This window comes from Lichenifustis flavocetrariae, from assembly GCF_026130545.1.
Lineage (GTDB): Bacteria > Pseudomonadota > Alphaproteobacteria > Rhizobiales > Beijerinckiaceae > Lichenihabitans > Lichenihabitans flavocetrariae.
Map to the genome: position 1 here is coordinate 1 of NZ_JAMOIM010000025.1, position 56,922 is coordinate 56,922.

A 56,922-nucleotide genomic window follows, 5' to 3' on the forward strand; every position below is an offset into this window, starting at 1 on the left:
GGTCAGGGCTCCCACCTGCGTCGCCTTCAGGCCCGCCGCCTGCGTCGACGTCATCGCCGTCAGGTCCGTGGTGTTCAGCGCGAGAGCCTGAGACGTGGTCAAAGCACCCACCTCAGTAGAGGTGAGAACCGCAAACTGCGTCGTCGTCAGAATATTGATCGCGCTCGTCTGGAGCGCCGCGAATTGTGTGGCCGCGAAGGCTGCGATGTCGGTGGTATTGATGAAGCTGACTTGTGTGGAACTCAGCACCGCAGCCTGCGCGACACTCAGCGCGGCAATATCAGTGGTGGTCAGCTGCGAAATATTCGTCGTCGACAGGTTGGCAACCTGCGTCGTGGTCATGCTCGAGATGATTGAGGTCACTGTTTGCTCCAACACACAATCAAGCCGCGTGAAATCAGCTGGCTTTAGGCAATAGCCACGACGACGAGGGATCGGCGCCATGAAGGGAAGCCGCCGTCCAGGCCGCACCACGTCCCGGTTGACCGAAGGCACAGCAACGTCGAGCTGTGACTTGGGACAAACGAGGCGCTTGAGCCTGGATGACGAATGGAAAGTCCGGATAAACCCGGGCGTGGCGAAGCGGCATCATGCCTTCGGACGGGTCCCAATAGAGGACCACCCGATCCGTCACGCCTCGTTATAGATCGGCAGCTGTTAAACGCCGCTTAAATGCAGAGCCGCGTCTTGAATGTTCCGCCGGATTTGTAAAGCCCTGTGGGCAAGGTAAATCGTTGGTAAATCGCACCGCCGCAGTTGGCCTTCTGTTCGAGAAACAGCCGACCTCGAACGCAGTGCCGGATCCGAATACCTAAAATTGAACTAAGCCCGCGCCTTTACAGAATGAGCGCCAGCAACGCGACCTTTCAAGGTTCTCGAATGCTTTCGTCAAATCCGCGGGTAATCGGGTTGAGAAAATATGAGATGACGCTGCGCGTTCCAGCTTTGATTTCGGCCGTGAGCGTCATCCCGGGGATCAGGTGGGCGTCTTTCGGACCGCCTTTCAGTGTCGTCCGGGTCAACTCGATCTGGCTGCGATGCATCATGCCTCCGAGCGCCTGGTTGTTTCCCGCCACGGAGCCGCCCGGCGGCGTCGAATCCTCGCCGATCGCGCGCAGCCGCCCTTCGAGGACGCCGTCGCGCTGGAACGGAAAGGCATCGATCTTGAGCACGACGCTGTCGCCCGGCTTGACGTAGCCGACATCGGCGGAATTGATCGAGACATCGGCGATCAAAGGCGCACTGGTGGAGACGATCGTGATCAGCGGCTCGGCGGCCTGGAGCACCGAGCCGACCGATCGCTTGGCCACTTCGAGGACGATGCCGTCCTCGGGTGCTCTCAGCACGACCATCCCGTTCAGGTGATCCGCCTTGACGAGGCTTTCCTCGACGCTTTTGGCTTCCTTGCGGGCCTTGACCAGATCATCCATCAATTGGCTGCGCCACTGGTCGACGAAGACTTGACGGTCCGCGTCGCGGGCCAGGAGATTATGCTGTTGCTCGCTCAGCCGACTTTCGTTGTCGCGCTTGTCGCGCTCTGTGCGCATGCGAATGAGCGAGGCGTCGAGGAAGGTGGTCTTGGCCTCGATCTGCCGGCTGTAGAGTTTGGCATGCATGTCTTCGAGCTGTTTGTAGATTGCCAACTGCTGCGCCAGAGAAGCATCGTTCGACTGGACCTTGGTGATCGTCTCCTTCAGCCGCGCGATATCTTCGTCGAACGCCCGCAGCCGCGCGGCATATTGAGACTGCCGCTGTTGATACAATGTGAGCTGCAGGATCGCATCCGGCCCCGCACCCGCGTAGGACAAAGGTGTCCCGGCGAGTTCGGCCTCCAGGCGGTCGATCTCGGCTTTCAATCCGTCGCGCTGCGAATTCAGCGCGGATTGGTCCGCCTGGGTCAAGGTGGCGTCGAGCGTCGCGAGTTCGTCGCCTTTGTGGACCGCGTCGCCCGCCTTCACTTTGAGGGAGCGGATCACGGCCAGTTGCAAGGGCTGCAGCACGATCGTCGGCGCGTCCGCCATCAGCTTCCCGCCAGCCGTCACGATGATGTCGATCTTGACCAGGGATGCGACCGTGATGATCGCCGCCATGGCGCCCATGATCAGATAGGGCGTGTAGCGCACGAACGCCGGGGGCGATTGCGCGAAGATCTCGTCGAGATCTCGCAGGGGCGGTGCGAGATGTTCCTTCGAGATGGCGATCTGCCCCGCAATGCGGGCGTAGACGCTCTTTGGAAAAGCCAGAAGGCCGACCTGACCCTCGCCCAATGACGGACGAAAGCGCACGCTGAGGCGGCGCCGGAAGCCGCGGCCGCCGGGCGCTTCCTGGGAGGTGCTCGGGGATGGACCTTCCCTGCGGCTGGCATCCGTCATCAAAAGAACTTGGTCTGTTTGAGCCAAAGCCGCTGATAGACGTGGCAGCGGGTGAGCAGGACGTTATGCGGCGCGAAATCGAGAACCTGCCCATGTTCCAGAACCAGGATCGCGTCGGAGGCCGCCAGGGATGTCAGGCGATGCGAGACGATGAGAAGTGTACGGCCCTTGGCGATTTCGGTCAGGTGCTCCTGCACGATGGCTTCGCTCTCGGGATCGAGCGCGCTGGTCGCCTCGTCGAAGATGAGGAGTTTCGGCCGTAGCAGCAGCGCCCGGGCGATGGCCAGGCGCTGGCGCTGGCCGCCGGAGAAGTTGGCGCCATTCTCTTCCACGAAGGTTTCATAGGCCTGCGGCAGCCGCTCGATGAATTCATGGGCGCCCGCCATATGGGCAGCTTCGATCACCTCATCCAGCGAGGAACTTGGCCGCGTGGCCGCGATATTGTCCCGGATGGTGCCGCGAAACAGGAAGTTCTCCTGCAGCACGACGCCGATGCTGCGACGCAGATGGGGAAGATCGATGTTGCGGATGTCGACGCCGTCGATCCGGATCGAGCCCTCCTGCGCGGTCTGGATGGCTTGGATCAAGCGGGTGACCGTGGTCTTGCCCGATCCCGAACGGCCCACGACGCCGATCACCTGTCCGGGCTCGACCGTAAAGCTCACGCGGTCGAGCGCAGGGGTCGAGGCGCCATTGTACCGGAACGTGACATTGTCGAAGGTGAGGCGGCCCGTGATCGTCGGGGTGATGCCCATCCGGCCGGGCTCGCGCTCCAGCGGATGATGCATGACGCTGCCGAGCATCTTCACCGCCATGGCGGTTTCTTGATACTCGTTGATCAGGCCGACGATCTGGACAAGCGGTCCCGTCACGCGTCCCGCCACCATGTTGAAGGCGATCAGCGCGCCGATGCTGAGCTCGTTGTTGAAGACTTCGATCGACCCGAAGCCCAGAATGGCCATCTGCAGGGCCTTTTCGAGGCCGGTCGTCGTGACATTGGCGAGCGCCGCGATCCGCCCGACGCGGGCACGTCGCTCGACCCCAAGCGCGACGGTATCGTTCCAGGTGTCGAGCCGCCGGGGCTCCAGGGCAAGCGATTTGACCGTGCGCATTCCGTGGATGGTTTCGACGAGATGGCCCTGGCGCGCGCCTTCGGCCTGATAGAGCCGCTCAAGATGGCGGCGGAAGATCGGCACGATCACGCCGATGACGCTCGCCATGGCGATTGCGAACATCAGCACCACAAGGGTCAGCTTGCCGCTGTAGACCACCAGCAGCGCCAGGGTGAGCGGCAGGGAAATCGCGTCGAGAATGGTTTGAAACAGCCGGCCCGTCAGGAAATGCCGGATCGTTTCTGTCTGCTGCAGGTTGCGGATCACCAGACCGGCCGTGGTCCCTTCGAAGAAATATTGTGGCAGATTCAGCAGATGCTCAAAGGTGCGGGAGGCCAACCGCGCGTCGATCTTGCTGGTGACGAACAGCATCAGATATTGCCGCGTGTAGCTGAACACGCCGTCGAAGATCACCAGCACGCAGAAGATGGCCACGACCGCCCCGAGCGTTTGATAGCTGCGATGGCTGATGGCCTTGTCGACAAGAACCTGGAACAGCATCGGGATCGCGAAGGCGATCAGGCTCGACATCAGAGCCGCCAGCGCGACGTCCCGCAGATAGCGGCGCTGACGCATGATTTCGGGGAGAAACCAGGTGAGCCCGAAGGTTTCGGCCTGCGCCTTGACGGGCTGGGGCGCCCGTTTGCTCATGATGAGCAGCCCAGTCCAATCGGCGCAGAACGCGTCCTTCGCGATCATGACCGGTCCGTCGGTCTCGGTCCGCGGATCGAGAACGACAGCCGCGGGACCGTCCGGCCCCTCGGTCACATTGACCACGATGACCCAGTTGCCGTCCCGGTAAGGAGCCATCATGGGGCAGGCCGCCCGAAGGTCCTGCAGGTGCTTCCAGCGCCGCTCGCGGAAAACCTTGCCCTGCAGACCGACGCCGTTCAGGACGCGCAGGCTCGAGCCGACGATATCGGCTTCGCTGATGGCCGCGATATTGTCCGGCGTGAGTTGGACGCCACGATGCAAACACATCACGAACAGGCAGCGGAGCGCCGTGTGATGTCGTGAGAGCGAGAGGTTGGCGTTGGCGTTCACGGAACCGAGATCACCTTCACCAGGCCGCCGAGTTGATCGCGCCAGCCGTCATCTCAGGCGGCGGCCTTCTGTCCGGCGCCGAGCCCGGCCAGATAACGGTCCGCGAATGTCGATCCGGCTCTCCGGTCATGCTCGGCGAGGAAGAACATGACGAGGTCGAAGGACTGGTAGCAGTCGTGCAGGATGGCGGCGGCCTTCAGGAGTTGGTCGGGCTGCAGCCGATCTGCCTTTGTGAAATCCTTGACGAAGACCGCATCGGCATAAAGGTACTGGCTGAGATTGGCGTAAATGTCGTTGCGCAGGAGCATGGGACGCACGACCCGGCTTTCCGTCTGCACGAAACGGTGCAGCACGAACCCATGCCGCCGCAGCGCCTGATCGACATCCGAATAGAGCGGTTGATTGCGGTACATCGGGAGGAATTCGACCTCCGTCTGAATCACCACGGCGTCGCGAAGGCGGTTCGGGGCGCTTTGGAACACCATGAGTTCGGCGCCTTGGATGTCGATCTTGAGCAGATCCATGCCGGCCGTCTCGGGCACGTCATCGAGCCGTACTGTGTCGACCGGGAATTTGCCGATGACGTCGCCCCATTCGGGGAACCCGTGATAAAGCGCCAGCAGACTGGGATCAGGCTCCAGTAGCGAGGACATGCTGGATGAGTAACACATGTGCAGCGTGTGCCGACGGCCGTCGCCGACCGCGAAAGGCAGGTAGGTCTCGTGCGGCCCCTTGAGGTCGTCGAGTTGGGCCAGTGCCTCCGGATTCGGCTCGAACCCGATCACATCCGCGTCGCCATTGGACAGCATGGCCGCATATGGCGGCGCGCCGTTCGCCGGATTGGCCCCGACATCCACGATTTTGACCCGGATCGCGGCCCCGAGCGTCTCGTTCAAGCGGCCTGAGCCGGGCTGGCTGGTCATGCTGCATCCAAAAGCGATGACGCCGTCGGCGTCGGTGGTTGCGAGGTGATTCAGACTGGACCGGCAAGCTTGTGCCGCGCTGATGGCGGCGGGCCCACGCGCCGTCGCTGTCGGCTCAGGCCGCCTGATCGAGCGCCGACTGCTGCAGGTTCGTCATGAATCGATCCGCGAGCGTCGTGGCCGTACGCCGATCGTATTCGGCCAGCAGATAGATCACGAGATCGGTGGAGCGGTAACAATCGTGCAGAATAGCGGCGGTCTTCAGCAATTGCGGAGCGGAGAACCGGTTCAGCCGCGTGAAATCCTTGATGAAGATCGCATCCGCGTAGAGATGCTGGCTCAGGCTGGCGTAGGGATTGCCGTTGACCGCCACGGGGCGGATGACCCGGCTGTTCATCTCCGAGAAGCGATGCAGCACGAACCCCTGTGTGCGCAGGAACTGATCGACATCGGAAAAGAGCGGCTGGTCCTTGTAGAGCGGCAGGAACTCGACTTCCGTGTGAATCACGCAAGCGTCCCGCAGGCGCTCGGTCCCGCTCTGAAAGATCATCAGCTCGGCACCCTGGACATCGATCTTGAGGAAATCCATCCCAATACTCTGCGGGATGTCATCGAGCCGGACAGTGTCGATCGGGACCTTTGCGATCACGGTGGCCCATTCCGGGAAGCTGTGGAAATGCCGCAGAACCTCTGGATTGGGTTCGAGCAACGAGGTCATCCCCGATGCCTGGCAGACGTGAAGCGTGTGTCGACCCCCGTCACCTACCACGCAGGGGATGTAGGTTTCGTTAGAGCCTTTGCGCCGTTCAAGAGCCGCCAACGCTTCGAGGTTGGGTTCGAATCCCACAACCGACGCGTCACCGTTGCTGAGCATATGGGCGTAGGATGCCGGCCTGTCTATCGGAATGGCACCGATGTCGACTACCTTGATCGGCATCCACATCTCGACCAGATCGCGGAAGGATGGATAAGTGTGATAGGACATCTGCGCGTGCCTTGAGGACAGGGTTGCGGCGGGATATTGAGACGGCATGCGCGGCACACCGTTGTGTCCGAAGGAGATTTTTCGAGTCTAGTGATTTTTGGAAGAAGTTTGACCGGCTGCGTTCGAAGAAACCGCTGAATATTGTCGCGGCGGTTCCGGTTTCTGTCGTGCCGCTTGCGGCGATCCATCTACATTTCGCGGCACAGAGTTCTGAGTTCCCGTCTCCACGCGGGAGAGGGCAGAAGTCGTGCCCGAGCTTCCGACCACGTGTGATCGTGAGTTCGCATCATCACGTTCGCCTTTTGCCGTCTTCGCGAGGCGGCGAAGCCGCCGTGGCAATCCATTCCGCGTCGGGATCTGGATCGCCACGCTTCGCTCGCGATGACGGCCAAGTGAAACCAATCATCCGAACTCGACGTGACTCCGATAGCCCACCGGATCACGCCGACGCGACTTGGCATGGAGGCCGTAAAGTCGCTCAGGCTACGAAAGATTGCCGCGTGTCGTTCGGGCGCCCCGTCTCGGCCGGCGAACCGCTGCCCTTCCGGCTCTCCGACGAGAGAATCCGGTCGAAGTAACGAATGGTCAGATCGAGACCTTCCCGCAACCGGGTGGTCGGCTGCCAGCCAAGCACCTCCATGGCGCGATCGAGATTCGGCTTGCGTTGCTTCGGATCATCTTGGGGCAGCGCCTTGAACACCATGCGGGACGACGATCCCGTCATGTCGATGACGGTCTCGGCAAGCTGACGGATGGTGAATTCGCCGGGATTGCCGAGGTTGATCGGGCCCGTGACGTCGTGGCCGGTCTCCATGAGGCGGACGAGGCCGGAGACGAGGTCGTCCACGTAGCAGAAGGAGCGAGTCTGGTTGCCATCACCATAGAGCGTGATGTCCTGGCCCTGCAGCGCCTGCACGATGAAATTCGACACGACGCGGCCGTCGTTCGGGTGCATGCGGGGACCGTAGGTGTTGAAGATCCGGGCGACCTTGATGCCGAGGTCATGCTGCCGCCGATAGTCGAAGAACAATGTCTCGGCGCACCGCTTGCCCTCGTCGTAGCAGGACCGCGGACCGATCGGGTTGACGTTGCCCCAATAGGTTTCTTCCTGCGGGTGCACGGCCGGATCGCCGTAGACTTCGGAGGTCGAGGTCTGCAGGATCTTGGCCTTCACGCGCTTGGCGAGGCCCAGCATGTTGATGGCCCCGATCACGCTCGTCTTCGTGGTCTGGACGGGATCGAACTGGTAATGGACCGGGGAGGCCGGGCAGGCGAGATTGTAGATCTCATCCACCTCGACATAGAGCGGCAGGCAGACATCGTGCCGCATCAGCTCGAAGTTCGGCGTCGCCAGCAGATGGCCCACATTGCTGCGCGTGCCGGTGTAGAAATTGTCGACGCAGAGAACTTCGTGGCCCTGAGCCAGCAGGGTTTCGCACAAGTGCGACCCGATAAAGCCCGCGCCGCCTGTGACGAGAACACGTTTCGTGATCAAAGGACAAAACTCCGAGCCGGGCTGGCCTGTTCACCATGTTGGAACCAAACAGGCGAGGAGCCGATAAGACGCAATTAGCGTTAAAACGACGTTACACCCTCGCTGGCGCGCTTCAGACTTTCTTCGGCACGATGAAGCGCCATCGCGCGCTTGCAGATCAGGCTGACGCGGTCACACGGTCCTGGTGTCGGATCGTCGAAGGAATTGGGACCGGAACCGCCCGCATCAGGGCCCTGGTGTAGGTATCGACGGGGTTCTCGAACACCGCGCGCCGGCTGCCCGTCTCCACGAAGGCGCCCCCCCGCATGACCGCCACCTGATGGCTCATGCGCTCCACCACCGCCATATCGTGCGAAATGAACAGGTAGCTGAGGCCCATCTCTTCCTGCAGTTCCAGCAGCAGGTCGAGCACATGGGCCCGGACCGAGACATCGAGGGCCGAGACGCTCTCGTCGGCCACGATGATCTTCGGCTCCAGGGCGAGCGCACGGGCGATGCAGATGCGTTGCCGCTGGCCGCCCGAGAATTCGTGCGGGTAGCGGGTCGCCTGGTCGGGCGTGAGATGGACGCGCCGGAGCAGCAGGGCGACGCGCTCGCGCCGTTCATTCCGGGTGCCGATGCCGTGGATCGCGAGAGGCTCGGCGATCGACTCGCCGACCGACATACGCGGATCGAGCGAAGCGTAAGGATCCTGGAAGATCATCTGGGCCTTGCGGCGCACCGGCTTCATGGCGCCGGGGGAGAGGCCCGCGATGGCGACACCGTCGATCACCACCTCGCCCGTGAAGGGGATGAGTCCGAGGACGGCCTTGCCGATGGTCGATTTGCCGGAGCCGCTCTCGCCAACGAGGCCGAGTGTTTCCCCAGCCTTCAGTTCGAAATTGACACGCTTGACGACCGGTGGCGGCGGCGACCCGCGGCCGAACCAGCCGGTCGCCCCGCCATAGGTGACCTCAAGATCGCGCACGAACAAGATGGGTCCGGCCGGCAGCACGGGCGGTGGCGCCGCGGTGACGCGCGGCGGCCCGTCGGTGCCCCGGAAGGCACCGAGGCGCGGCACGGCATCGAGCAGCTGCTTCGTATAGGCTTCGCGGGGCTGCTCGAAGATCTGCGTGAGAGAACCCTGCTCCACCATCCGGCCCGCTCGCAGCAGCGCGACCCGGTCCGCCATCTCGGCCACGACCCCCATGTCATGGGTAATGAGGATGATCGAGGTGCCGAACTCCCCCTTGAGCTCGCGCATGAGCGTCAGGATCTGGGCCTGCACGGTCACGTCGAGCGCGGTGGTGGGCTCGTCCGCGATCAATACCTTTGGCCGGCACGAGAGTGCCATGGCGATCATCACGCGCTGCCGCATGCCGCCCGACAATTCGTGCGGATACTGGCCGAGGCGCCGGGCCGGCTCGTTGATGTGCACAGCGTCCAGCATGGCGCGGGCGCGGGTCTCGGCGCTGCCGCCGTCCGTGGCGCCGTGGATCCGGATCGCCTCGGTCAGCTGCGCCCCGATCGTCATGACGGGGTTCAGCGAGGTCATCGGCTCCTGGAAGATCATGGCGATGTCGCCGCCCCGCAACTGCCGCATCGCGCGTTCCGGCAGGGTCGTGAGCTCACGCCCGGCGAGCTTGATCGACCCACCGCGCTGCCTGAGCGACGGCGACAAGAGCCGCATGATCGACAGCGCCGTCAGCGACTTGCCCGAGCCGGATTCGCCCGCGAGGCAGAGCGTCTCGCCTGGAACAAGCGCGAAGCTGACCCCGTCGAGCACCGGGCGCAGGCCTTCGGGCGTGCGCGCGTCGATCGACAGGTCCGTGATGGCGAGGAGCGGCTCGGGCGTGGTCACGAAAACACGATGCGCGGGAAGTAGGTCGAGATGATCCAGTTCGGCTGGTCGACGATCTCGCTGATGCGGAGATCGCCGCAGACCGACAGCAGGATATAGGCGTCGACGGGGGCGAGGCCGTGCTCGGCGGCCAAGAGGTCGATCATCCGCATGACGCTTTCGCGCGCGGCCGTCATCAGATCCGGGCCGAGGCCTGTCGTCGCCTCGTAGCCGGCGCCGTCGAGATGGCGGGTCACGGGACCCGGCGTCGAGAAGCGCGGGCTTTGCAGATTCGCGCCCTTCACGAGGTCGAGCGTCACCTCGACATCCATCTGGCTTTCGATGGCGGTGCCGCAGACTTCGCCGTCGCCCTGGGCCGCATGGGTGTCGCCGATCGAGAACAGTGCTCCCTCGACCTCCACGGGCAGGTAGAGCGTGGTCCCCTCGGCAAGATCGCGGATGTCGAGATTGCCGCCGACGCGGCGCGGCGGCACCACCGAATGAATGCCCGGTTCGGCCGGGGCGAGCCCGATCTCGCCCGCGAAGGGTTTGAGGGGCACCCGGCCTTTCGGACCATAGACCGCGGGGGCGAGGCTCGACGGGTCATAGCTCCACATATGCAGCGCCGGATCGGGGAACTGGTCGGCCAGCAAGCCGAAGCCCGGGATATTGGCGGTCCAGCCGAGGCCGGAGGGGATGAACTTGCGGAAGGTGATCTTCAGCGCATCGCCCGGTACGGCGCCTTCGACGTAGACGGGCCCCGATACCGGATTGACCTTGGAAAAGTCGAGCGTGGTCACGGCTTCCGCAGTCGAGCCGGGGGCGAAATGCCCGGCGCCGGCATCGAGGCATTCGAAATGGATCGTCTCGCCCGGCTTGCAGGTCAACGCCGGCACGAAATCACGGCTCCAGCCGAAATTATGGTTCTTGCGATGGATCGTGTGGTTGCAGGTCAGGCACATGGGGGTCTCCGAAACGTGTCCCTTCTCCCGCTCGGGCGGGAGAAGGTGTCGCGGCGAAGCCGTGACGGATGAGGGGAATCACGGTGCCGAATGAGGTTCGGGGTCCCTCATCCGACCTCGCTTCGCGAGGCCACCTTCTCCCGCAAAGCGGGAGAAGGGAAGCAGCCGTCATTGCTTGGCGTAGATGGCCTCATAGTCGATCACCCGCGTCGGATCGATATAGATCTCGTCGGGCCCGCCCATACGCTTCGACTTCGCGACCACGCGGCGCTCGTTGAAGACCGGCACCCAAGGGGCGGCCTGGGTCTGAATATCGGTGAAGATCTGCGCCCAGACCTTCAGGCGCTCGTCCTTCTGGTCCGGCTTCGACATGGCGTCGGCCTTGGTGCCACGCTCCTCGAAGCCCTTGTCGCAATACCAGGACCAGTTCCAGCCTCCCGTCACGGCGCCGCCGCAGCCCAGGATCGGCCCATAGAAGTCGGACGGGTCCGGAAAATCCGCGATCCAGCCCATGCCGCCCGACCAGGTGAGCTCCGACTGGTCCTTGTTGCCGCCGGCCGCGATGACCTCCGGCTGCGCCAATGCCTTGATCTCGGCCTTGATGCCGACAGCCGCGAGATCCTGCTGGATCGCCTGTGCGATGCGCGGGTTGGGGTCGGTGTTCATCGCATAGAGGGTCGTTGTGAAACCGTCCTTCAGGCCGGCCTCAGTGAGCAACTGCTTGGCCTTGGCGACATCGTAAGCATAGCCCTGATAGGCCTTGTCGTAGCCGGGCATGAGTGGCGGCAGCACCTGGCTGGCCGGGGTCGCGCGACCATTGATGAGGCGGACGATGCGGTCCTTGTTGACCGCCATGTTGAGGGCCTGGCGCACCCGCACGTCGTCGAACGGCTTCTTGGTCGTGTTGATCGTGATGTAGCTCGTCTCGAACTGCGCCCGGTCGACGATCATGTCCTTGGCGTCGGCCGAGTTCTTCATCTCCAGATATTTGGCGGGCGGGATGCCGTCGCCCGCGATGTCCACCTCACCCTTCTGCAGCCGCAGAATGGCGACGAGCGGCTCCTGGCCGATCTCGACCCGGAACCCGTCGAGGTTCGGCCGATCGCGGAAGTAATCCTTGTTGCGCTCGAAGACGAGACGCTGGCCCGGCACCCATTCGGTCAGCTTGAAGGCGCCCGAGCCCACCGGCTTCTTGCCGAAATCGGCGCCTTCGGCCTCCACCACCTCCTTGGGCACGGCCGACGAGAAGTTGAGCGCCAACACGTTGAGGAAGGTGGCGTCGGGCTGGGAGAGGGTGAATTTGACCGTGGTGTCGTCCGGCGTCTCGATGCCCGAGATCGTCGTGGCGGAGCCGTCCGCCAGTTTGTCCTGGCCGACGATCGAATGATAGAAACCGCCGCCCGGCCCTTGCGTCTTCGGGTTGACGGCGCGCTCGATCGAAAATTTGACGTCGGCCGCCACGACCTTTCGGCCATTGGTGAATTTCGCGTTGGGGTCGAGCTTGAACGTGTAGACGAGCCCGTCCGGTGAGATGGTCCAGGACTTGGCCAGCGAGGGCACGATGTCGGTCGTGCCGAACGTGTAGTCGACGAGCCGCGAGAAGAGCCCGTTGATCATCGACCAGTTCTGCCAATCGTAGCCGATGGCGGGGTCGAGCGTTGCCATATCGTCCTTGTAGGTGACCACGATCGTGCCGCCCTGCACGGGCGTGTCGGCATGCGCCGGGAGTCCTGCAAGACTGCTCGCGATCGCGAGCGCCGCCGTGGTGGCCTTCAACCATCTCTTGGTCATCAACACACTCCTTAGGGTGACTTCATCGGCCGCGGATGCGCGGGTCGAGGACGGGGGCGACGGCATCGGCCAAAAGATTGCCGAGCACGATGGCGAGCGAGGACACGAGGGTCACGCCCATGATGATGGGAACATCGACCTGCTGGATGGCCTGCCAGGCGAGCTGGCCGATGCCGGGCCAGCCATAGACGGCCTCGACCACCACGACGCCGCCCATGAATTGACCGATGTCAATGCCGATCATGGCGACGATCGGCAACAGGGCGTTTGGCAACGCGTGACGCAGGATCACGCGGCGCCAGCTCAGGCCCTTGGCGCGCGCCGTGCGGACGTAGTCCTGGTTCAGCACGTCGATCATGGCGGAGCGGACCATGCGGGCATACCATCCGGCCCCGAGCAGGCCGAGCGTCAGGGCCGGCAGCACCACATGGGCGGGCGTGCCGTAGCCGCTCATCGGGAACCAGCCGAGCTCCGCCGCGAAGACGTAGAGCAGCAGGAGAGCGATCACGAATTGCGGCGACGAGACGCCCACGAAGGCAAGCGTCATGACGGCCCGGTCGGCGAAGCCGTTCCGTTTCACGGCGGCCAGGATGCCGAAAACGAGCCCGAGCGCCACTTCGACCAGGATCCCGGTGAGCATCAGCACGAGGGTCGCAGGGATCCGGGCCACGATCAGCGTCGCGACCTCGCTGCGCTGGATGTAGGAGCGGCCGAGATCGCCCCGCAGCAACCCGCTGAGGTAGCGCCAGAACTGCAACGGCAACGGCAGGTCGAGGCCGAGTTGGTGGCGCACATTGGCGATCATCTGCGCATTGGCGCTGCGCCCCGCGATGAGCGCGGCCGGATCCGCGGGCAGGTAATGCAGCAGCAGGAAGGTGACGAGCGCCACGCCGAGCAGGATGAGTGCGGCCTGGACGATCCGCTGCGCGAAGAGCGACGCCATCAGCCGCGCCCCCGTTGGGTCGGGTCGAGCAGGTCGCGCAACGTGTCGCCGACGAGATTGAAGGAGAGCGCGGTGGCCAGGATGACGGCGCCCGGAATGAAGACGAGCCAGGGCGCCGCCTGGAAATAGCTCTGGCTCTCGAAGATGATGTTGCCCCATGAGGGCTGCGGCGGCTGCACGCCGACGCCAAGGAAGCTCAGTGTCGCCTCCAGCAACACGGTCGTGGCGATGCCGAGCGTACCGTACACGATGGCGGTCGGCATCAGATGCGGCGCGATATGACGGAACAGGATGCGCCCGTGACCCGCGCCGAGCGAGCGCTCGGCCAGGATGAAGTCGCGTTCGGCCAGGCCGCGCGTCTCCGTATAGACCACGCGGGCCACCTGCACCCAGTTCACGAGCGCGATGACCATCGCGACGATCCACAGGCTCGGATGCAGCAGGGCCGCGAGCACGATCGCCAGCAACAGCGCCGGAAACGCCATCATCAGATCGGTGAAGCGCATCAGCGCGCCACCGAACATCCCGCCGCTGTAGCCCGCGACGGTGCCCACCAGCATGCCGATCACCACCGCGACTCCATTGGCCACGAGGCCAATGACGAGCGAAGTGCGGGCGCCGAACAGCAGGCGGGACAGGAGATCGCGCCCGAGCGTGTCGGTGCCGAGCCAGTATTTGGCCCCCGGCGCCAGCGGCGCGCCTTCGAGCGAGAGCCCGTCGAAGGGCTGATCGTCGGGCGCGAAAGGGGCGAGCCACGGCGCCCCGAGCGCCGACAGGACCACGACGAGAATCAGCAGCAAGGCCAGCAGTGTCGACGGACGCCGTGTCATCTCGGCGAAAACGCGCCTCATCCGGCCTTCATCCGTTCGCCCGACAGAAGAGCCGCGGCCATCTGTTCGAGGGTCAGCCGGCGCCGCATCGCCTCGCGGCGCAGCGCCCGATGGGCTTCCTCCTCGCTGCAGCGGCGCTCGACCATCACCTGCTGCACCGCTCCGAGCACCAGGGGCCGCAGCCGGATGCGCTCGTGGAGGTCGGCCATCCGCTGCGCATTGGCCAAGCCCTCCGCGTGACGCCGCTCGGCCATCACGAGCGCCGGATAGATGGCGGAGGACGCGATCGGCTTGGCGATGAGCGCATCGGCACCCTGGTCGAGCGCCCAGGCGATCCGGCCGGGCGCCTCAGAACCGAGCAGCGCGATGAGGGGCACGGGTTTCAGGTCGGGCGTCCAGGGCAGCAGCCCGCTCCAGCCATCGTCGGCATCGACCAGGACGAGGTCGGGCAGATCGGCGGCGTCGAGCGGCGCCCAGCGCTCCTCGACCCGCAGTCCCAGAAGACCGAGCTGCCGCGCCAGACGCTCCGTCGTCTCGCCCGGGCGGTGCAGGATAACCGCTCGAAAGCCCTTGAAATGGGGGGTCGGGCTCATGACACGATCCTCAGCTGCGGCTTCAAGGCGTGGGATGAGGACAGGAGCGGCCGCCGCGCCACGAGATAAGGATCGGCCGCGATACAAGGTTGCGACCGGAGCACCTCGAACCCGTCGCCCGCGATGCGCCCCAGGTGAAACGGCAGGCCGGTATGGTTGGTCGCGTCATCGATGCGCAACGGGCCAAGCGCACTCGGCATGGTGTGGTCCGTCAGGGCGGCACGGACGTGGGCGGGATCGTCGCTGCCGCAGCGCACCGCCGCCTCGACGCAGAGCCGCACGGTCGCGTAGCTCGTCGCGAAATAGCTCGACACGCGCCGCTCCGTGCCGAAGCGCGCCGCCACGCGCGCCTTCAAGGCGCGGTTTTCGGGCGTGTCGAGACTGTCGAAATAGGCCGCCGTGGCAAGCTGGCCGTCCGCCACCCCGAGGCCGATGTCCGGCAGTTCGCATTCGGTCAGGTCGCAGCTGACCACGGGGCAGCGCTCGGGGGTGAAGCGCGGGTCACGTCGACCGAGGTCGCGCATCGCCCGCAGGAAGGCATGGTTCGAAGGGCCCAGCATATTGCTGAGGACGAAGTCGGGTCGCCGCGCTTCGACCTCGGCGACGAGCCGACCGATGTCGGTGTCGCCGATCGGCAGGCAGCGCTCGCCCACGATCTCACCGCCCGCTTCGGTCACGATCTCGCGGGCGAGGCGGTTCATCTCCCAGCCCCAGACGTAATTGGCCCCGGCCAGATAGACGCGGCGCCCTTGGGTCGGCAGCAGATGCGCGAAGAGCGGGATCAGGTGCTGGTTCGGGCAGGCGCCCGTGTAGATGACGTTGCCGTTGGCCTCGAATCCCTCGTAGGGGCAGACGTACCAGAGCTGGCCGTCATGCTTTTCCATCACCGGGATGACGTCCTTGCGAGCCTGCGACGTGACCGTGCCTATGATGTGGCGGCAGCCATCCTCCGCCACCATCCGGCGCGCGAGATCGATGTAGCGGGCACCCGACCCGGCGGGATCGCCGAATATCGGCGCAATCGCAAAGTCACGGCCGATCTCGGCCTGAAGCTCGGCGATAGCCAGCGCGGCCCCGTCGCGGCAATCGCTGCCGATGGCGGCATAATCGCCCGAGGTCGAGAAGAGAACACCGAGACGAAACACGTCCATCATGCGCCCAACACAAAAAACCCCACGACGCCGGCCTCGAACGAGACCGCATCATGGGGCGCGATTGCCCGTGACCCGAAGGTCGCAAAAAGAAAAAGCCGCACGACGGCGATGGCCGCAGCATCGCAGCCCTGACGCGCGAGTCAACGGCCATTGAACGGCCGGCGGCGCGACGGTCGCTGAAGAAACGTGCATTCTGCCTTTGTGATCATCACATGGATCGCGTGGCAGGCGCGATGGTGCTGTTTGCCGGCTCTCGGCTCGGTCGTCCCGGTCTCATTCTGCATTTGCCAAGCTCGCCGACGAGAGCAAACTGCGACCACGAAGGTCCATGGAGCATCAGACACATCCGATGAACCGTTTCTGGAGCCGGCTCGTGCACGAGTTGCATCCTTACGTGCCGGGCGAGCAGCCTCATGTCGCGGATCTGGTGAAGCTCAACACCAACGAGAGTCCGTTCGGACCCTCTCGGCGCGTTCTGGAGGCGATCCGAGACGCCACCGCCGAGACGCTGCGCCTCTATCCGGACCCGAATGCCACCGCCTTGCGACAGTCGCTCGCCGCCTATCACGGCGTGCGGCCCGATCAGGTTTTCGTCGGCAACGGCTCGGACGAGGTCTTGGCACACGCGTTCGTGGCTCTGCTGAAGCAGGACGAACCTCTGCTGTTTCCCGATATCACCTACGGGTTCTATCCCGCCTACTGCCGCCTGTTCGGGATCCACGCCGACACGGTGCCACTCGACGCGTCCTTGCGGATCCGGATCGTCGATTATTCGCGCCCCTGCGGCGCCATCATCCTCCCGAACCCGAATGCTCCCACGGGCATCGCGCTGAGCCGGGCAGAGATCGCGGCCCTGCTGGACGCGCATCCCGATCAGCCGGTGGTGGTGGATGAGGCCTATGTCGATTTCGGCGCCGAGACCGCGATCCCCTTGATCCCCGCCTATCCAAACCTGCTTGTCGTCCGGACCATGTCGAAGTCGCGCGCGTTGGCCGGCCTGCGTGTCGGTTACGCGATCGGCAACCCCGGGCTGATCGAGGCGCTGATCCGGGTCAAGGACAGTTTCAACTCATACCCGCTCGACCGACTCGCCCAGGCGGGTGCGATCGCGTCGCTGGAGGATGAGGAGCACTTCCAGCGCCAGCTTTCCATGGTGATCGACGAACGTGATCGGATGACCGAGATGCTCACACGGCTCGGGTTCGAGGTGCTGCCTTCGGCCGCGAACTTCGTCTTCACCCGCCACCCCGCCTGTGGCGGTGCCGCGTTGGCGGCGGGCCTGCGCGAGCGGCGGGTGCTGGTACGGCATTTCGGCAAGCCCCGGATCGCCGACTATCTTCGGATCACGGTCGGCAAGCGCAGCGACACGGACGCGCTGCTCACCGCCCTCAAAGCCGAACTGGAACGTGCCTCATCGAGCTGATTTCGGACGACATCTACGCGGCCGAAGCGGCGACTTCATCGCCTCGATGCGCCGCCACCGTGCGGCGGCGCTTCAAATCACGAAATGATGGGCTCCGAGCACGGGCGCATCGGGGATGCCCATCTGATGCCCGATCTCGCGGACGACATTCGCCCAGAACCCCGGCGAGGCGGTCTGCAGGAGGCCGGCATCCTCGCGCATCGACAGATTCCGCGCGACGTCGTAGGCCGTGTCGCCCCAGATGCCGAGGAGTCGATCGGCTTCGCCGCGAGGGCTGTGCGCCGGGAGCTTTCGTCCGAACCCTCCGGAAATGATCGTCATGATACCCATCGTGGTCGATCTCCTTGCGATCGTGCGATGATGGGCGCGGCTCGTCTCCGCAGTATGTCGCGAAGATTGCGATTTGTTGCTGATTTAAGGAGAGTCTGAGGCCCCTTGTCTTTCAGGGGCGTGAGATTGGCTGCCCCCGCTGCCTCAGGATCTCCGGTGGGCGATCAGCCATATCCAGACGCCGAGGCTTACCAGCAGGCCGGCCCAGGTCACGAGCATGAGCCAGCCAAAGACTGCTCCAGTATAAAGAGCGTCACCGATGTCGATCCCGGCCACGCGACACGGGTGAACGCTGCCTTCGTCCAAGGCGCAGCCGAGGCTTGTGGCGAGCGTAACGGCCAGGGTCAGGCTGACGATCGGCGCCACGCTCACGAGTGTCAGCATCGACAGCGCGGCGAGCCCGACCCGGCGCCGGGCGATCGGCCTCTCATCAGTCCCCGGATGTCAGATGCGCCTTAAGCCGATAGGCGCCCGTGAAGCTGACATTCAGACCGCCGCACTGGCTGTTGTCCTCGACGAGGAGGAAAGGCCCGAGCCGCCGCATCCACAGCTTGCAGTCGGTCTCGTCGCCCTGGGTGACCGGCAGCGTCGTCTTGTCCCCCATATCGAACGCGAGATTGGCGCCCTCGGGCGCGACCTCCGCCTGAAACTCGCCCATGTTCACGGCGCCGCGTTTCACACGGTCGGGATCGAGAGCCCCGAAGGTCGCTTCGCCCTGCAGGCCGAGGCGGCCGAATTGGCTCGGCTTGATGGCGATCTTCGATTCCGTTTGGACCCAGGTCCCCAGCCAATCCTCGCGCGTCACCGGCACCGGCGCCTCGCGGGCGAGGCTGCTGTCCGGTAGCCAACCCGCCCTGTCGGCCCCCGCGGCGCTGATGTAATCCACGCAGGTGAAGCCACCGCGCGACGCGCTGGCGATCACCCTGTCCCCCGCCACGAGATAGCCCTTGGCCCGGCACGCCTGAGTGGCGTCAGGGCACCCCTTGCGATCCGAGGCTCCCTTCACGAAGAAGGTCCGGTCGGCGCTCCGGATCCGCGCGAGGGTGATGGCGGGACCGCTCTTGAGGTCTCCAAACCCCGTGCACACGCCGGGATCGTCCGCCGCCCGGGCCGGGCCGGCCAGGACTCCGGCCACGCAAGCCGCAACGATCGCGGCATTAGATCTGAGCATCGGCCGGTGCAAATTGTGTCACCCGCCGACGCGGCTGGAGCGTCCGTAGAGAAGCAGCATGGCCAGGATGACGGCGCCGTAAATCACCTGCCGTCCGGCGTCCGGCATCTGCACGACCGACAGGATGGATTGGAGCAGGGTGATCAGGATCACGCCGGCCGTCGTGCCAAGATAGGAGCCGCGCCCTCCCAATATCGAGGTGCCGCCCAGCACCACGGCCGCGATGGCGGGGAGAAGATAGCCGTCGCCCATGCCCTGATAGGCCTTGCCCGAATAGCCAGCCAGCATCGTGCCGGCGAGGGCCGACAGTCCGCCCGAGAGCGCGAAGGCCAGGAGCACGATGCGGCGGGTATGCACGCCCGACAGATAGGCGGCGCTTTCCCGATTGCCGATCGCGTAGACCGAACGGCCGAAGGTCGTGCGCCCGAGCAGGATCACGGTCGCGGTGCCGACGGCGATCCAGACCCACACGGCATTTGGCATGCCCAGGATCGCATGGCCGGTCGCCAACTGGCCCATCAGCGGCGTCGCCATGTCCTGGGGCGCCGACCCTCCGGTGCGCAAGACCATGAGACCCTGGGCGACGGCATCGATGCCGAGCGTGAAGATCATCGAGGGGACGCGCAGATAGGCGACACCGATGCCGTTGACGACACCAAGCCCGACGCCGCAGAGCACGCCGAAGGGAATCGCCAGGGCCGCCCCCGCCGCGCCATGTCCGGCGGCGGCTGTCGACATCATGCCCCCGACCGTGACGATCCAGGGCACCGACAGATCGATCTGCCCGAGCAGAACCACCACCATCATGCCGGTTGCGACCAGGGCCAGGAACGCGCCGACCTGAAACTGCTGCAGCAGATACTCCGGCGACAGGAAGGAGCGGGAGTAGAAACTCCCGACGAGCAACAGCGCCACGATGCACCCGAACGCGGTGGCGACCGCCGGATCGAACCGCCGCAGCCCGGCCGGGAGCCGCAGGCGCGCGGGCACGGGTTCGAGCTTCTGGGTCATTGGCCGAACAACTCCAGACGGTTACGGATGCGCAGGAGTCGCAACGAGCCGAAGCTCACGGCCGCCAGCAGCACCAGGCCGAGAAAGAGCGGCTGCCACAAGGGATCGAGGTCGAACACGAACAGGAGGTCGTTGATGGTGCGGAAGATCAGGGCGCCGAACACGGCCCCGATGGCGCTCCCGGCGCCGCCGAACAGCGAGACGCCGCCGATCACCACGGCCGCGATCGAGTTCAGCGTATAGGTCGAGGCATTGGTGGCCGAAGCCTCGCCCGAATAGGTGATGAACGAGAGCATCAGCCCGCCTACCGCCGAAAACAGGCCCGCGAACCCATAGGCCAGCAGTTTGGCGCGCCGGATCGGCAATCCCGACATATAGGCCGAGGCTTCCGAGGAGCCGACAGCGTAGACGGCCCTGCCCATCACCGACCGGCGGAACGGAACCCAGACCAGCAGGATGATGGCCAGCAGGAGCACGAGGCTCGACGGAATACCGCCCGGCAGCTGACCCGTGACGGCGTCGGCAAGATTTGAATCGATGTCGCCGCCGGGCTCCGGCCGAACCCAGAGCGCCAGGCCGAAATAGATCGCACCGGTCGCGATCGTCGCCACGATCGGCTGCAGCCGCCCATAGACGACGATCAAGCCGTTCACGAGACCGCAGGCGAGGCCCGCGACCAACACGGCCACGACCCCGAAGGCAACTGCCAGGGGCGAGCCGGTCACGAGGGTCGAGGCGAGGCAATCGGCCAGGATGAAGACAGCACCGACCGAAAGATCGATGCCGGCGGTCAGGACCACGAAGCATTGGCCGATGGCCACGAAGGCCAGGAGCACGCCCTTGTTGGCCGCCGTCTGCGCGACATTCCCCGTGAACCCGCCATCGTGCTTGGCAGCGTAGAGAGCGAAAATGACGATGAAGACCGCAATCGCCGAGAGCGTCGTCCGCGCACCCCGGAGCCGATACTGCCAATCCTTCACGCGGCGGCTTCCTCTTGCGTCGTGGCGACGTCGATGTTGAGCGCGCCGCGCACGAGCGCCTCCTCGGTGATCGCCGCGCCGCGCAATTCGCGGACGACGCGCCCGTCGTAGAGCACCAGGACGCGGTCACAGCAGCCGATCAGTTCGGCATAATCGGTCGAATAGAGCAGCACGGCCGCCCCTTCGTCGGCGAGACGGCGCAGCAGACGGTAGATCTCCTGCTTGGTGCCGACATCAATGCCGCGCGTCGGATCGTTGAGCAGCACGATGCGGGGCTGCCGCATCAGCCATTTGGCGATGACCACCTTCTGCTGATTGCCGCCCGACAGGGCGCCGACCGGCAGATCGGGCGAGGCCGTCTTGATGGCGAGCAGCTTCACCATCGCGGCGATCGCGGCCGACTCGGCCGTCCGGTCGATGAATCCGCCCTTCGAGATGCGGTCGAGCGACGCGAAGGTCAGGTTCGCGCCGACCGACATCGGCAGCATCAGGCCTTCGGTCTTGCGGTCCTCGGGGATGAGCGCGATGCCCTGTCGGGTCGACTTCGCCTCGGACGGGCCGGACAGCGTGACGGGCTTGCCTTCGACCAGCACGTCCCCGGTTGTGCCCCGCAGGACACCGAACAGGGCGAGCAGAAGTTCGCGCTGGCCCTGGCCGTCCAGTCCGCCGAGACCGAGCACTTCGCCGGGCCGGAGGTCGAAGGAAATGTCTGAGAGCCGCGGCGCCCAGCCGAGCCGGCGCACTTCGAGGACGGGGGCGCGATCGTCCGGCACCGGCGGGGGCTTGGGCGGATAGGCGTGCGAATATTCGCGTCCGATCATCATTTCGATGATCTCCGCGTCCGAGCGTGTTCCGGCCTCGAAGCTCGCGACGTGGCGGCCGTTGCGGAACACCGAGCAATCATCGGCGAGCTCGGCGATTTCGCCCATCCGGTGCGAGATATAGACGAGCGCCATGCCGCTTGCCCGCAGATCCTTGAGCACCTGCAGGACGGTCGTGACATCGCGGGCCGTCAGGGCCGAGGTGGCTTCGTCGAGGATGAGAAGGCGCGGACGCCGCGCCAGTGCCTTGGCGATCTCGACGAGCTGACGGCGCGACAGCGGCAGATCGCGCACGAGCGCCATCGGGTGCACGTCGCTCGCTCCGGCCCGTGCCAGCGCCTCCTCGGCCAGCTGGCGCTGACGTCGACGGTCGATCAGGCCGAAGCGGCGTGGCGGATCGGCGATGATCACATTGTCGGCGACGGAGAGGTCGGGAACCAGTGACAGTTCCTGGAAGATGCAGACGATGCCGGCCGCATTGGCGGCGGCCGGATCGGGAAAGCGTATGGGCCGGCCATCGAGCGCCATCGTGCCGCTGTCGGGCTGGACGACGCCCGACATGCATTTGATGAGGCTCGATTTGCCGGCACCGTTCTCACCCAGCACGGCATGGATGCGACCGGCCTCGACCGTCAGGTCGACGCCATCGAGGGCCCGCACACCGCCGTACCGCTTGGAGATGCCGCTCATCTGAAAGAGCGGCACCCCTTGAACCAAGCCTTGTGTCACTGATTTGCTTCGGACCGGCCCATGATTTCCTGGGCCGTGAAGTTGATGCCGCACGTCGGGAAGCTGTTGCCGACGAAGAAATTGTCGGTCTGGTCCGGGTAGACATTGTCCCCGGCCTTGAAGCCGGGATCCTCGACATGGGCCAGCGGGAGGCGGATGGATTGGGGCACGACGTCCCCGTTGAGCGCCGTCAGGGCCGTCTTGATCGCGACCGCGACCTGGGCCGGTCCGGTGCCGCCCGAGGCGCAATTCAGGCCCTTGGCCTGATCGGCCAGACACAATTTGCGGAAGCCGTTCTCGGTCTCGGCCGCAGCCGGCACCAAAGGCGCCCCGGCGTCCATGAAGGCGCGAACCATGCCGGTCGAGCCGCCTTGCGCCGTCATGCCGTCGAACTTCTTGTGCACCGCCAGCGCGTCAGCCGAAACCTTCTGCGCGGTGCCGTCGTCCCAGCGACCCACGACCTCCACGGTCTCGAACTTCTGGCCGGAGGCTTTCAGCGTCTCCTGCAAACCCTTGTGCCGGTCGGTGTCGACGCTCGTGCCCGTGACGCCGCGCACTTCGAGGATGGAGCCGCCCTTCGGCAGGTTCTTGACCAGCCAGTCGCCCCAATATTTGCCGAGGCCTTCCTGGTCGACATTGACGTTGATGGCCGCATCGGTGTCGATCGTATTGTCGAAGGCGACCAGCACGACGCCGGCGGCCTGGGCCCGCTTCACCACGCCCTTGAAGGCCGTCGGGTTCTGGGCGTCGATCACGACCGCGTCATAGCCTGAATCGATGAAGTTGTTCACGGCCGAGATCTGCGCCGCGATATCGTCACCCGTCGAGACGACCTTGAATTCCTTCAGCTGCTTCTTGACCTCCGGCTGCTCCGCATAGGCCTTGGCGGTCTTGATCATCTGGATGCGCCAGGTGTTGCCGATGAAGCCGTTGGCGAGGGCGATCCGGTAGGGACCGGGCTTCTTGGCGTATTTGAAATACTTGGTCTTGTCGGTCCAGGGGACGAAGCACTGGGCGTCCGCGGCAGGGCCGGCGACGACCTCCGGACCCGCGGCACGGGCCAGAGTGGAAGTGGCGCCGAGGGCCGACAGACATAGGGCGGCAATCAAAAACGGCTGCGGAAAAGGTGTTGTCACCTTCATGTTGGTCTCACTCCCCGGTGGACGGCGTTTGCCGCTTCTTTCGATGACGCACGAACGTTTTGCGGGCGCGCTGCGCGTGAGACTAGGGGTAAGAGGGCAGGCTGGCAATGATCCTGATCCGGGAGCGATGGTGCAGTTTTCAGGCTGTACGCCCCTGTGGCGGGTGCACGACCTTTTCAAGCACAGAAGGTCGAGCCCCCACGAGCCAGCGGCGAGACGGTCGCGCGCATAGACGGGGAGCAGCGCCCAGGCCCCACCGAGTAGCATGGCGAAACGCGCCAATGCGCGGCGAAGTGCGTTCGGACATGATGGGAACCTCGAAATTCGATCTGCTTGGCTTTGACCGGCACTGCCGTCTATTGCGCAGATGGAAGCCATGTCCTGATCTGTTGGCCCGTGAGATTGGCACCACCCAAGATCGTCGCTACACGGCCGCCTTTCAGGGCAGATGCCTGAGCAAGGATAGCCGCGAGCCCCGCCGCGCCGGCGGGTTCGACGAGGCGATTCCATGTTTCATGAGCAAATCGCATTGCGTCCAAAAGCTGATCGTCATCGACGAGAACGACGTCATCGATCGTGCCTTTCAGCCAGCCGACCGCCGACGGGACGGGAGTGCGTACGGCAATTCCATCAGCGATCGTGCGTGCCACGGGTGTAGAAATCACGTCATCCGCATTCCAGGACAGAGCCATACAAGGTGCACCCTTTGCGGCGACGGCGACGACCCTTGTTCGCGGTGATCGTGATTTGAACCAGCAGCCTATTCCGGCCGCCAGAGCACCGTTGCCGAGGGGAATGAAAACCGCATCGATATCGCCGGCTTCTTCGGTCAGTTCCGCCGCAATCGTTCCTGCGCCTTCCGCAATGGTGGCGCTCGCTCCGTCCTCCACGAACTGCAGTTCCCGTTCGACGGCGTAGATTCTAGCGGCCTCCTTGGCTGCGTCGAAATCTTCCCCGACGAGAAGGACCTCCGCCCCAAACCTGCGCATGGCTTCGATCTTGAGTGGATTGGCGTTCAAACTGGCAAACACGACCAGAGATCGCCCATGCCGCGCGGCGTTATAAGCAAGCCCCTGACCGAAGTTGCCCGCTGACGCCGTAACCAGAGGAGTTCTGTCGCCCGTGAGGTGGGCGAGAAAATACCCCGTACCACGCCCTTTGAAGCTTCGGATGGGATTGTCCGTTTCATCCTTGGCGACAAGAGACAGCACCAGCCTGTCGGAATGCAGCAGCCGGGTGTCGAGAAAAATCGGATCAATCCGCTGACGGGCGTCGGCGATATTGATGTCTGAAAGGGGTGCTTGTTTTGTCATTGCGAGATGTTATGTGTTCGCGACGCGGATAAGCCGCGCAATTTACAATTATGCTGCGGATTTTTTGCTAAAGGCTTCGCTGTACCCCATGGACGAGACTGATCGGACCATCCTGGCGATGCTCCAGCAAAATGCCGACATTCCCGGCAAGGCCGTTGCTGACGCGGTCAATCTTTCGGTCTCAGCCGTCGAACGCCGGATCAGCAAATTGAAGCAAGACGGGATCATCGAGAGGATTGTGGCGGTGGTCAGTCCGAAAGCCGTCGATCGCACCTTGTCGGTTCTGGTTGAACTGGAAATCCAGAACGAACATCGACACACGTTGGAGCAATTCCAGCGATGGCTGAGCCGAGCACCCGAAGTGCAGTCATGCTGGTATGTCACCGGCGACATGGACTACGTGCTGCTGGTGGCCGTCCGTAACCTCGAAGAATACAATGCCTTCATCGAGCGGCTCATGAGCGAACAACATGCGCTCGTGCGCAAGTACAAGAGCCTGATCGCCCTTAAGACGGTTAAGCACAGCTTGGAACTGTCCGGCCTCGAATAGGGGGCAGTTGGCTGCATTTTCGCGGTGAAACCAATGCCGAATATCGGGTTGTCGAAAAAACCCAGTTCGAACCTTCAATAAAGCGGCGCCAGAGCAACCCCGGTCTTGAGCGGCCCGACGTAGAGCCGGCCGCCTTTCGCCACGATGGGCAAGGCCATCTCGGACGCCGGGGCGTCGCTGTCGGCGGCGGTCTTGCCGCCGAGCAGGCCCGACAGCGCGCTGCCCAGCTTGACGGCATCGAGTGGCAGGCCGAACCTCGCGGCGATCGGCTCCAGTCCGGAGAAGCCGGTGTCGAGTCGTCCCTCCACCCGATGGTCCTCGTCGAGCCCGAGACGGCCGGAGCCCTTGACCGCGAAGGCCCCCTTGTCGAGCGAGAAGCTCTGGATATGGAGTTGGCCGCCCGCGTGCGACCAGGGATCGAGCACGTCGCGCAGCGTCATGCCGCCATCGAACCTGACCTGCGTCGCAAAGCCTTTCAGTTGGAAGCCCATGGGGTCGGCCGACCCGAGGGCCGCGTCGAGAGCCGGGATACGGGCATTGTCGGCCGCGAGCGTGGTTTCGAGATCGGCTCTGGGGTCGGCGGCGCGCGTCACCGGTTTGAAAGCCAGTTCGACGTGACCGATCCGCGCGCCCTGGTCGGTTCCGCCGGCCGGGTCGATCTGCAGATCCTCGACCTGCAGAAGCCCGCGGTCGAGATTGTCCGGAAGCAGGCCACGGAGCGACAAGGTCGCGGCTGACCAGGAGGCACCGATCCGCCGCGTCCCGCTCACCTCGGCGGCATGGAGGGGTGAAGCGAACGTGACCGTGACGTTGGTCGGAAAATAAAGCCGCGCCTCGGCCCGCAGCCCTGCGATCCCGCCTTGGAAAACGCCGTCGCCGATCGCGCCCTTCAGGGTCGGATGATCGCAGGTGAGAACGATCCCGAGCGGGTAGCCGCCGACACCCTGGTTCGGGCAGGACCAGGAGCGCCCGAAGCTGCGCTCGCTCGCGAGCCATTGTCCAAAGGCGGCCTGCGCCTCATAGCGCGCGAAAAACCACAGCAGCGACCAACCGCACGTCAGGAGAACCAGGCTGAGGAGGATCGCGGGGGCCATGCGAACCGCCCTGGGCCGTACCTCTCGGACGCGTGCGCGCCGGTCCACCGCTCCTCGTCTCGACATCGATTGCTGGTCCTCGAATTGCTGTCGTGGCGCTTTGGCCTTACCACCGGTCCGCGGCAGGGGGAAATCACACGCGATGGCGGCACGCGACGAGTCTTTGTGGATCTTCGCCTATGGGTCGTTGATGTGGCGGCCCGATTTCACCTTCGTCGAACGTCAACGGGCGGAACTCAGCGGCTATCATCGCGCCCTCTGCATCTGGTCGCATCACTATCGCGGCACGGTGGCCAAACCGGGGCTCGTCTTCGGCCTCGACCGGGGTGGGTCCTGCATCGGCGTCGCTTTCCAGATCGCGCCCGAGGCGGCGGCCGAGACGCTCGACGCCGTTCGACGCCGCGAACTGATCACCGGCGTCTACCGGGAATTCGTCGCTCCCGTGGCGCTGGCTGACGGCCGGACCGTCGATGCCGTGGCCTACGCGGCCGACGAGACGCACGAGCAATATGCCGGCCGGCTCGACCCCGAGGCGATTCTGTGGGTCGTCGCACAGGCGGAAGGCGTGTCGGGCGCAAACCTTGCTTATGTGCAGAACACCCAAAGCCATCTCCTCGATCTCGGTGTCGAGGATGTCGGATTGACACGTTTGTGCGCGGCACTCGGGCCCACGAGACCGCCGCACGATCCCGCCCAGTGAGGAGGCCCAAATGGCGCGGCGCTCGGACAAGCTGAAGCTCGGCACCTTCGTGTACACCTTCGGCTACAACCCGGCCGGATGGCTGCATCCCGGCAGCGACGTGAATGGTGCCAACGACTTCAGCCATCTGCACAAGGTGGCCGCACTCTCCGAGGCGGCGGCCTTCGATTTCATGTTCCTGGCCGATTCGCCGGCCGCTGCGGTCGGCGACCCGGACGGGCTCGCCCGTATGCCGACCAAGATGAATCGCTTCGAGCCGTTGACGCTTCTCTCAGCGCTCGCGGTGATGACGAAACATCTCGGCCTCGTGGCGACGGCCTCGACGAGCTACTACGAACCCTACAATCTCGCCCGTATCTTCGCTTCGATCGATCATCTGAGCGGCGGCCGGGCCTGCTGGAATGTCGTGACGTCCGATCACGACGAGACCGGCTATAATTTTAACCGGCGGGGTCTCGATCCCCATGCGCTCCGCTACGAACGCGGCCGCGAGTTCGTCGATGTGGTCTTCGGCCTGTGGGACAGTTTCGAGGCCGACGCGCTGCTGCTCGATCGCGCGAGCGGCATCTATTACGATCAGGCCCGCCATCACACGCTGAACCATGCGGGCAAGCATTTTCAAGTGCGGGGACCGCTGAACATCGCCCGCTCGCCGCAAGGGCGACCGGTCATTGCCCAGGCTGGCGGTTCGGAAGCCGGCATCGCGCTGGCGGCCGAGACGGCCGAGATCGTCTTCAGCCTCGCCTCGAACATCGAGCGGAGCCGCAACTTCTACGCGACTCTGAAGAGCCGCATGGCGAGTTTCGACCGCGCGCCGGACGATCTCAAGGTGATGCCGGGCGTCGTGGTCAATGTCGGTCGAACCGAGGCCGATGCCCGCGCCAAAGTGCAGTTCCTCCTCGACAAGCTGCATCCCGATGCGGGCCGCGTCATGCTGCAGGAGTTTCTGGAGGCCGACCTGCGCGGCGTGCCGCTCGATGCGCCATTTCCGATGGACCGCCTGCCGCAGGAAGCGAAAGGCTCGCGGGCCCTGTTCGACGAACTCGTGGCTTTCGTGAAACAGGGCCACACGGTCGGCGAACTGATCCGCCTCTTTGCCGAAAAGCACACCGGCAACGGGATCACCGGCACGCCGGCCCAGGTGGCGGACTTCATGGAAGAGTGGTTCGAAAGCCGGGCTGCGGATGGGTTCATCCTGATGTTCCCGACCTTGCCCTCGGCCTTGGAGGATTTCGTCGAGCTTGTCGTGCCGGAACTGCGCCGGCGCGGCCTGTTCCGCGAGGCCTACGAGGGATCGACCTTGCGGCAGAACCTCGGCCTGCCGGTGCCCCCCAACCGCTACACGAAAGCCCGCCTCGCCTGATCGCATGGGCCGCGAGCCGCGAGAAGGAACCTTCGCGCTTTCGAGACCGTCTTGCAGTCGCGGCAGGCTTCTTCCCGGGAGCGCGCCCGGCTCGGACCCGAGCGTTTTGATTGAGGGGAACGCCCGTGTCGATTGACGCTCAGACGGATCAGTCGGCAGCCTCGCCGGCCGAGGAACTCGATCGGCTTCTGGCAGCGGCCTCCGGCCACGCGCCTGTCGTGGCCGGGGCCGGGATCGACCTGCAGAGCGTCCAGGCCGGCCGGGCCGATCTCCAGGCGCGGGACGGCAGCGATGCGGCGACGTGGTGGGACCCCGAGAGCGGCGGCCTCGACCTCAAGGGCGCGCAACTGCAATCCGCGTCTTTGAGCCACGCGGTCTTGTCGCATGCCAATCTGCGGGGCGCCGACCTCTCGGGCGCGGTGGCGCGCGGCGCCGACCTGAGCCACACGATCCTCGAACAGGCGATCTTCACCGGGGCCGATTGCGGCGGAGCCATGTTCAACGGCAGTCACGCCGGGGAAGCCCGCTTCGAGCGGGCGATGCTGGAGGATGCACGCTTCGAAGGCGCGGCGCTCCGTTATGCAGATTTCAAGCAGACGCTGCTCGACGGGGCCATCTTCAATCGAGCCGATCTCTGGGGTGCGCACCTCGACGAGGCGGATGCGGATGAAGCCCAGTTCCAGAAGGCCCGGCTCGATGAATCGAGCCTGCGGAAAGGAAATTTCAGCCAAGCCGATTTCACGGAGGCGAGCCTCAAGAAGGCCCGACTCGATGGCGCGCGTCTGCAATCCGCCAATTTCACCGGCGCCCGGCTCGAAGGCGCGTCGCTGCGTGGCGCCGACCTGTCCCGCGCGAGCCTCCCGCGTCTCAATCTTGCCAGTTGCGATCTCGCTCATGTCCGGCTCGCTGGAGCCTGGCTCGAGAACACGCGGCTGAGCCTCGATCAACTCGGCGGCGCGGTCGGCGAAGAGCGGGACGGCGAGTTCGACGCGGCGCGGCAGGCCTATATTGCGCTCGAACAGAATTTTCGCAGCCTGGGCGATGGCGAAGGCGAGAGCTGGGCCTTTCGCAAGGGTCGCACCATGGGCAAGGCCCAGAAAGCCCGCACGGCCCGGTCCCTTTGGGCCAGTCGGGACTACGCGGCGTGCTTCCGCTCGGCCCTGGGCTGGGCGTCCGACAGCTTCGTCGAATGGCTCTGCAATTATGGCGAGAGCCTGTGGCGCGTGGTTCGCGCCTTCTTCACGACGATGCTGGTCTTCGCGCTTCTGTACGGTGTGACAGGCAGCCTGACCCGAGCCGTCGAGAGCGCCGTCAAAGCACGGGCGGTCACGCGCGATCCCTTCGACATGCTGGTGTTCAGCTTCACCAACATGTTATCCACGAGCGCGCCGGATATCGGTCTGAAGCCCGCCAACGAGGCCGTGGCGCTCCTGGTCAGCGTGCAGGGCGCCCTGGGCATCGTGTTGATCGGTCTCTTCGGCTACGTCCTCGGCAATCGCATGCACCGCTGAGCCGCCACGTCAGGACAGAGCCGGGACCGCGAAGCTCTCGGGGGGGAGGCCCGCGTCACGCAGAGCCGCCATCTGGAGAAGCGCGGCCTCGTAGTGACGGGTGTAGCGCTCGCTATCGAACAAGGGCGTCGTCAGTCGATTGGCTTCGAGCCGGTCGTGGATCGCTTGCAGGGCCGCCGGGTCGGTAGCGAGCTTAATCGCCTTGGCCTCATAATCCGCAAACGAATCGGCGATCAGTTCGGGAACCCCTACCGCGTGCAAGAGGCTCCCGGCGACACGGGACACGAAGGATTCCCCAGGGCAAGTCAGCACCGGCAGTCCCACCCATAGCGCGTCGCTGGCCGTCGTATGGGCGGCCACCGGATAGGTGTCGAGGAAGAGATCGCCGAGACGCATGCGCCCCAGGTGGCGCTCCGTCACCATCTTGGGTGCGATCACGATCCGCTCCGCCGCGATTCCGCGTTTGACGGCCTCCAGCCGCAGATTGTCGTTGCAGGCCGAATAGCCGGCGAGCGTCCACAACACCGATCCAGGGACCTGATGCAAAATTCGCATCCAGAGGTCGTAGATGTCCGGCGTGATCTTGTAGGGTGCGTTGAAGGAACAGAACACGAAACCCTCGTCCGGCAACCCGCAGCCGGCCCGCGTGAAGGTCTCGCGCGAAACCGGACGCTTGCGGTCGTTCGGCTGATAGCAGTCGGGCAGCCGCGCAACCTTCTCGTCGTAGTAGGTCTCCATGTCGGGCGGCAGGATGTACGAATCGGCAATGATGTAATCGATGAAGCTCGCCCCCATCGTGCCCGGATAGCCCAGGTAGTTCACCTGGATGGGGGCCGGCCGCAACGCCATGATCTCGGTTCGGGCGCCGGCAGTATAGCCTTTGAGATCGATCAGAATGTCGATCTCGTCGTCCCTGATCTTCTTTGCGGCATCGGCGTGGCTGATATCCTTGAGGTCGTAGCACACGTCGAAGGCTGAAATGATTCGCGCGCGGATCAACGTTCCGTCATCGAGTCCGCCGGTCGAATAGCCGAACACCTCGAAGGCCGTGCGGTCGCGCAGCTCCAACAGCTCGATGAGCAGCAAAGCCGTGGCATGGTTGTAGAAGTCGTTCGACAGATAGCCGATGCGCAGCCGCCGAGCGCGTTGCTGTTCCGTGCGCGGCGCGTAGGAGGCGAGCGGCACCCCGCCTTCCCACCGTTGCGACCAGACGCGGCCCGCGATCAAGGCGTTTTCCGAGTCGCCGGCGCCGACCAGGATCGTGAAGGGTGCAACCCGGTGACCGCGGCGATAGGTGAGCTCGACCACACGTTCGAGATGCTCGGCGAAGCCATCCCAATCGCAAAGATGCTGACGGATGTGGAAATAATCGACCAGTCCCGCGGCATTTTCGGGTGCGCGGGCCAACAAGGCCCGATAGGCCGCAAGCGACTCGACGTGCTGCTCGTTGCCGCGCAGGGCCGCCGCGAGATTCAGATAGGCCCCCAGCATGTCGGGATCGAGCTGAAGGCAGATGCGGGAGGCCGCGATGGCCATCTCCATACGCCCCATCGCGATGAGAAGGCTCCCGAGATTGGCATAGACGGCGGGCCATTTGGGTCGAAGGGCGACCACGAGCTGGTAGATGTTCAGCGCATCCTGCAAGCGCTGCTGAAAATGGTAGGCATAGCCGAGTTCGATCAGGAGGTCGGTGTCCTCCGGGCTGAACCGGACGGCTTGTTCGAGCGCTGCGGTCGCCTGGTCCCATAAGCCGTGCTGGGCCGCCAGGACGGCCAGCTCCTTAAGCCTCGCAGCCTGAGCGGCTTGCGAATTTTGGATCTCCGTTTCGGGCTCCGGAACCGCCGCATGGCGCTCGGTTGCCGGGTGGTCTGCTCGCGAAAGCGTGCCAATCATCAAAACTGTCCGCGAAAGGAGGTGGGATCCGGAACCGGCGCGGCCCGGGGACGCGGTTGTCCCGGATCAGTCAGTCGTGATCGAGATTACTGGAACAGCTTGAGGATGAGCTGGCTGTTCTGGTTGGCGATCGACAGCGACTGGATGCCGAGCTGCTGCTGCGTCTGCAACGCCTGCAGCTTGGTCGAGGCCACGTTCATGTCGGCATCAACCAGCGAACCCACGCCGCTCGTAATCGCATCCGACAGCGCCGACACGAAGGTCGCCTGATTGTTGACGTTCGTCTGGATGCCGCCCAGGGCGGCGCCGGCCTTGGTGATGTTGGTGATGGCCTGCTCGATGTTGGCCTGGATCACCGTCAGGTCGTTCGTCGTCGTCGCCAGGGTCAGCTGGAAGCCCAGAATACTATCAGCGTTGTAGGTCGTCTGGTCGGTGCCGGTGCCGGTGGTCCCCGCGGAGTTCGTGGTCAACGTGGTTGCCGTGCCGCCGATCGTCACGGCCGCCATCGAAGCCGAGAGAATGCCGAGGCTGGCCGCGGATGCGGTCAGGGTGATGCTGCTTGTGGCGACCGCGATCGTGCCCACGCTGGTCGTGCCGTCCGTCCCGCGCGCGAAGGAGGCCACGATATTGGCATTGGCGGCCGTACCGTTGAGCAGGTTGACGCCATTGAAGGAGGCCGACGCCGTGATGCTCCGCAAACTCTGCTGCAGCGCCGAAATATCGGTCTCGATCTGCAGCTTGTCGGTTCCGGGGGTCTGCGCCGTGACGATATCGTTTTTCAACTTGTTCATGATCGTCAGCGTCGAATTCAACGCTTGCGTCGCCACGTTGAGCGTGGAAGATCCAAGGTTCAGCGCGTCCGACACCGCACTGAGCGCGCCGGTGTCGGAACGCATCGTGGTGGCGATCGACCAATAGGCCGCATTGTCGGAAGCCGTCCCGACGCGCAGACCTGTCGAGATCTGGTTCTCTGTGGCGTTCAGTGACTTCTGGGTCGCTGTGAGGGCCTGAAGAGCACTCATGGCCGAGTTGTTAGTAAGAAGACTGCTCATGCGCGATCGTTCCGGCGTTGCTGATTCCACGGCGAACAATCAGGCCCGGCCCCTCGGCACGCCCGGCGCGCCGACAGCACGTTTAACCTCATGTTCCTCACTAGCAACTTACGGCCTTAACCTTAACCGAAGGTAAAATCATCGCGGCAGAACGTGTCGAACCTCACCGATCGGGGCCTGAACAGCAGAAAACCGCGCCCGAGGGCGCGGTTCCTTGATGAAGAATTGACGCCGGGATTACTGGAACAGCTTGAGAATGAGCTGGCTGTTCTGGTTGGCGATCGACAACGACTGGATGCCGAGCTGCTGCTGCGTCTGCAACGCCTGCAGCTTGGTCGAAGCCACGTTCATGTCGGCATCCACCAGCGAACCCACGCCGCTCGTGATCGAATCCGACAGCGACGACACGAACTGAGCCTGGTTGTCGATGTTGGTCTTGGTCGAGCCGAGAACCGCGCCGGCCTTGGTGATGTTGGTGATGGCCGTCTCGATATTGGCCTGGATCACCGTCAGGTCGTTCGTCGTCGTCGCGGTCGACAGCTTGAAGCCCAGGAGACTGTCGGAATTGTAGGTCGTCTGATCGGTGCCTGTGCCGGTGGTCCCCGCGGAGTTCGAGGTCAGCGAGGTTGCCGTGCCGCCGATCGTCACGGCAGACATGCTGGCTGACAGGATGCCGCTGCCCGCGGTGGCCGAGGTCAGGGTGGTGTTGCTGGTGACGACCGAGATCGTGCCCACGCTGGTGGACCCATTCGTGCCGCGCGAGAACGAGGACACGATGTTGGTGTTGGTCGCGGTCGCGTTGAGCAGGTTGACACCGTTGAACGAGGCCGCCGAGGTGATGCTGAGCAGGCTCGACTGCAGCGCCTGGATGTCGGTCTCGATCTGCGTCTTGTCGGTACCCGGTGTCTGCGCCGTGATGATGTCGTTCTTCATCTTGTTCATGATCGTCAGCGTCGAATTCAACGCCGCGGTCGCCACGCCAAGGGTGGAAGACCCGAGGTTCAGCGCGTCGGAGACCGCGCCGAGAGCGCCGGTGTCGGACCGCATCGTGGTCGCGATCGACCAATAGGCCGCATTGTCGGAAGCATCTCCGACGCGCAGACCGGTCGAGATCTGGCTCTGGACTTGGGAAAGCGATTTCTGCGTCATGGTGAGTGACGACAGCGCACTCATGGCGGAGGTATTTGTGAGAAGGCTGCTCATAGTCGGGTGTCCCATGGTTCACAATGAAGGGGACATTCCGGATCGTAACCGGTACGCGGAAGCGGCGTGATGCCTTTGAGGATGCGAGAGAATTCCTCAATTCCGCGTACAGTATTAATGACACGCGGAAATTACCGGATAATGAATTGAGGCTCCATGAGCTGCGTTTCCAAAGTAGATTATGCTGATTCGCAGAATCTACATTAACGGAATAATTACGGTTAAAATTAAAGAAAAAGCCGCGCCCGAAGGCGCGGCTCTGTAGTGCTACCGAGAAAGTAATATTACTGGAACAGCTTGAGAATGAGCTGGCTGTTCTGGTTGGCGATCGACAATGACTGGATTCCGAGCTGCTGCTGCGTCTGCAAAGCCTGCAGCTTGGTCGAGGCCAGGTTCATGTCGGCATCGACCAGCGAACCCACGCCGCTCGTGATCGAGTCCGACAGCGACGACACGAAGGTCGACTGGTTGTCGATGTTGGTCTTGGTCGAGCCGAGAACCGCGCCGGCCTTGGTGATGTTGGTGATGGCCGTCTCGATATTGGCCTGGATCACCGTAAGGTCGTTCGTCGTCGTCGTGGCAGTCAGCTTGAAGCCCAGGAGGCTGTCGGCATTGTAGGTCGTCTGGTCCGTGCCGGTGCCCGTGGTCCCCGCGGAGTTCGTGCCCAACGTGGTTGCCGTGCCGCCAATCGTCACGGCCGCCATGCTGGCGGACAGGATGCCGCTGCCCGCGGTGGCCGAGGTCAGGGTGGTGTTGCTGGTGACCACGGAGATCGTGCCAACGCTGGTGGTTCCGTCCGTACCGCGTGAGAACGAGGACACGATGTTGGTGTTGCCAGCGGTCGCGTTGAGCAGGTTGACGCCGTTGAACGAGGCCGCCGAGGTGATGCTGAGCAGGCTCGACTGCAGCGCCTGGATGTCGGTCTCGATCTGCGTCTTGTCGGTTCCCGGCGTCTGCGCCGTTATGATGTCGTTCTTCATCTTGTTCATGATCGTCAGCGTCGAATTCAACGCCGCGGTTGCCACGCCAAGGGTCGAAGAGCCGAGGTTCAGAGCGTCGGAGACCGCGCCGAGAGCGCCGGTATCGGACCGCATCGTGGTCGCGATCGACCAATAGGCGGCGTTGTCGGAAGCCGTGCCGACGCGCAGACCGGTCGAGATCTGACCCTGCGTCATGGCGAGGGATTTTTGCGTCATCGAGAGTGCCGAAAGCGCACTCATGGCGGAAGTGTTTGTGAGAAGGCTGCTCATGATCGATTGTCCCGGAGTTCAAAAAGAAGGGGGACATTCCGGATCGTAACCGGTACGCGACAACGGCGTGATGCCTTTGGGACGCTGAGACGGTCCTCAATTTCGCGTAGGCTTAAATTGGCATAGGAAAATTACCTGAGGATTAATTTGCACTCCGGCAACCGTCTTTTCGTTGTGCGCGATGATCACGGACGCTCGCCGGAACGAGAAAGGCCGCACCCTGAGGTGCGGCCTTCGTTGATAACGGGAAGGTCTGGGACCTTACTGGAACAGCCGGAGGATGAGCTGGCTGTTCTGGTTGGCGATCGACAGCGACTGGATGCCGAGCTGCTGCTGGGTCTGCAGCGCCTGCAGCTTGGTCGAGGCCACGTTCATGTCGGCATCGACCAGCGAACCCACGCCGCTCGTGATCGAGTCCGACAGAGACGACACGAAGGTCGCCTGGTTGTCGATGTTGGTCTTGGTCGAGCCGAGAACCGCGCCGGCCTTGGTGATGTTGGTGATGGCCGTGTCGATATTGGCGGCGATGACCGCAAGGTCGCTCGTCGTGGTCGAAGCGGTCAGCGAGAAGCCCAGAAGACTGTCGGAATTGTAGGTCGTCTGGTCTGAACCGGTCCCGGTGGTTCCCGACGAGGACGCGCTCAACGAGGTTGAGGTCCCGCCAACCGTCACGGCCGCCATGCTGGCCGAGAGGATGCCGCTGCCCGCGGTGGCCGAGGTCAAAGTGGTGCTGCTGGTTGCCACTGAGATTGTGCCCACACTGGTGGTTCCATTCGTGCCGCGGGAGAAAGAGGACACGATATTGGTGTTGCTAGCGGTCGCGTTGAGCAGGTTGACGCCGTTGAACGAGGCCGCTGAGGTGATGCTGAGCAGGCTCGACTGCAAAGCCGAAATGTCGGTCTCGATCTGTGTCTTGTCGGTTCCCGGCGTCTGCGCCGTGATGATGTCGTTCTTCATCTTGTTCATGATCGTCAGCGTTGAATTCAACGCCGCCGTGGCCACGCCCAGGGTGGAAGACCCGAGGTTCAGGGCGTCGGACACGGCCCCGAGGGCGCCGGTATCGGATCGCATCGTGGTGGCGATGGACCAATAGGCGGCATTGTCGGAAGCATCTCCGACGCGCAGGCCAGTCGAGATCTGGCTCTGCACGCCGGCAAGAGATTTTTGCGTCATATTGAGCGCCGCAAGCGCGCTCATGGCATTTGTGTTCGTAAGAAGACTGCTCATTCGGGTGTCCCGTTGTTTGGAAAAGGGGGACATTCCGGGTCGTAACCGGCACGCGAAAGCGGCCTGATGCCTTTGACCCACCGGAGTGGATCAATTTCGCGTGCCTTGAGGCTAGTGGCGGGCTCTTACTTGCAAATGAATTCAATCATTCAAGAATATGAGCGAATGAGACTTCCCACGACCATGTTCCATCCGTCGATCAGTATGAAAAACAAAATCTTCATGGGAAGCGCAATAATGTTCGGAGGCAGCATCATCATGCCCATCGACATGGTGAGGGTCGAGACCACCATGTCGATCACCAGGAACGGCAGCGTAATCAGGAAACCGATCTCGAAACCGCGCCGGATCTCCGAGATCATGAAAGCGGGGACGAGAATACGCAGATCCACCGTCTTCTGGTCCGTCGGCTTGAGCGTCGTCTTCGCCAGATCCTCGAAGAGCCGCAGGTCCTTGTCGCGTACCTGCGCGACCATGAACTCGCGGAAGGGCTGCGTGATGGGCTGAAACGCCTCCTGCTCGGTGATCTTGTTGTCGAGCAACGGCTGCAGGCCGCCCGTCCAGGCGCGGTCGAAGGTCGGCGCCATGACGTAAAATGTCATGAACAGCGACAGACTGATCAGGATCAGGTTCGCCGGCGTGGTCTGCAGCCCGAGACCCGTTCGCAGGAACGAAAACGCGATAGCGAAGCGGGTGAAGCTCGTGACCATCACGAGCAAACCCGGCGCGATCGACAGGACAGTCAGAAGGCCGATCAGCTGGACGATGCGTCCGCTCGCCGTGCCGCCGGGTTGCGGCACGATCCCGCCGAGATCGAGTGATTGGGCGAAAGCCGGCGTCGTGAGAAGCCCGAGGCACAGGCAGGCGAGGGCGAGGCGCTTCATTGGATGACCATCATTTCGATCATCACTTCCTTCACATGGCCGTCGGAGCGGACGGCCGCCCGCTCGCTCAGGTCCTCCCTGAGGTGCTGAAGACCGCTCGCGCCTTGCAACTGGGTCAGCGTCAGGGTGCGCAGATAGGCGAGCATGTCGTCGGCGATCTTGGCCGACAGGATGTCGATCTGCGGCGCGTCGGCCTTCTCGTACACGATGGCGGTTTGTAGCCGCACCCAGGACCCCTCCGGTGTCAGAAGATTGGCGACGATGGGGATGAGTTCCTTGACGGCGATTGGGACGGGCGGGGCGGCGTCAGCCGGCTTCCCTACGCCGGCAACCGAAGCCTTGGCCTTGGCGATGATCTGCTTGCCGACCACGAACCCGCCGCCGCCGGCCACGAGGGTGAGCACCAGCACCGGGACAATGACGCCAAGCGCCGAACCGCCTTTGGCCTTCTTGGGTTTGGGGTCCTGTTCCGCCATCGACCTCGATCCTGGTTAGGGGCCCGGCGGACACACCCGCTTCGACCGCGCCGTCTTCGTCGCTGGACAATGTCTCAGGGACGAAGCGGTGATTTCCGTGGGAGCCCCTAGAAGGGCTTGATGGCGTCGTAGATCTGCTGGCCCCAGGCGGGTTGCTGGACCTCGCTGCTGCGTCCGCGACCGCCGTAGGAGATGCGGGCCTCGGCGATCTTGTCGTAGGTGATCGTATTGTCTTTCGCGATGTCGCGCGGCCGCACGATGCCGGCGATGTTGAGCAACCGGAGTTCGTAATTGACCCGGACCTCCTGCGATCCGCTGACGATCAGGTTGCCATCCGGCATGACTCCGCTCACCACGGCGGCGATCGACAGGTTGATCTTCTCCGAACGATCAACCGTTCCGGCGCCCTTGTAATTCGAGGTCGAGGTCGTATCGAGCTGGCCGGTGGTTTTCGGCGGGGAACTCCCGGTTCCGACCGTGAAATCGAACCCGTTGCCGGCCGTTCCGCTGGTTGAACGGTTGCTGGTATTGTCGAGCGTGGCCTTGTCGTCGATGGCGATCGTCACGGTGAGGACGTCACCGACACGACTGGCCCGGGGATCGCGGAAGAAATTGGCCCGATTGTCGTCCCAGAGGGACTGCGGGCTCGCCCGCAGAGGCGCCGGGAACGAATAAGCCCCTTGCGGATCGACCGTGGCCTGCAGTCCCGACCCGACAGGCGACATCTTGGGTTCACGACCGATGTCTTGCGGCGGGACGGCGCAGCCGGAGAGTGCGAGCGCGCACGAGCACAGAAGGACGATCCGCATCACGATTTCTTTCCATCCGCCGCCTTTGTGTCGATCGACGGCAGGCTCGTCATGGCACCGACCAACTGGCTCGCCCGGGCGGGCTTGATCCCGTTCAAGATGGCGCTCGATTGCTTCGGCGTGAGTTGGGTGAGGATGGCGGCCGCCAACTCGTCGTCGAGCAACGACAATTGCTGCGCAGCCGCATCGACGTCCATCTTGGCGTAGATGGCGATCAGGGTCGCCTGTGCGCGTTTCATCACGTCGTCGCGGCGTGCAAGGCTTGCCTGGAGCTCGCTCTGCTTCTTTTCGAGCTCGGCAATCCGCTGCGTGACCTGGCCCTGGAGATCAGTGAGCTTTTTGGTTTGCCACGCGAAACGCGCTTCGGCCGCCACCGTCGCGATATTGTCGCAATAACGCTGACCCTCATTGGCCGGGGGCGTGGCGACTGCGACCGGCGAGGGCGGCGCAGGCGAAACGGGCGTCACGGAGGCAGCCTCCGTGGCCGGCTTGACCGGCGCCACGCCATGCGCGGTGTCCTGTTCGGCGGCGGGCGCGGCGGCCACGCAGGGAAGAAGGCCCCCACACAGCATGAAAGCCGCTAGTGTGGCGACGCGAAGGGGGTCAGCTGTCATGCGGGTCCCGGGGCAGCGCTGGAGGGCGCGATCACGCCTCGACTATCCCGGCTTGAGCTTGCGCCGGGCTGGTCCGCGTCCGGTTTATTCGGCGACGAGATCCGCCTGCAGCGCACCCGCCGACTTGATCGCCTGGAGAATGGCAATGATCCCGCTCGGCTTGAGCCCGATGGCGTTCAAACCTTTGACCAGGGACCTGAGCGTGGTTCCGCCCACGATCCGGAGCTGACCTTGCTCCTCCTTCGAATCGATGCTCGTGCTGGGCAGCACCACGGTCTTACCGTTGGACAAAGGCGCGGGTTGGGAGGCGGTCGGGGTCTCGCTGATGCGGACCGTGAGGCTCCCGTGAGTCACCGCGACGGTCGAGATCTGGACGTCCTGACCGATCACCACCGTGCCGGTCCGCTCGTCGATGACCACGCGGGCCGGCGTATCCGGCTCGACCGTGAGGTCGCCGATCTCCGCCATGAAACGGGTCTGGCTAATGCCCGGCGGGCAGAGCAGGGACACCCGCCGAAGGTCCTGTTCCTTCGCGGATTGCGTGTGGAAACGCTCGCGTGTGAACTGGTTGACCGCATCGGCGATGCGCACGGATGTCTTGAAATCCGGATTCTTGAGGTCGAGGCTGAGCGCGTTGGTGGTGCCGAAATCGTTGGGCGCTTCGAGTTCGACGATGGCCCCGTTGGCGATGCGGCCGGCGGTCGGTACGCCCTGCGTGTAGGTTTCGGCTTGGCCGGCCGCCGAATTGCCGGAGACCGAGACGGGGCCTTGCGCCACCGCGTGGGTCTGTCCGTCACCGCCGATGAGCGGCGTCATGACCAGCGTGCCGCCAAGAAGCGATGTCGAATCGCCGAGCGACGACACCGTGACGTCCAGCTGCGAACCACGGCTGACGAGTGGAGGAAGGTGGGTCGTCACGATCACGCCCGCGACATTGCGGGCCCGCAGCGAGATGCCCCGCACGTTGATGCCCATCTTGTCGAGCATCGACTGCATCGACTGCTCGGTGAACGGCGCGTTGCGCATCGTGTCGCCGGTGCCGAGTAGCCCGACCACGATGCCGTACCCCACGAGCTGGTTGTCGCGCATCCCACCCAGCGTGGCGATGTCCTTGATGCGGACGGCCGCGAACGCATGTGACGCGCTGACACTGATCGCCAAAGCCAGGAACAGGCGGCGCATCAGCTGTTGCCGATCAAGATGCTGCCGTCTTTGGCAATGATTCCCGAGATGGTCAGCCCGCTTTCAGGGTTGCGCACGGCGATCGTGTCGCCGACGGCGCCGGCCTGGAGCGCGGACGCATAGGTCGAGATGGTGAGGCCACCTTCGACATAGGTCACGCGCACTTGCGAGCCGACGGTGATGATCTTCGGTTCGCCGACCGCGTTGATACTGATCGGCAGGCCGGGCAACAGCGTGCGCCGGACGGTCTTCCCGATCAGCGCGGTGCGGTCGAGCACCGTCACCGACATGCCGGCGAAATTGTCCGGCAGTTCGCGCTCGGTCAGCATCCCGTCCCGGATGATGTCGCCGGGGTAGATCGTGACGGAGGCTACCGGAATGGTCTGCCCAGCCCGGGCGAACTCGCAGGACGGCCCCGAGGCGATCAACACACCGCAGAGCGTCCAGGCCGCGGCCTTGCAGGCTGAGAAGAGCTTCATGGCTTAGCGGATTCCCTTGGAGATGGTCTCACCCATCTGATCGGCGGCCTGGATCACCTTCGAGTTCATCTCATAGGCACGTTGCGCCGAGATGAGGTCGGAGATTTCCTTCACGGGATCGACGTTGGACGATTCGAGATAGCCCTGCTGGATCGTGGCGATGCCCGGGTCGCCGGGAACACCGGCCACGGCCGTGCCCGAGGCCGGCGTTTCCTTGAACAGATTGTTGCCGAGATGCTCGAGGCCGCTCTCGTTGGCGAAGTTGGAGAGGGTCAACTGGCCGATCTGTGTGGGCGTCGTCGAGCCGCCGACGGTCGCATTGACGATGCCCGTCGTGCTTACGGTCACGGCCGTCGTATTGGCCGGTACAACGATGGAGGGAATGACGGCATAACCGTCGAGCGTAACCAGCTGGCCGGTGGAATTGACGTTGAAGGCCCCGGCGCGCGTGTAGAGCGTGTCGCTGTTGGGTCCGGTGATCCCGAACCAGCCTTTGCCCTGCAGGGCCAGATCGTAGGTGTTCCCGGTCTGCGTGAGCTCGCCCTGCGTCTGCAGGTTGCGGATGGCAGCTGTTCGCACGCCGAGCCCGAGTTGGGCGCCTTCGGGAATCGTGGAATCGTTGCCGCGGCTCGATACGCCCTGCGCCCGCTGGGCTTCGTAAAGCAAGTCGGTGAACTCGGCCTTGCCGCGCTTGAATCCCGTCGTGTTGATGTTCGCGATGTTGTTTGCAATGACTTCGACGTTGGTCTGCTGCGCCGACATACCGGTCGCGGCGATCGCCAGAGCTCTCATGTCGCGTTTGTCCTTTCGACTCGATACAACTTGCGCGCCTCACGCGGGCTGACCCTCAAACGGGACAGCCATGGCGTGGCAGGGCCGCGCGCCTTGGCTCCGGCGCGAGGGCCGGCAGCTTCCGGAGAAATGCGGACGTCGTTCAGATGGCCATCCGCGACACTTCCTGGAAGGCCGCGACGGCCTTGTCGCGGATCGCCAGGGCGGTCTGCAGGCTTTCCTGCGCGGTCATCACGGATTGCACCACCGACTGGATGTCGGCCTTGCCGGTGATCCCGTCCACCGACAACGACTCGGCTTTCTTGACGTTGTCGACGGCCTCCTTCGACAATTTGGACATGACCTGACCGAAATCGGCGCCGCTGCCGGAGGTCGCGGCTGTCTTGGCAGCGCTCGTGGCCGTGTCGGTCGAGGTCAGCATGGACAAGGCCGAGCTGATCAGCGGGATGGCGGCGATCATTAGGTTCCTTTCAGGAGGTCGATGGTCATGGAGATCAGGTCACGCGATTGCTTGATGACCTGCAGGTCCGCTTCGTAGGAGCGGTTCGCCTCTCGCATGTCGGTCATCTCGGTGATGATATTGACGTTGGGCAGTTTGACGTTGCCGTCTTTGTCCGCCGCCGGGTTGCCGGGGTCGTTTTCCACCTGGAACGGCGTCTGATCGACACCGATATCCTTCACCTGAACGAGTTCCATGCCGCTCAGCTTGTCGAGCTCGTTGGAAAACGTGATGGTCTTGCGTTGATACGGGTCCGCACCGGAGCTCGCCCCGGTGGACTGCATATTGGCCATGTTTTCCGACACGACCCGGAGGCGCGCCGATTGGGCCGCGAGGCCGGAGCCCGCTACGCGAAGCGCTGCCTGAAGAGCATCCATCATGCGGTCAGGTCTTCACACTTTGCATCAGCATATTGTGGAACGCCTTGACGATATTGGTGTTCATGGCGAAATCGTGCTGCACGTCGCCGGCCTTGATCAACTCGTTCTCAAGGCTGACGGTGTTGCCCGAATCGGTGGTTTCCCACGGATCCTGGTCCTTGACCGCGACCGCCTGCTGTTCGGCGGGAGTGAGGTTGAGATGGTTCACGTTCGTGGACAGGAGACCGAGCTGCGTCTGATCGAGCACCTCGGCGAAGGGCTGAACGGTCTGGGCGTGATACCCAGGCGTATTGGCGTTCGAGACATTGCCGGCAATCGTGGCTTGGCTGCGGGAGAGCCAGCGGGCCTGTTTGGCGGCGAGATCGAAAAGATGGATCGGATCCACGGGAATCCCGATACGTTGAGGATGTTGGCACCACCCTGCCGCCGCAACCTTGCTCGGGGCTGTCGGGTGCGCCGTGCGAGAGGATGATCGCCATGCGCCCGCAACCAAAACCCGCCGGTCCCGGCCAGGAAAGCGTTTGGGACTACCCGCGTCCTCCGCGCCTCGAAACCGTGCATGACGACATCAGGATCATCTTCGCGGGCGTGGAGATAGCCCGGACGCAGGCCGCGTTCCGGGTTCTCGAGACGAGCCATCCGCCCGTCTACTATCTCCCGCCCTCCGCCTTCCAGCCGGACGCACTCGTTCCGGCGAGCGGCGGCTCCTTCTGCGAATGGAAGGGCAGGGCGGTCTATTTCGACGTCGCGGCCGGCGGACGACGCGCCGAACGCGCCGCCTGGGCCTATCCGGACCCGACATCCGACTTCGCGGCCATTCGCGATTTCGTGGCCGTCTATCTCGGCAAGATGGATGCCTGCTTTGTCGGCGCCGAAAAGGTTCTGCCGCAACCCGGCGGCTTTTACGGCGGCTGGATCACCTCGAACATCGTCGGTCCCTTCAAGGGCGACCCCGGAACGCAGGGGTGGTAGGAGTGCGATGCAAGTTGAGGCCCAGCCTCGCCGGCGGGGGATTCTTGCATTCATGTTTTGTTCGGCTTGATGGCATAAGGTCGAGCCGGGGCCGGACCAGAAATGAACAGTCTCCTCACCAATAGCTCAGCCGCAGCCGCTCTCCGGAACCTTGCCGGGACCGAGCGGAGCCTTACTGCGACCGGACAGCAGATCTCGACGGGCTTGCGTGTGGCCTCCGCATCCGACGACGCGGCCTATTGGGCCATCAGTGTCGGCATGCGGTCGCGACTGACAAGCGTCGGGGCCGTCCAGGACGGCCTGCGTCTCGTCGATTCCATCGCGAAGGTGGCCGATGCCGCTTTGAGCAGCATCACGGCGACGGTGCAATCGATTCGCAACGACCTGATCGCCGCGCAGCAACCCGGGACGGACCGCACCGCCCTCCAGCAATCCATCGCGGCCAAGCAACAATCGATCGTTGAGACCGCCAACGCGGCCAGCTTCAACGGGCAGAACTGGCTGGTCGGCCAATCGTCACTGGACACGTCGACCAGCGACACGCGCCATTTTCAGTCGACCTTCGCCAATGTCGGGAACGTGACATCCGGATCCGGCGGCACGCCCTTCAACGAAGACGTCACCCTCGTCTCGACACAGACCGGGACCGATGACCTTGGGAGTGTCTCAACGAACACATCGACAACGTCGGGTTTCTGGAGTTTCGCCAGCAACGGCGTCACGACTCCAAGCTTTTCGACCAGCACCGCAGTGAGCTCGACATCGTCATCGGACACGAAACTGCTGCTGCCAGGCAGTGTTTCGAATGGCGCCGGCCTGCAATTCATCGCGCTGCAGAAAAATCAATTCTACCTTTTCGACCAGATCTCCGGCACGAATTCGAGCACCTTCGACGCCGACTATACCGACGGCCACGCGACCCACGGAGCGTCGTCGTCGAGCACGGGTTTCTACGATTCGTTCGACGCTGCGACGCAAACCAACAGAAACGCGCTGGATCGCGCCATCCTGACCAGCTCGGGCTCGACATCCATCCTGTCGCTCTCCATCGCATCCGCATCGGATGCCGATCTGACCAGCATGGTCGCCGGGGCCGAGACGGCTCTGTCGGCGCTGGTGGCGAACCAGGCCGCCTTGGGCTCGTTCAGGGGCCAGATCGCACTGCAGACCTCCTTCAACGACTCCTTGTCCGATGCCCTTGCGTCCGGCATCGGGTCGCTCGTCGATGCCAACATGGATCTGGCATCGACCCGCCTACGCGCCCTGCAAACCCAGCGGCAACTCGGGATCGAGGCCTTGTCGATCGCGAATGACAATGGCGCCATGGTGCTGAAGCTGTTCGGCTCTTGAAGCGTCGAAGCCGAGATCGCCGATGACGGTGGGCCGGGCGGCTCATAGGCCGCGGGCGATCGCCTCCGCGGCCGCGATTCCGGTCTCGTAGGCGCCATGCGCGGTCGAGAACCGCGCGGGTGAGCAGGCTTCCCCGGCAAAGAACAGGCGTTCGCCAACCGGCGCGGCAAGAACCGCCCGGGCGTCGGCCGCACCGGGCTTGGCGCAAGAGTATGACCCTCGGCTCCAGCGGGCCCCCGCCCAGGCCGACATGGCATGCAGCGACAATCGCGCTCTGATCCCGCTGCCGAACAATCCTGCCAGTTCCCCGGCGGCAAAATCGAAGGCGGCCTCGGATCCCGCCGCTTCGATGTCCCGCGCGAAGGTTCCGCCGAAATAGGCCTCGATCACCGGCCGGCCGAAGGGCCGAACCTGATAGGCCGCGGTCTGAAGCCGGAACGGTGTCCCGAACACATGGGTGTCGAACGGCAGGTCGTCAGCCGCCGCGATGTCAAGGAAAAGTTTGTTGGCCACGCCGAGCGGCAGGCTGGCCGCGGCCGAAAGCTTGTCGGGGAGTGGCGGGTCGAAGCGGATCGTCTCCTCGGCGAGACAGGTGGTCGAAACCGTCACCACGGCTGTTCGGCAGCGGAGCGGACCGCGACTTGTCTCGATCGATACGACGGGAGTGTCCGCATGCGCGATCCGAGACACCGCGGTGTCGAGCACCACCGGGACAGGCGCGCCATAGTCGGCGATGAGGCGGCCGTATCCGTCCCGCACCCGCCAGTCTGGCGGACGCCCGGGGTCATAGCGGGCATAGTCGCGGGCCGAGGCCTGTTCGAGCTCGACCCCGTTGATATAGGTACCGATCGCGCCGATCAGCCCGTTCCAGCGGTTCCCTGGTTCAAGATAGGCGCTCAACGGGTCATCGGCCCCCACGGGGTCGAGCGCATCGACACGCTCGAAAAAACCCCGCAAGGCGTCTTTGGCGGCTTCTTGGTCGCCTGGCGACAGGCGCAAATCGCGCGTCTCGCGGTTCCACGGAGCCGCGGTGGTGTCGAGCGCGAAACCGTGCGCCTGGGCGATGCCGGTCCACGCATTGTCGCGCGCCCCGTGCAGCCAGCCGCAGCCGAGATCGACCGCGAGATCGCCGGGAAGTGTCCAGGCGCGGCCGCCGATGCGCCTCGCGGCCTCGATCACCACGACGCTGAGGTCAGGCCGGACCATGGCGAGATGACGCGCCGTGGCGAGACCGGCGGCGCCCGCGCCGATCACCGCGACATCCACCGTATGGCCGATCCAGCCTTCGAGAGCCGGCATATCGGCCGCTTAAGTCTCAGTAGCCCTGATTGGGATCGCCCCTGTAGCCGGCGTAGGGATCCGCCGCATACCCACTGTAGGGCTGCGTGGCCGCGCTGGCATCGGGAGCGGGCTCGACGAGCGGATACTGGTCCTCGGCCGGATCGGGGACGCGGGGGCGGTGCGCGGCTTCCTGGCTCGGGTGAGCCGAGCCCAGGACCAGGACCTTCGTGCCGACCGGAACGCGGTTGAAGAGATCGATCACGTCCTGGTTGATCATGCGGATGCAGCCCGACGATACGCTGGAGCCGATCGTCCAGGGTTCGACTGTGCCATGGATGCGGTAGAGCGTGTCCTTGTTGCCCTGGAACAGATACATGGCGCGAGCGCCCAGAGGGTTGCCGGGACCGCCCGGCATGCCGAGGCCGCTCTGCAGCTTCTGCATGACGCCCCGGACATGGGGATCGCGCGCCACCATCTCCTTCGGGGGATACCAGTCCGGCCATACCCGCTTGGCCTTGATCTCCGCATTGCCAGACCACAAGAACCCTTCGCGGCCGACACCGACGCCGTAGCGGATCGCCTGGCCGTCGCCGTGAATGAGGTAGAGGTAATGGGCGGCCGGATCGATGACGATGCTGCCGGCCGGCTGATCCGTCGGGTAGTCGACGACCGCCCTCAGAAAATCCGGGTTGATGCGGTTCAGATTGACGGCAGGCACCGGGAAGGGCTGCTCATCGATCGCGCCATAGACCTGATCGGCGTCGGCTTCCTGCACGACATAACCCTGGGCCGACGCGCCGCGCGACAGGAATGTACCGCCGAGAAGGCCCACCGCGCCAGTCAGGAACCGGCGCCGAGACGTGTCACGCATTGAAGTCACTCCAAACAGTTTATGGCTGAGGCCAAGCTTCAGGCGCTAAATCCGAATTTGGACCAATTTGATCCCGGTCGGCGGATTTGATTGCCGCAGGCTGCGCTTTGCAAATAACCGTGTCTCGGTTACCACTTCGCCGCCACGCGCCGCCGCCGTAGCACCAATTTGGGACGCTGCCGGTCGCCCGGCCCACGGGCATGTTCAACGGGCGCCGGACAGGGAGAACGATTATGACCGAACTCGCAGATCTCGGGGTCATGGGCCTCGCCGTCATGGGCGCCAATCTCGCCCGCAACGCCGCCCGCAAAGGCTTCGGTGTCGCGCTCTACAACCGGCACGGCGACAAGACGGACACCCTCGTCAGCGAGTTCGGGCACGAGGGCCGGTTCAGCCCGGCCAAGGATCTTGCGGGCTTCGTGGCCGCCCTGGCGAAACCCCGTGTGATCATCATCATGGTCAAGGCCGGCAAGCCGGTCGACGATGTGATCGACGATCTCGTGCCGCATCTCGACGACGGCGACATCGTCATCGACGGCGGCAACTCGCTCTTCACCGACACAGACCGCCGCTTCGAGACCCTGAAATCCAAGAACATCCGCTTCATCGGCATGGGCGTGTCAGGCGGCGAGGAGGGCGCCCTCGAAGGCCCCAGCATGATGCCGGGCGGCGAGCGCGAGGCCTATGCGCGCATCGAACCCATGGTCACCAAGATGGCCGCCCAGGTCGACGGCACGCCCTGCTGCACCTTCATCGGCCCGGGCGGCGCCGGCCACTACGTCAAGATGGTGCACAACGGCATCGAATATGCCGACATGCAGCTGATCACCGAAGCCTATGACCTGATGAAGACCGTCTACGGCCTGGACGCACCCGCCATGGCGGACGTGTTCAAGCAGTGGAAGTCGGGCGACCTCGATTCCTACCTGATCGAGATCACGGCCGCGGTTCTGGCCAAAACCGATTCGACCGGGCATCCGCTCGTCGACAGCATCGTGGATCAGGCCGAGCAGAAGGGGACGGGACGCTGGACGGCCGCCAATGCGCTCGAACTCGGCGTGCCGCTGACAGGCATCACCGAAGCGGTCTTCGCCCGAGTCCTGTCGAGCCAGCGCAAGCTCAGGCTCGAGGCCGCCAAGGCCCTGCCGTTCAAGCAGCCGGCCGGCCGGAAGGCCCAGGCCGCCGACCTCGACGCCATCCGGGACGCGCTCTACGCGTCGAAGATCGTCGCCTATGCGCAGGGCTTCGAACAGATGACCGCGGCCTCGCAGCAATATGGCTGGGACCTGAAGCTCGGTGAGGTGGCCACGATCTGGCGCGGCGGCTGCATCATCCGGGCCCGTTTCCTCGACCGGATCCGCGACGCCTATGGGTCGGAGACAACCCTGTCGAACCTCATCCTGCAGGATTACTTCCGCGACGCGGTGCTGAAGGCCGAGCCGGGCTGGCGGCGCGTCGTGTCGCTCGCCGTCGAACACGGCGTCGCCATTCCCGCCTTCTCGTCGTCGCTCAGCTACTACGATGGCCTGCGGCGCGAGCGGGGGCCGGCGAACCTGCTGCAAGGCCTGCGTGATTATTTCGGCGCCCATACCTACCGGCGCCTCGACCAGGAGGGGTCGTTCCACACCCGCTGGAGCCAGGATGGCAGTGAGGTGAAGGTTTAAGCGGCGCTCGCTCTTGTCTTTGCGAGCGCAGCGAAGCACTCCAGTGCGGAGGCAATGAAGGAAGGCTGGCGGAGGAGACGCTCCATCGTCGACATCATGCCAGCCAGCAAAACTTACTGTAACGGTTGAAAATGACCCACTAACCCAGGCCCGTTCCACCACCAATTTGATCCCGCCTGGGTGGCCGGGGTTGCGGATGTCCCATCCACCACCAGACGGCTAGGAAAAAGGCGCCAAGCGCGACAAGTGCCAGGCTGGCCGTCAAGGACGCCGCTATTGGCGCGACGTAAGGCATGAGGATGGGGAGCGGTGCTCCACAACCAGTGTTGCGCGGCACCAGGGTGATAATCTGACCCCGATGCAGGATGGGTGAACCGCGCTGTAGCGATTCGAAAACAGACCGACAGAGTGGCGAAGCGGGTCCGAGCGAGTAGGCGACGACCGTTTCAGTATGTGCGGGATGCCAGGGTTCGTTGGGGACATGAACCAAATCCAGCACATACCCCTGCACTGACGGGTGAGTGGCCGCATAGCCCATCTGTGCAATGGGAACCAAGGTCGTCAGAAGCGTCACAAGGCTCGCTGCCACAAATGAGCCTCCGACCCAAAACGCCTTGGTCGACCAAGAACCGTCAGCGGGAGGCTCCACTGAGTCCGTCTCGAAGCTCATGTGCATGATCGTCGGCAGCCCGGTTGCTTGCGACAGACGCATCTGATTAGCTTTGTAGATTGTTCCACACAGCCATGTGAAGTCGCCGCCAGTGGGTCCCATCCGATTGAGTGGGGTTGCCATCGACGCCTCTTTCGCGCGCTGCAAGTGAGCCCCGGGAGTTTCTCCATTGGTTGCCGCCTGAAGGACAAGGCTTTTCGAGGCACCCGCGTCTCAGTCGACTGTTTGCCTTGCACCGGCCTATAAACTGGCTTGATCTATCGTGGTGAGCCGCCCCATGACGTTTCCCTTCGATCCCGCAACGCACGAGAAAGTCGCCTTCACGATGCAGCTGCATCCGGGGCAGGCGGCGGAATATGAGCGGCGCCACGACGCCATCTTTCCCGAACTCGTGACGCTGCTGCGGGAGGCGGGCGTCGCGGATTATTCGATCCACCTCGACCCTGCCACCCACACGCTGTTCGGCGTGCTGTGGCGGCGGCGTGACCACACGATGGATCTGCTACCGAGCCATCCTGTGATGCGGCGCTGGTGGGCCCATATGGCCGACATCATGGAGACCAATGCGGCAAATGAGCCGCTGGTGACGCCGCTCACGACCGTGTTTCATATGAAATAGCTCAAAAGGTCGGGATGCTGGATTTACGTCCCGCTTCCTGTCGTGGCATGACCGCCATCGAGTGAAGACGCCGGGCGTCGAGGTTGTTATGTCGCGTGCTTTCGTGTGTGTCGCCATAGGCTTCACGATGATATCGGCTGCCCTGGCGCAGGCTCCCGGCAACGCCCCTCCGGCCGTGGGGGTCGAGAAGGTCGGCCTGAAGCCGATCATCGAGACGGAGCGCTTTATCGGCCGCATCCAGGCGGTCGAGCAGGTCGATCTCGTGGCCCGCGTCACCGCTTTTCTGGAGAAGATCGTCTTCACCGAAGGACAGGAAGTCGAGAAGGGCGCCACGCTGTACCAGCTGGAGCAGCCACCCTTCCAGGCCGATGTCCAGGCCAAGCAGGCCACGATCGAGCAGATCCAGGCGCAGCTCGCCAATGCCAATGTCACGCTCGAACGCGCGCAGACCTTGCTCAACACGCCGGCCGGGCAGCAATCCACGGTCGATTCGGCCAAGGCCAATCAGGGGAACCTGCAGGGACAGCTGCTCGCGGCGGAGGCCAATCTCCGCACCTCGCAGATCGAACTCGGCTACACGACGATCACGGCGCCGATCGACGGCAAGATCGGGCGCACCAGCATCACGGTCGGCAATGTCGTGACCCCGAGCAGCGGGACGCTCGCCACGATCGTGCGCCAGGATCCGATGTATGTCGTGTTCCCGATCTCCGTCCGCTCCGCCCTGGAGCTTCGGTCGCGTTATGCCGGCAAGGGCGGCTTCGCGGCCGTGCAGATCAAGATCGTGCTGCCCGACGGTCGCACCTATGGCCAGGTCGGCAAGCTGAACTTCGTCAACAACACCATCGCGTCCTCGACCGATACGATCATCCTGCGCGGGACGATCCCCAATCCGGTGCTGCCCCAGCAACAGGGTAAGGACGGCGCGGTGCGCGAACTGGTCGACGGCGAGTTCGTGCAGGTCCTGCTCGAGGGCGTGCAGCCCGTGCAGGTGCTGTCGATCCCGCGCGCGGCGGTCAGCACCGACCAGCAGGGCGACTTCGTCTACGTGCTCAGCGACGACAACAAGGCGATGCGGCAGAACGTGACGCTCGGCCAGTCGACCCCGACCGAAGCCTCGATCGTGTCGGGCCTCAAGGAAGGCCAGACCATCATCGTCGATGGCATCCAGCGCGTCAGGGCCGGACAACCCGTGTCGCCCGGTCCGGCGATCGTGACCCCGGCCGAACAGGCGCAGAAGCCCGCACCATGATCTCCGCCGTCTTCGTCGACCGCCCCCGGCTCGCGATCGTCATCGCGATCATCATCACCATCGCGGGCCTGCTGTCGCTGACCCGCATCCCCGTCGCGCAATTCCCCGATATCGTGCCGCCGCAGGTCCAGGTGTCGGCCACCTATCCCGGCGCCGCGGCCAATGTGGTCGAATCCTCTGTCGCCCAGCCGCTGGAGGCGCAGATCGTCGGCGTCGACCAGATGCTCTATATGAAGTCGGCCAGCGGCAACGACGGCAGCTATAATCTCACCGTCTCGTTTGCGCTCGGCTCGGACCCGAACATCGACACGGTCAACGTCAACAACCGCGTGCAGACCGCGCTGTCACAGCTGCCGTCCGAGGTACAGCTCGAAGGGCTGACGGTGCAGAAGCGGTCCTCGGCCGTGCTGCAGTTCATGATGTTCTACAGCGAGAGCGGCCAGCAGGACCCGCTGTTCATCACGAACTATGTGCTGATCAACGTGCTCGACGAATTGTCCCGCACGCCGGGCGTCGGCCAGGCCTCGCTGTTCGGTCGGCTGAACTATTCGATGCGGATCTGGTTCGACGTCCAGCATCTGAACAATCTCGGGATGGCGCCATCCGAAATCGTCAATGCGATCCAGTCGCAGAACGTCCAGGCCCCCGTGGGCCGGATCGGCGCCCGGCCGATCAGCGACGACCAGCAGTTCCAGCTCAACGTCCAGACCAAGGGGCGCCTGACGACGCCCGAGGAATTCGGCAATATCGTCGTCCGGGCGAATCCGGACGGCTCGGTGCTGCGGGTCCGGGACGTGGCCCGCGTCGAGATGGGCGCCCAGAACTCGGACAATTTCAGCCGGCTCGACGGCAAGCCCGCCGTCGCGCTGGGCATCTATCTCTCGCCCGGCGCCAATGCGGTGCAGACCGCGGCCGCCGTCAACAAGACGCTGGCCAAGCTGAAGCCGCGCTTCCCCGAGGGCCTGAACTACAAGGTCGTCTACGACTCGACCACTTTCGTGACGGATACGATTTCCGAGGTGCTGAAGACGATCGGCGAAGCCTTCGTGCTCGTCGTCATCGTCGTGTTCCTGTTCCTCGGCAACCTGCGCGCGACGATCATTCCGGCGGTCGCGGTGCCGGTGAGCCTGATCGGCACCTTCGCGGTGCTGCTGATCATCGGCTATTCCGCCAATACGGTGTCGCTGCTCGCCATGGTGCTCGCGATCGGCATCGTGGTCGACGACGCCATCGTGGTGGTCGAGAATGTCGAGCGCGTGATGGCGGCCGAGCCGGACCTCACGCCCGCCGAGGCCACCAAGAAGGCGATGCGCGAGATCACGGCGCCCATCATCGCGATCACGCTGGTGCTGCTCTCGGTCTTCGTGCCCATCGCCTTCATTCCCGGCCTGACGGGCGTGCTGTTCCGGCAATGCGCCATCACGATCAGCGTCGCCATGCTGATCTCCGCCATCAACGCCCTGACCCTGTCGCCGGCGCTCTGCGGCATCTTCCTGCGGCCGGGCGGCCACGAAGGTGGCATCATGGGCCGCGTGCTCGGCGCCATCGAGGCGACGCGGCACGGCTACACGTCGGTGGTGCGGCGGCTCGTGCGCGTCAGCCTGGTCAGCCTGGTGGTCATCGCGGGCTTCGCGGTGGCGATCTATTTCGCGGCGCAGCGCACGCCGACCGGCTTTCTGCCCGAGGAGGACCAGGGCGCCTTCTTCGTGGTGCTGCAACTGCCCGACGGCGCCTCGGTGGCGCGCACCAGCGACGTCGTCAAGCAGATGGAGGACACGCTCCTCAAGCTGCCGCAGGTCGCCGACACGTTCGCGGTGATCGGCTACGGCTTCCTGGACGGCGTCAGCGAGCCCAATGCCGGTTTCATGGTGGTGCGCCTGAAACCCTTCGCGGACCGGACCGGGGTGCAGGATTCTGTTCAGGCGATGATCCGCAAGACGTTCGGGGTCGGGTCGCAGATCCGCAGCGCCAGCGTGATCGCCTTCAACCTGCCGCCCATCATCGGTCTCTCGACGAGCGGCGGCTTCGAATACGATCTCGAAGCGCTGGAAGGGCAGGACCCCGCCGGCAACGGCAGCGTCGCGCAGGGGCTGATCGGGGCCGCCAACGGCAATCCCGATCTCGCCCGCGTCTTCACCACCTTCACGGCCTCCAATCCCTCGCTCTATCTCGACATCGACCGAGACAAGGCGAGCGCGCTCGGGGTGAACATCGGCGACATCTTCAACGTGCTGCAATCCTCGTTGGGCGGAACCTATATCAACAACTTCAACCTGTTCGGCCGTACCTGGCAGGTCAATATCGAAGGGGAGGACGCCAACCGGCGCGACATCAGCGACCTCTGGCAGCTCTATGTGAAGAACGCGCAGGGCGGCGAGGTGCCGTTGCGGTCGCTCGCCTCGGTGCATGTCGTGCAGGGCCCGCAGGTCATCACCCGCTACAACAACTACAGGGCGATCCCCATCCAGGGCAGCCCGGCGCCGGGCGTCTCGTCGGGTTCGGCGCTCGCGGCCATGACGGCGGTGTCGGAAAAGACCTTGCCGCGCGGCTACGGGTTCGAATGGACCGGCACGGCCTATCAGGAATATCAGGCCAACGGCCAGACGGGCGTCGTGCTCGGCCTCGCCGTCCTGTTCGCCTATCTGTTCCTCGTCGCGCTCTACGAAAGCTGGATCATCCCGGTGCCGGTGCTGCTGTCCGTCACGGTGGGCGTCTTCGGCGCCTTCATGGGCATCATCGTGGCCGGGCTGGTGCTCGACCTCTACGCCCAGGTCGGCCTCATCGTGCTGATCGCGCTGGCGGCCAAGAACGGCATTCTGATCGTCGAATTCGCCAAGGAGCAGCGGGAGAGCGGCGTGCCGATCCTCGATGCCGCCATCGCGGGCGCCTCGATGCGGTTCCGCGCCGTCATCATGACCTCGATCGCCTTCGTGCTCGGCCTCGTGCCCCTGGTGATCGCCCATGGGGCCGCCTCGGTCAGCCGCCGCGACGTCGGCACCCCCATCTTCGCCGGCATGATCGCCGCGAGCCTCGTCGGCCTGTTCGTGATCCCCATGCTCTACGTGGTGTTCGAACGGATCTCCGAACGGATCGACCGCTGGCGCGGCATCGATCCCGACGTGAAATATGGGCGCCCGGCAGAGGCGGCACCGAGTGGCGAGACGGGCGGGGCGTGATCCTGTCCGGCTGGCGCGACGCCGGGGTCGCGCGTTTCTGCACCGGCTCTCTGGCCCGTTTGGGCGTGGCCTCGTGGCGCTGCCCTGAAGGAGGCCGGAGACTGAGGTGATCCAAGCTTTGCGAGAGAGCCGCTGGGCTCGCTGCTTCGCGCCTATGATCGGATAGTGCGCGTCGTCTCCCTCGTCGGCCACCAATCGGAATCGCGTCGCGGCTGAGCGCGTAGTCAGTGCTTCTTGCCTATCCACCCAAACACGGTGTGCAGATCCCGCTTGACTTTGGGCGGCTAATATGTTCTCTATCTGTTCACTGCAGAAGTGGGTGATTATATACTTTACGAACCAAGCCGAATCGGCCTAGCTTGACCTGAGCCAATTGCGGTTCGCGAGCCATACGAGCAGCCGATGTCGATAGAGAGCGCAGTCGCAAACACGGCGGATTACGTAGCTTCGCAATCGGATCAAAAGGCAGCGCGCCTCCACGATCAATACCAAAAGGTCAAGCTTGAGGCTGAGAAGCTTCTGGCGGAACGCAATCTTGCGCGCCGTGCGCTCCAACGCCGCGCGGATTTTGTCGTCAAGGTGGGGGCTGACTATCAATGCCCTCGTTGTTGGATCGAACGTGAAAAGAGATCGCCCTTGCGCCCCTTGGAGGGGGACATCATGGCGTGTCGTGAATGTGGAATTGATATTCAAGTCGACTAATCTCCAAAAGAAAAACCCGGCTCACTGGCCGGGTTTTGATGGCTTCGCTTTCTTCTCGGCGTTTGGCGGCGGATCGGTCACCTTCGCCCCCGCTACCTTCTTCAGCTTCTCATTAAACGCCGCTTCCGACTCGTCTGCTCCAAGCTCCCGCGCCATGGCGATGAAGCGTTCAGATTGGGCTTCTTGGGTTTCGGACGGCTTGGGATGCTTCGGCGCTTCTGACATTCATTTCGCCTTGTAGGTGCCAGCCTTCAACATGGGCCATGCCTCGGCATACGGCATGACCTTATCATGCTTAGCTTTCCAGTGCGCGTCGATGCCATCCCAACCACTGCCTTGAAAAGCGTGCCGGCACTCGGGGCAGATCTTCGGCTCAGTCCGTTCAGCACGAGCCTCTTTAGACTCGGGGGATCTCTCGGGACGCTTGGTGGCTGGCATCCGATCCTGCTTGTCCGCCATTGGTCACCTCGTAGCGCATGATCAGCAGAGAGAAGCTATGGACAAGGCGTGATCTTCACAAGGACGCCCAGCTTCAAGCCAAGCCCCCCCACGGCAAAGCCGTGCCTCACACGCCTATTTTCAAAATAGGGCAATTTGCAAAAAGAGGTGCTGTTTTTTAGCCAAATTCGTAGGCAGCAAATTCAATAGGTTAAAGTGCGACAAAATGGCAAGGACAGCTGGCACGAAATTTAATTCGTATCGTACCTCCTAGCGCAACTCACATTGGCAGTCGATTTCCAGCTTGGCGATCCCTATAATATGAGTCTGGTGAACTCACTTTTCGCTTGACAGGAGGGCGTGATGGTGGAGCTGAACGTTCGAACTGCCATCGAGGATGTGGTCCGAGATAGGCTCAACACGGTTCGTATTATCTCTGTGGAAACGGTTCGAGAGCCGGATTTCGATGGTGATGACGTACTAAGGGTGACTGTCGTGGTTGACAGCCCGGCAAGCGATTTTGACAGCGGACGCGTTTCTGGGCTTGTGCGCCACATACGAGCTAAGTTGGACAGCCTTCGGGAATATGCTTTCCCGATGGTTAGTTTCAAGGCTCGCCAATCGGCTGGGGCGGCTCACTGAACGCAGACGATCTGATTGCTAGCGCTCGGTATCTTACAGATCGCCCGGCGGGGCAGCGCACGCAAACCGATATGAAGAGGGCAGTAAGCTCTCTCTACTATGCGCTTTTCCATGAGCTATCCCTAGCCTGTGCAGTCGCCTTAGTTGGCGACCGCACAATGGCGTACAGCAAGCCAGCATGGAGACAAGCTTATCGAGCATTGGTACACAAGCACCTTAAAACTCAGTGCTTTAACCACCGCTACACGATACTAAAGCTTTTTCCCAAAGAAATTGAAGACTTTGGAAATGCCGTCGTTAAGTTGCAAAATGAAAGACATTTCAGCGACTACGACCCATACCATACAGTCGATGATGTTGAATTAGGTACCCTCTTTGAGCTTG

The 56,922-nt window shown here is 63.9% G+C and carries 54 protein-coding genes; 13 read left to right on the forward strand and 41 right to left on the reverse strand.

Annotation, left to right across the window (positions count from 1 at the left end):
* The 13 genes from M8523_RS25610 to M8523_RS25670 form a co-directional block, all read right to left on the reverse strand.
* The coding region (locus M8523_RS25610; RefSeq protein ID WP_282587730.1) for a hypothetical protein at positions 1 to 342 on the reverse strand (342 nt) is incomplete at its 3' end.
* A gap of 524 nt (positions 343 to 866) precedes the next feature.
* Entirely contained in the window at positions 867 to 2,372 is a 1,506-nt protein-coding gene (locus M8523_RS25615; RefSeq protein ID WP_282587731.1) for an HlyD family type I secretion periplasmic adaptor subunit, read from the reverse strand.
* Positions 2,372 to 4,528, reverse strand: a complete 2,157-nt coding sequence (locus M8523_RS25620) for a peptidase domain-containing ABC transporter (protein WP_282587732.1) — start codon at positions 4,526 to 4,528, stop codon at positions 2,372 to 2,374. The genes M8523_RS25615 and M8523_RS25620 overlap by 1 nt, the downstream gene beginning before the upstream one ends.
* Before the next feature lie 53 nt (positions 4,529 to 4,581).
* Positions 4,582 to 5,451: an FkbM family methyltransferase gene (locus M8523_RS25625; RefSeq protein ID WP_282587733.1), complete on the reverse strand. Its 870-nt coding sequence runs from the start codon at positions 5,449 to 5,451 to the stop codon at positions 4,582 to 4,584.
* A 115-nt stretch (positions 5,452 to 5,566) separates the two neighbouring features.
* The gene (locus M8523_RS25630) at positions 5,567 to 6,436 is read right to left on the reverse strand and encodes an FkbM family methyltransferase (protein WP_282587734.1); all 870 of its coding nucleotides are present in this window, start codon (positions 6,434 to 6,436) and stop codon (positions 5,567 to 5,569) included.
* 478 nt (positions 6,437 to 6,914) lie between these two features.
* Positions 6,915 to 7,928, reverse strand: a complete 1,014-nt coding sequence (locus tag M8523_RS25635) for a UDP-glucuronic acid decarboxylase family protein (protein WP_428351310.1) — start codon at positions 7,926 to 7,928, stop codon at positions 6,915 to 6,917.
* 160 nt (positions 7,929 to 8,088) lie between these two features.
* Complete coding sequence (locus M8523_RS25640; RefSeq protein WP_282587736.1) at positions 8,089 to 9,771, reverse strand: ABC transporter ATP-binding protein; 1,683 nt, start codon at positions 9,769 to 9,771, stop codon at positions 8,089 to 8,091.
* The gene (locus tag M8523_RS25645; RefSeq protein WP_282587737.1) at positions 9,768 to 10,712 is read right to left on the reverse strand and encodes an acetamidase/formamidase family protein; all 945 of its coding nucleotides are present in this window, start codon (positions 10,710 to 10,712) and stop codon (positions 9,768 to 9,770) included. Before M8523_RS25645 ends, M8523_RS25640 begins: the two co-directional genes overlap by 4 nt.
* Before the next feature lie 168 nt (positions 10,713 to 10,880).
* Positions 10,881 to 12,503: an ABC transporter substrate-binding protein gene (locus tag M8523_RS25650; protein ID WP_282587738.1), complete on the reverse strand. Its 1,623-nt coding sequence runs from the start codon at positions 12,501 to 12,503 to the stop codon at positions 10,881 to 10,883.
* A gap of 22 nt (positions 12,504 to 12,525) precedes the next feature.
* Positions 12,526 to 13,446 (reverse strand): ABC transporter permease, encoded by a 921-nt coding sequence (locus tag M8523_RS25655; RefSeq protein ID WP_282587739.1) that lies wholly within the window; start codon positions 13,444 to 13,446, stop codon positions 12,526 to 12,528.
* Positions 13,446 to 14,297, reverse strand: coding sequence for an ABC transporter permease (locus tag M8523_RS25660; protein WP_282587740.1), 852 nt, complete (start codon positions 14,295 to 14,297; stop codon positions 13,446 to 13,448). Before M8523_RS25660 ends, M8523_RS25655 begins: the two co-directional genes overlap by 1 nt.
* A complete protein-coding gene (locus tag M8523_RS25665; protein WP_282587741.1) occupies positions 14,294 to 14,869 on the reverse strand; it encodes an ANTAR domain-containing response regulator in 576 nt (191 codons plus the stop codon). The genes M8523_RS25660 and M8523_RS25665 overlap by 4 nt, the downstream gene beginning before the upstream one ends.
* The gene (locus M8523_RS25670; RefSeq protein ID WP_282587742.1) at positions 14,866 to 16,023 is read right to left on the reverse strand and encodes a transporter substrate-binding protein; all 1,158 of its coding nucleotides are present in this window, start codon (positions 16,021 to 16,023) and stop codon (positions 14,866 to 14,868) included. Before M8523_RS25670 ends, M8523_RS25665 begins: the two co-directional genes overlap by 4 nt.
* 349 nt (positions 16,024 to 16,372) lie before the next feature.
* On the opposite strand from M8523_RS25670, the gene hisC reads away from it, so the two are divergent.
* Entirely contained in the window at positions 16,373 to 17,446 is a 1,074-nt protein-coding gene (gene hisC, locus M8523_RS25675; protein WP_282587790.1) for a histidinol-phosphate transaminase, read from the forward strand.
* Positions 17,447 to 17,518: 72 nt separating this feature from the next.
* Here the strand turns inward: hisC and M8523_RS25680 are convergent, their stop codons facing one another.
* The 8 genes from M8523_RS25680 to M8523_RS25715 form a co-directional block, all read right to left on the reverse strand.
* Entirely contained in the window at positions 17,519 to 17,767 is a 249-nt protein-coding gene (locus tag M8523_RS25680) for a hypothetical protein (protein WP_282587743.1), read from the reverse strand.
* Positions 17,768 to 17,920: 153 nt separating this feature from the next.
* Entirely contained in the window at positions 17,921 to 18,160 is a 240-nt protein-coding gene (locus M8523_RS25685; protein WP_282587744.1) for a hypothetical protein, read from the reverse strand.
* A gap of 46 nt (positions 18,161 to 18,206) precedes the next feature.
* The gene (locus M8523_RS25690) at positions 18,207 to 18,947 is read right to left on the reverse strand and encodes a hypothetical protein (protein WP_282587745.1); all 741 of its coding nucleotides are present in this window, start codon (positions 18,945 to 18,947) and stop codon (positions 18,207 to 18,209) included.
* A gap of 18 nt (positions 18,948 to 18,965) precedes the next feature.
* Positions 18,966 to 19,958, reverse strand: coding sequence for an ABC transporter permease (locus M8523_RS25695; protein ID WP_282587746.1), 993 nt, complete (start codon positions 19,956 to 19,958; stop codon positions 18,966 to 18,968).
* Complete coding sequence (locus M8523_RS25700; protein WP_282587747.1) at positions 19,955 to 20,938, reverse strand: ABC transporter permease; 984 nt, start codon at positions 20,936 to 20,938, stop codon at positions 19,955 to 19,957. The genes M8523_RS25695 and M8523_RS25700 overlap by 4 nt, the downstream gene beginning before the upstream one ends.
* Entirely contained in the window at positions 20,935 to 22,449 is a 1,515-nt protein-coding gene (locus M8523_RS25705) for a sugar ABC transporter ATP-binding protein (RefSeq protein ID WP_428351312.1), read from the reverse strand. The genes M8523_RS25700 and M8523_RS25705 overlap by 4 nt, the downstream gene beginning before the upstream one ends.
* A 35-nt stretch (positions 22,450 to 22,484) precedes the next feature.
* Positions 22,485 to 23,630, reverse strand: coding sequence for a sugar ABC transporter substrate-binding protein (locus tag M8523_RS25710; RefSeq protein ID WP_282587748.1), 1,146 nt, complete (start codon positions 23,628 to 23,630; stop codon positions 22,485 to 22,487).
* A 356-nt stretch (positions 23,631 to 23,986) separates the two neighbouring features.
* Complete coding sequence (locus tag M8523_RS25715; protein ID WP_282587749.1) at positions 23,987 to 24,943, reverse strand: threonine ammonia-lyase; 957 nt, start codon at positions 24,941 to 24,943, stop codon at positions 23,987 to 23,989.
* Between the two features lie 88 nt (positions 24,944 to 25,031).
* On the opposite strand from M8523_RS25715, the gene M8523_RS25720 reads away from it, so the two are divergent.
* Positions 25,032 to 25,493 (forward strand): Lrp/AsnC family transcriptional regulator, encoded by a 462-nt coding sequence (locus tag M8523_RS25720; protein WP_345894300.1) that lies wholly within the window; start codon positions 25,032 to 25,034, stop codon positions 25,491 to 25,493.
* Between the two features lie 74 nt (positions 25,494 to 25,567).
* Here the strand turns inward: M8523_RS25720 and M8523_RS25725 are convergent, their stop codons facing one another.
* Positions 25,568 to 26,587: a DUF2125 domain-containing protein gene (locus M8523_RS25725; protein ID WP_282587751.1), complete on the reverse strand. Its 1,020-nt coding sequence runs from the start codon at positions 26,585 to 26,587 to the stop codon at positions 25,568 to 25,570.
* A 142-nt stretch (positions 26,588 to 26,729) separates the two neighbouring features.
* Between M8523_RS25725 and M8523_RS25730 the strand changes: the two genes are divergently transcribed.
* From M8523_RS25730 to M8523_RS25740, 3 genes are all read left to right on the forward strand, one after another.
* Entirely contained in the window at positions 26,730 to 27,287 is a 558-nt protein-coding gene (locus tag M8523_RS25730) for a gamma-glutamylcyclotransferase (RefSeq protein WP_282587752.1), read from the forward strand.
* Positions 27,288 to 27,297: 10 nt separating this feature from the next.
* Positions 27,298 to 28,650 (forward strand): LLM class flavin-dependent oxidoreductase, encoded by a 1,353-nt coding sequence (locus tag M8523_RS25735; RefSeq protein WP_282587753.1) that lies wholly within the window; start codon positions 27,298 to 27,300, stop codon positions 28,648 to 28,650.
* A 125-nt stretch (positions 28,651 to 28,775) separates the two neighbouring features.
* Complete coding sequence (locus M8523_RS25740) at positions 28,776 to 30,161, forward strand: pentapeptide repeat-containing protein (protein ID WP_282587754.1); 1,386 nt, start codon at positions 28,776 to 28,778, stop codon at positions 30,159 to 30,161.
* A gap of 9 nt (positions 30,162 to 30,170) precedes the next feature.
* Here M8523_RS25740 and M8523_RS25745 read toward each other — a convergent pair whose 3' ends face one another.
* The 15 genes from M8523_RS25745 to flgB form a co-directional block, all read right to left on the reverse strand.
* Positions 30,171 to 32,054 carry an O-linked N-acetylglucosamine transferase, SPINDLY family protein gene (locus M8523_RS25745; protein ID WP_282587755.1) on the reverse strand — a complete coding sequence of 628 codons (1,884 nt, stop codon included), beginning with the start codon at positions 32,052 to 32,054 and terminating at the stop codon, positions 30,171 to 30,173.
* Between the two features lie 86 nt (positions 32,055 to 32,140).
* Complete coding sequence (locus M8523_RS25750; RefSeq protein ID WP_282587756.1) at positions 32,141 to 33,106, reverse strand: flagellin N-terminal helical domain-containing protein; 966 nt, start codon at positions 33,104 to 33,106, stop codon at positions 32,141 to 32,143.
* Between the two features lie 237 nt (positions 33,107 to 33,343).
* Positions 33,344 to 34,309: a flagellin N-terminal helical domain-containing protein gene (locus M8523_RS25755; RefSeq protein WP_282587757.1), complete on the reverse strand. Its 966-nt coding sequence runs from the start codon at positions 34,307 to 34,309 to the stop codon at positions 33,344 to 33,346.
* A 284-nt stretch (positions 34,310 to 34,593) separates the two neighbouring features.
* Positions 34,594 to 35,559 (reverse strand): flagellin N-terminal helical domain-containing protein, encoded by a 966-nt coding sequence (locus tag M8523_RS25760; protein WP_282587758.1) that lies wholly within the window; start codon positions 35,557 to 35,559, stop codon positions 34,594 to 34,596.
* A 261-nt stretch (positions 35,560 to 35,820) separates the two neighbouring features.
* Positions 35,821 to 36,786 carry a flagellin N-terminal helical domain-containing protein gene (locus M8523_RS25765; protein ID WP_282587759.1) on the reverse strand — a complete coding sequence of 322 codons (966 nt, stop codon included), beginning with the start codon at positions 36,784 to 36,786 and terminating at the stop codon, positions 35,821 to 35,823.
* 149 nt (positions 36,787 to 36,935) lie between these two features.
* Entirely contained in the window at positions 36,936 to 37,670 is a 735-nt protein-coding gene (fliP, locus tag M8523_RS25770; RefSeq protein WP_282587760.1) for a flagellar type III secretion system pore protein FliP, read from the reverse strand.
* Complete coding sequence (locus M8523_RS25775) at positions 37,667 to 38,146, reverse strand: flagellar basal body-associated FliL family protein (protein WP_282587761.1); 480 nt, start codon at positions 38,144 to 38,146, stop codon at positions 37,667 to 37,669. The genes fliP and M8523_RS25775 overlap by 4 nt, the downstream gene beginning before the upstream one ends.
* A gap of 107 nt (positions 38,147 to 38,253) precedes the next feature.
* Positions 38,254 to 38,955 carry a flagellar basal body L-ring protein FlgH gene (gene flgH / locus M8523_RS25780; protein WP_282587762.1) on the reverse strand — a complete coding sequence of 234 codons (702 nt, stop codon included), beginning with the start codon at positions 38,953 to 38,955 and terminating at the stop codon, positions 38,254 to 38,256.
* On the reverse strand, positions 38,955 to 39,569 hold the full coding sequence (locus M8523_RS25785) for a MotE family protein (RefSeq protein WP_282587763.1): 615 nt from the start codon (positions 39,567 to 39,569) through the stop codon (positions 38,955 to 38,957). Before M8523_RS25785 ends, flgH begins: the two co-directional genes overlap by 1 nt.
* 84 nt (positions 39,570 to 39,653) lie before the next feature.
* Positions 39,654 to 40,751, reverse strand: coding sequence for a flagellar basal body P-ring protein FlgI (gene flgI, locus M8523_RS25790; protein WP_282587764.1), 1,098 nt, complete (start codon positions 40,749 to 40,751; stop codon positions 39,654 to 39,656).
* Complete coding sequence (gene flgA, locus M8523_RS25795) at positions 40,751 to 41,182, reverse strand: flagellar basal body P-ring formation chaperone FlgA (RefSeq protein ID WP_282587765.1); 432 nt, start codon at positions 41,180 to 41,182, stop codon at positions 40,751 to 40,753. Before flgA ends, flgI begins: the two co-directional genes overlap by 1 nt.
* Before the next feature lie 51 nt (positions 41,183 to 41,233).
* Positions 41,234 to 42,022 carry a flagellar basal-body rod protein FlgG gene (flgG, locus tag M8523_RS25800; RefSeq protein ID WP_282587766.1) on the reverse strand — a complete coding sequence of 263 codons (789 nt, stop codon included), beginning with the start codon at positions 42,020 to 42,022 and terminating at the stop codon, positions 41,234 to 41,236.
* Positions 42,023 to 42,164: 142 nt separating this feature from the next.
* Complete coding sequence (fliE, locus tag M8523_RS25805; protein ID WP_282587767.1) at positions 42,165 to 42,482, reverse strand: flagellar hook-basal body complex protein FliE; 318 nt, start codon at positions 42,480 to 42,482, stop codon at positions 42,165 to 42,167.
* A complete protein-coding gene (gene flgC, locus M8523_RS25810) occupies positions 42,482 to 42,901 on the reverse strand; it encodes a flagellar basal body rod protein FlgC (protein ID WP_282587768.1) in 420 nt (139 codons plus the stop codon). The genes fliE and flgC overlap by 1 nt, the downstream gene beginning before the upstream one ends.
* A 4-nt stretch (positions 42,902 to 42,905) precedes the next feature.
* Positions 42,906 to 43,286, reverse strand: a complete 381-nt coding sequence (gene flgB, locus M8523_RS25815) for a flagellar basal body rod protein FlgB (protein ID WP_282587769.1) — start codon at positions 43,284 to 43,286, stop codon at positions 42,906 to 42,908.
* Between the two features lie 92 nt (positions 43,287 to 43,378).
* Between flgB and M8523_RS25820 the strand changes: the two genes are divergently transcribed.
* Positions 43,379 to 43,873: a DUF427 domain-containing protein gene (locus M8523_RS25820; RefSeq protein ID WP_282587770.1), complete on the forward strand. Its 495-nt coding sequence runs from the start codon at positions 43,379 to 43,381 to the stop codon at positions 43,871 to 43,873.
* Between the two features lie 102 nt (positions 43,874 to 43,975).
* Positions 43,976 to 45,223, forward strand: a complete 1,248-nt coding sequence (locus M8523_RS25825; protein WP_282587771.1) for a flagellin N-terminal helical domain-containing protein — start codon at positions 43,976 to 43,978, stop codon at positions 45,221 to 45,223.
* Between the two features lie 42 nt (positions 45,224 to 45,265).
* On the opposite strand, the gene M8523_RS25830 is transcribed toward M8523_RS25825, so the two are convergent.
* Positions 45,266 to 46,522: a flavin monoamine oxidase family protein gene (locus tag M8523_RS25830; protein ID WP_282587772.1), complete on the reverse strand. Its 1,257-nt coding sequence runs from the start codon at positions 46,520 to 46,522 to the stop codon at positions 45,266 to 45,268.
* A gap of 16 nt (positions 46,523 to 46,538) precedes the next feature.
* Positions 46,539 to 47,375: a L,D-transpeptidase gene (locus M8523_RS25835; RefSeq protein WP_345894299.1), complete on the reverse strand. Its 837-nt coding sequence runs from the start codon at positions 47,373 to 47,375 to the stop codon at positions 46,539 to 46,541.
* Between the two features lie 233 nt (positions 47,376 to 47,608).
* On the opposite strand from M8523_RS25835, the gene gnd reads away from it, so the two are divergent.
* The 5 genes from gnd (at position 47,609) to M8523_RS25860 (ending at position 55,458) form a co-directional block, all read left to right on the forward strand.
* A complete protein-coding gene (gnd, locus tag M8523_RS25840) occupies positions 47,609 to 49,039 on the forward strand; it encodes an NADP-dependent phosphogluconate dehydrogenase (RefSeq protein WP_282587773.1) in 1,431 nt (476 codons plus the stop codon).
* 947 nt (positions 49,040 to 49,986) lie between these two features.
* On the forward strand, positions 49,987 to 50,328 hold the full coding sequence (locus M8523_RS25845; RefSeq protein ID WP_282587774.1) for an L-rhamnose mutarotase: 342 nt from the start codon (positions 49,987 to 49,989) through the stop codon (positions 50,326 to 50,328).
* An 88-nt stretch (positions 50,329 to 50,416) separates the two neighbouring features.
* Positions 50,417 to 51,580, forward strand: a complete 1,164-nt coding sequence (locus M8523_RS25850) for an efflux RND transporter periplasmic adaptor subunit (RefSeq protein WP_282587775.1) — start codon at positions 50,417 to 50,419, stop codon at positions 51,578 to 51,580.
* Complete coding sequence (locus M8523_RS25855) at positions 51,577 to 54,756, forward strand: efflux RND transporter permease subunit (RefSeq protein WP_282587776.1); 3,180 nt, start codon at positions 51,577 to 51,579, stop codon at positions 54,754 to 54,756. Before M8523_RS25850 ends, M8523_RS25855 begins: the two co-directional genes overlap by 4 nt.
* A 402-nt stretch (positions 54,757 to 55,158) precedes the next feature.
* Positions 55,159 to 55,458 (forward strand): hypothetical protein, encoded by a 300-nt coding sequence (locus M8523_RS25860; protein WP_282587777.1) that lies wholly within the window; start codon positions 55,159 to 55,161, stop codon positions 55,456 to 55,458.
* A 21-nt stretch (positions 55,459 to 55,479) separates the two neighbouring features.
* On the opposite strand, the gene M8523_RS25865 is transcribed toward M8523_RS25860, so the two are convergent.
* Both M8523_RS25865 and M8523_RS25870 read right to left on the reverse strand, forming a co-directional pair.
* Positions 55,480 to 55,683 (reverse strand): hypothetical protein, encoded by a 204-nt coding sequence (locus M8523_RS25865; protein ID WP_282587778.1) that lies wholly within the window; start codon positions 55,681 to 55,683, stop codon positions 55,480 to 55,482.
* Positions 55,684 to 55,917 (reverse strand): hypothetical protein, encoded by a 234-nt coding sequence (locus M8523_RS25870; RefSeq protein ID WP_282587779.1) that lies wholly within the window; start codon positions 55,915 to 55,917, stop codon positions 55,684 to 55,686.
* 342 nt (positions 55,918 to 56,259) lie between these two features.
* On the opposite strand from M8523_RS25870, the gene M8523_RS25875 reads away from it, so the two are divergent.
* On the forward strand, positions 56,260 to 56,538 hold the full coding sequence (locus M8523_RS25875) for a hypothetical protein (protein ID WP_282587780.1): 279 nt from the start codon (positions 56,260 to 56,262) through the stop codon (positions 56,536 to 56,538).
* Positions 56,539 to 56,922 lie beyond the last annotated feature (384 nt).

Coding starts and splice junctions, on each gene's coding strand:
- M8523_RS25785 (WP_282587763.1), bottom strand. CDS start 39,569: ATGACAGCTGACCCCCTTCGCGTCGCCACACTAGCGGCTTTCATGCTG.
- M8523_RS25685 (WP_282587744.1), bottom strand. CDS start 18,160: ATGCTGACACTCGTGAGCGTGGCGCCGATCGTCAGCCTGACCCTGGCC.
- M8523_RS25870 (WP_282587779.1), bottom strand. CDS start 55,917: ATGGCGGACAAGCAGGATCGGATGCCAGCCACCAAGCGTCCCGAGAGA.
- M8523_RS25750 (WP_282587756.1), bottom strand. CDS start 33,106: ATGAGCAGTCTTCTTACTAACAACTCGGCCATGAGTGCTCTTCAGGCC.
- flgI (WP_282587764.1), bottom strand. CDS start 40,751: ATGCGCCGCCTGTTCCTGGCTTTGGCGATCAGTGTCAGCGCGTCACAT.
- M8523_RS25825 (WP_282587771.1), top strand. CDS start 43,976: ATGAACAGTCTCCTCACCAATAGCTCAGCCGCAGCCGCTCTCCGGAAC.
- M8523_RS25615 (WP_282587731.1), bottom strand. CDS start 2,372: ATGACGGATGCCAGCCGCAGGGAAGGTCCATCCCCGAGCACCTCCCAG.
- M8523_RS25830 (WP_282587772.1), bottom strand. CDS start 46,522: ATGCCGGCTCTCGAAGGCTGGATCGGCCATACGGTGGATGTCGCGGTG.
- M8523_RS25670 (WP_282587742.1), bottom strand. CDS start 16,023: ATGATGGACGTGTTTCGTCTCGGTGTTCTCTTCTCGACCTCGGGCGAT.
- M8523_RS25690 (WP_282587745.1), bottom strand. CDS start 18,947: ATGCTCAGATCTAATGCCGCGATCGTTGCGGCTTGCGTGGCCGGAGTC.
- M8523_RS25630 (WP_282587734.1), bottom strand. CDS start 6,436: ATGTCCTATCACACTTATCCATCCTTCCGCGATCTGGTCGAGATGTGG.
- M8523_RS25680 (WP_282587743.1), bottom strand. CDS start 17,767: ATGACGATCATTTCCGGAGGGTTCGGACGAAAGCTCCCGGCGCACAGC.
- M8523_RS25860 (WP_282587777.1), top strand. CDS start 55,159: ATGTCGATAGAGAGCGCAGTCGCAAACACGGCGGATTACGTAGCTTCG.
- M8523_RS25665 (WP_282587741.1), bottom strand. CDS start 14,869: ATGAGCCCGACCCCCCATTTCAAGGGCTTTCGAGCGGTTATCCTGCAC.
- fliE (WP_282587767.1), bottom strand. CDS start 42,482: ATGATCGCCGCCATCCCGCTGATCAGCTCGGCCTTGTCCATGCTGACC.
- gnd (WP_282587773.1), top strand. CDS start 47,609: ATGACCGAACTCGCAGATCTCGGGGTCATGGGCCTCGCCGTCATGGGC.
- M8523_RS25875 (WP_282587780.1), top strand. CDS start 56,260: ATGGTGGAGCTGAACGTTCGAACTGCCATCGAGGATGTGGTCCGAGAT.
- M8523_RS25695 (WP_282587746.1), bottom strand. CDS start 19,958: ATGACCCAGAAGCTCGAACCCGTGCCCGCGCGCCTGCGGCTCCCGGCC.
- M8523_RS25650 (WP_282587738.1), bottom strand. CDS start 12,503: ATGACCAAGAGATGGTTGAAGGCCACCACGGCGGCGCTCGCGATCGCG.
- M8523_RS25820 (WP_282587770.1), top strand. CDS start 43,379: ATGCGCCCGCAACCAAAACCCGCCGGTCCCGGCCAGGAAAGCGTTTGG.
- M8523_RS25655 (WP_282587739.1), bottom strand. CDS start 13,446: ATGGCGTCGCTCTTCGCGCAGCGGATCGTCCAGGCCGCACTCATCCTG.
- M8523_RS25720 (WP_345894300.1), top strand. CDS start 25,032: ATGGACGAGACTGATCGGACCATCCTGGCGATGCTCCAGCAAAATGCC.
- M8523_RS25865 (WP_282587778.1), bottom strand. CDS start 55,683: ATGTCAGAAGCGCCGAAGCATCCCAAGCCGTCCGAAACCCAAGAAGCC.
- M8523_RS25725 (WP_282587751.1), bottom strand. CDS start 26,587: ATGGCCCCCGCGATCCTCCTCAGCCTGGTTCTCCTGACGTGCGGTTGG.
- M8523_RS25645 (WP_282587737.1), bottom strand. CDS start 10,712: ATGTGCCTGACCTGCAACCACACGATCCATCGCAAGAACCATAATTTC.
- M8523_RS25730 (WP_282587752.1), top strand. CDS start 26,730: ATGGCGGCACGCGACGAGTCTTTGTGGATCTTCGCCTATGGGTCGTTG.
- M8523_RS25705 (WP_428351312.1), bottom strand. CDS start 22,449: ATGAGCGGCATCTCCAAGCGGTACGGCGGTGTGCGGGCCCTCGATGGC.
- M8523_RS25735 (WP_282587753.1), top strand. CDS start 27,298: ATGGCGCGGCGCTCGGACAAGCTGAAGCTCGGCACCTTCGTGTACACC.
- M8523_RS25755 (WP_282587757.1), bottom strand. CDS start 34,309: ATGAGCAGCCTTCTCACAAATACCTCCGCCATGAGTGCGCTGTCGTCA.
- M8523_RS25835 (WP_345894299.1), bottom strand. CDS start 47,375: ATGCGTGACACGTCTCGGCGCCGGTTCCTGACTGGCGCGGTGGGCCTT.
- M8523_RS25715 (WP_282587749.1), bottom strand. CDS start 24,943: ATGACAAAACAAGCACCCCTTTCAGACATCAATATCGCCGACGCCCGT.
- M8523_RS25625 (WP_282587733.1), bottom strand. CDS start 5,451: ATGACCAGCCAGCCCGGCTCAGGCCGCTTGAACGAGACGCTCGGGGCC.
- fliP (WP_282587760.1), bottom strand. CDS start 37,670: ATGAAGCGCCTCGCCCTCGCCTGCCTGTGCCTCGGGCTTCTCACGACG.
- M8523_RS25855 (WP_282587776.1), top strand. CDS start 51,577: ATGATCTCCGCCGTCTTCGTCGACCGCCCCCGGCTCGCGATCGTCATC.
- flgH (WP_282587762.1), bottom strand. CDS start 38,955: ATGCGGATCGTCCTTCTGTGCTCGTGCGCGCTCGCACTCTCCGGCTGC.
- hisC (WP_282587790.1), top strand. CDS start 16,373: ATGAACCGTTTCTGGAGCCGGCTCGTGCACGAGTTGCATCCTTACGTG.
- M8523_RS25845 (WP_282587774.1), top strand. CDS start 49,987: ATGACGTTTCCCTTCGATCCCGCAACGCACGAGAAAGTCGCCTTCACG.
- M8523_RS25850 (WP_282587775.1), top strand. CDS start 50,417: ATGTCGCGTGCTTTCGTGTGTGTCGCCATAGGCTTCACGATGATATCG.
- M8523_RS25710 (WP_282587748.1), bottom strand. CDS start 23,630: ATGAAGGTGACAACACCTTTTCCGCAGCCGTTTTTGATTGCCGCCCTA.
- flgG (WP_282587766.1), bottom strand. CDS start 42,022: ATGAGAGCTCTGGCGATCGCCGCGACCGGTATGTCGGCGCAGCAGACC.
- M8523_RS25660 (WP_282587740.1), bottom strand. CDS start 14,297: ATGAGGCGCGTTTTCGCCGAGATGACACGGCGTCCGTCGACACTGCTG.
- M8523_RS25775 (WP_282587761.1), bottom strand. CDS start 38,146: ATGGCGGAACAGGACCCCAAACCCAAGAAGGCCAAAGGCGGTTCGGCG.
- M8523_RS25765 (WP_282587759.1), bottom strand. CDS start 36,786: ATGAGCAGTCTTCTTACGAACACAAATGCCATGAGCGCGCTTGCGGCG.
- M8523_RS25760 (WP_282587758.1), bottom strand. CDS start 35,559: ATGAGCAGCCTTCTCACAAACACTTCCGCCATGAGTGCGCTTTCGGCA.
- flgC (WP_282587768.1), bottom strand. CDS start 42,901: ATGATGGATGCTCTTCAGGCAGCGCTTCGCGTAGCGGGCTCCGGCCTC.
- M8523_RS25745 (WP_282587755.1), bottom strand. CDS start 32,054: ATGATTGGCACGCTTTCGCGAGCAGACCACCCGGCAACCGAGCGCCAT.